Origin of the sequence: Burkholderia sp. LMU1-1-1.1, from assembly GCF_040675865.1 — a bacterium.
Taxonomy (GTDB): Bacteria; Pseudomonadota; Gammaproteobacteria; order Burkholderiales; family Burkholderiaceae_D; genus Rugamonas.
The window spans coordinates 344319-401385 of sequence record NZ_JBEGHG010000067.1; the positions used below are offsets into that span (position 1 = coordinate 344319).

At 67.7% G+C, this 57067-nt stretch carries 51 protein-coding genes (2 of these 51 only partly in view); 35 read left to right on the top strand and 16 right to left on the bottom strand.

Annotated features, from left to right (window positions below; translation table 11 throughout):
• The 4 genes from MRBLMU1_RS29090 to MRBLMU1_RS29105 form a co-directional block, all read left to right on the top strand.
• A protein-coding gene (locus MRBLMU1_RS29090) for an acyl-CoA dehydrogenase (protein ID WP_363509438.1) crosses the window boundary here: on the top strand, positions 1-1398 show its 3' portion. 540 nt of this gene lie to the left of the window's left edge; the window shows 1398 of its 1938 coding nt (coding positions 541-1938); its start codon lies beyond the left edge, outside the window; the stop codon is at positions 1396-1398.
• A gap of 12 nt (positions 1399-1410) precedes the next feature.
• Complete coding sequence (locus MRBLMU1_RS29095; protein WP_315219599.1) at positions 1411-1713, top strand: Dabb family protein; 303 nt, start codon at positions 1411-1413, stop codon at positions 1711-1713.
• Positions 1714-2718, top strand: coding sequence for an NADP-dependent oxidoreductase (locus MRBLMU1_RS29100; protein WP_414646127.1), 1005 nt, complete (start codon positions 1714-1716; stop codon positions 2716-2718).
• A gap of 139 nt (positions 2719-2857) precedes the next feature.
• Positions 2858-3358, top strand: coding sequence for a superoxide dismutase family protein (locus MRBLMU1_RS29105; RefSeq protein ID WP_363509440.1), 501 nt, complete (start codon positions 2858-2860; stop codon positions 3356-3358).
• A gap of 183 nt (positions 3359-3541) precedes the next feature.
• Here MRBLMU1_RS29105 and MRBLMU1_RS29110 read toward each other — a convergent pair whose 3' ends face one another.
• On the bottom strand, positions 3542-4621 hold the full coding sequence (locus MRBLMU1_RS29110) for a tartrate dehydrogenase (RefSeq protein ID WP_363509442.1): 1080 nt from the start codon (positions 4619-4621) through the stop codon (positions 3542-3544).
• A 117-nt stretch (positions 4622-4738) separates the two neighbouring features.
• Between MRBLMU1_RS29110 and MRBLMU1_RS29115 the strand changes: the two genes are divergently transcribed.
• Both MRBLMU1_RS29115 and MRBLMU1_RS29120 read left to right on the top strand, forming a co-directional pair.
• Entirely contained in the window at positions 4739-5668 is a 930-nt protein-coding gene (locus MRBLMU1_RS29115; RefSeq protein ID WP_414646134.1) for a LysR substrate-binding domain-containing protein, read from the top strand.
• The gene (locus MRBLMU1_RS29120; protein ID WP_363509446.1) at positions 5665-6102 is read left to right on the top strand and encodes a GNAT family N-acetyltransferase; all 438 of its coding nucleotides are present in this window, start codon (positions 5665-5667) and stop codon (positions 6100-6102) included. The genes MRBLMU1_RS29115 and MRBLMU1_RS29120 overlap by 4 nt, the downstream gene beginning before the upstream one ends.
• A 48-nt stretch (positions 6103-6150) precedes the next feature.
• Here the strand turns inward: MRBLMU1_RS29120 and MRBLMU1_RS29125 are convergent, their stop codons facing one another.
• From MRBLMU1_RS29125 to MRBLMU1_RS29160, 8 genes are read right to left on the bottom strand one after another with little or no spacing between them, the layout of a single operon-like run.
• Positions 6151-8685, bottom strand: coding sequence for a hypothetical protein (locus MRBLMU1_RS29125; RefSeq protein ID WP_363509448.1), 2535 nt, complete (start codon positions 8683-8685; stop codon positions 6151-6153).
• Complete coding sequence (locus MRBLMU1_RS29130) at positions 8682-9335, bottom strand: tetratricopeptide repeat protein (protein ID WP_363509449.1); 654 nt, start codon at positions 9333-9335, stop codon at positions 8682-8684. Before MRBLMU1_RS29130 ends, MRBLMU1_RS29125 begins: the two co-directional genes overlap by 4 nt.
• Positions 9332-10639: a glycosyltransferase gene (locus tag MRBLMU1_RS29135; protein ID WP_363509450.1), complete on the bottom strand. Its 1308-nt coding sequence runs from the start codon at positions 10637-10639 to the stop codon at positions 9332-9334. Before MRBLMU1_RS29135 ends, MRBLMU1_RS29130 begins: the two co-directional genes overlap by 4 nt.
• Entirely contained in the window at positions 10633-11478 is an 846-nt protein-coding gene (locus MRBLMU1_RS29140) for a hydrolase 1, exosortase A system-associated (protein WP_363509451.1), read from the bottom strand. Before MRBLMU1_RS29140 ends, MRBLMU1_RS29135 begins: the two co-directional genes overlap by 7 nt.
• Complete coding sequence (locus tag MRBLMU1_RS29145; protein WP_363509453.1) at positions 11468-12331, bottom strand: hydrolase 2, exosortase A system-associated; 864 nt, start codon at positions 12329-12331, stop codon at positions 11468-11470. Before MRBLMU1_RS29145 ends, MRBLMU1_RS29140 begins: the two co-directional genes overlap by 11 nt.
• The gene (locus MRBLMU1_RS29150; protein WP_363509455.1) at positions 12328-12576 is read right to left on the bottom strand and encodes an acyl carrier protein; all 249 of its coding nucleotides are present in this window, start codon (positions 12574-12576) and stop codon (positions 12328-12330) included. The genes MRBLMU1_RS29145 and MRBLMU1_RS29150 overlap by 4 nt, the downstream gene beginning before the upstream one ends.
• A 6-nt stretch (positions 12577-12582) precedes the next feature.
• Positions 12583-13668 (bottom strand): GNAT family N-acetyltransferase, encoded by a 1086-nt coding sequence (locus MRBLMU1_RS29155; RefSeq protein WP_363509457.1) that lies wholly within the window; start codon positions 13666-13668, stop codon positions 12583-12585.
• Positions 13665-14918, bottom strand: a complete 1254-nt coding sequence (locus tag MRBLMU1_RS29160; protein ID WP_363509459.1) for an aminotransferase class I/II-fold pyridoxal phosphate-dependent enzyme — start codon at positions 14916-14918, stop codon at positions 13665-13667. The genes MRBLMU1_RS29155 and MRBLMU1_RS29160 overlap by 4 nt, the downstream gene beginning before the upstream one ends.
• Before the next feature lie 259 nt (positions 14919-15177).
• Here MRBLMU1_RS29160 and MRBLMU1_RS29165 point away from each other — a divergent pair, with 259 nt between their 5' ends.
• From MRBLMU1_RS29165 to MRBLMU1_RS29205, 9 genes are all read left to right on the top strand, one after another.
• Positions 15178-16812, top strand: a complete 1635-nt coding sequence (locus tag MRBLMU1_RS29165; RefSeq protein ID WP_363509461.1) for an acyl-CoA ligase (AMP-forming), exosortase A system-associated — start codon at positions 15178-15180, stop codon at positions 16810-16812.
• A complete protein-coding gene (locus MRBLMU1_RS29170; RefSeq protein WP_363509463.1) occupies positions 16809-18095 on the top strand; it encodes a pyridoxal-dependent decarboxylase, exosortase A system-associated in 1287 nt (428 codons plus the stop codon). Before MRBLMU1_RS29165 ends, MRBLMU1_RS29170 begins: the two co-directional genes overlap by 4 nt.
• The gene (locus MRBLMU1_RS29175; RefSeq protein WP_363509465.1) at positions 18092-19924 is read left to right on the top strand and encodes an asparagine synthetase B family protein; all 1833 of its coding nucleotides are present in this window, start codon (positions 18092-18094) and stop codon (positions 19922-19924) included. Before MRBLMU1_RS29170 ends, MRBLMU1_RS29175 begins: the two co-directional genes overlap by 4 nt.
• A gap of 4 nt (positions 19925-19928) precedes the next feature.
• Positions 19929-20954: a polysaccharide deacetylase family protein gene (locus MRBLMU1_RS29180; RefSeq protein WP_363509467.1), complete on the top strand. Its 1026-nt coding sequence runs from the start codon at positions 19929-19931 to the stop codon at positions 20952-20954.
• Positions 20951-21631 (top strand): hypothetical protein, encoded by a 681-nt coding sequence (locus tag MRBLMU1_RS29185; RefSeq protein ID WP_363509469.1) that lies wholly within the window; start codon positions 20951-20953, stop codon positions 21629-21631. Before MRBLMU1_RS29180 ends, MRBLMU1_RS29185 begins: the two co-directional genes overlap by 4 nt.
• The gene (locus MRBLMU1_RS29190) at positions 21628-22752 is read left to right on the top strand and encodes an acyltransferase family protein (RefSeq protein ID WP_363509471.1); all 1125 of its coding nucleotides are present in this window, start codon (positions 21628-21630) and stop codon (positions 22750-22752) included. The genes MRBLMU1_RS29185 and MRBLMU1_RS29190 overlap by 4 nt, the downstream gene beginning before the upstream one ends.
• The gene (locus tag MRBLMU1_RS29195) at positions 22745-23986 is read left to right on the top strand and encodes a hypothetical protein (RefSeq protein WP_363509473.1); all 1242 of its coding nucleotides are present in this window, start codon (positions 22745-22747) and stop codon (positions 23984-23986) included. The genes MRBLMU1_RS29190 and MRBLMU1_RS29195 overlap by 8 nt, the downstream gene beginning before the upstream one ends.
• The gene (locus MRBLMU1_RS29200; RefSeq protein ID WP_363509475.1) at positions 23983-24990 is read left to right on the top strand and encodes a glycosyltransferase family 2 protein; all 1008 of its coding nucleotides are present in this window, start codon (positions 23983-23985) and stop codon (positions 24988-24990) included. Before MRBLMU1_RS29195 ends, MRBLMU1_RS29200 begins: the two co-directional genes overlap by 4 nt.
• Positions 24991-25092: 102 nt before the next feature.
• On the top strand, positions 25093-25968 hold the full coding sequence (locus MRBLMU1_RS29205; RefSeq protein WP_363509477.1) for a ThiF family adenylyltransferase: 876 nt from the start codon (positions 25093-25095) through the stop codon (positions 25966-25968).
• 77 nt (positions 25969-26045) lie between these two features.
• On the opposite strand, the gene MRBLMU1_RS29210 is transcribed toward MRBLMU1_RS29205, so the two are convergent.
• The 6 genes from MRBLMU1_RS29210 to MRBLMU1_RS29235 all read right to left on the bottom strand — a co-directional run bounded on the left by MRBLMU1_RS29210 (position 26046) and on the right by MRBLMU1_RS29235 (position 30652).
• Positions 26046-27152, bottom strand: coding sequence for a nucleotidyltransferase domain-containing protein (locus MRBLMU1_RS29210; protein WP_363509479.1), 1107 nt, complete (start codon positions 27150-27152; stop codon positions 26046-26048).
• Complete coding sequence (locus MRBLMU1_RS29215) at positions 27149-28063, bottom strand: HprK-related kinase A (RefSeq protein ID WP_363509481.1); 915 nt, start codon at positions 28061-28063, stop codon at positions 27149-27151. The genes MRBLMU1_RS29210 and MRBLMU1_RS29215 overlap by 4 nt, the downstream gene beginning before the upstream one ends.
• Positions 28057-28326, bottom strand: a complete 270-nt coding sequence (locus tag MRBLMU1_RS29220; RefSeq protein WP_363509483.1) for an HPr-rel-A system PqqD family peptide chaperone — start codon at positions 28324-28326, stop codon at positions 28057-28059. Before MRBLMU1_RS29220 ends, MRBLMU1_RS29215 begins: the two co-directional genes overlap by 7 nt.
• Positions 28327-28328: 2 nt before the next feature.
• Positions 28329-28925, bottom strand: coding sequence for a hypothetical protein (locus MRBLMU1_RS29225; protein WP_363509485.1), 597 nt, complete (start codon positions 28923-28925; stop codon positions 28329-28331).
• A 173-nt stretch (positions 28926-29098) separates the two neighbouring features.
• The gene (locus tag MRBLMU1_RS29230; RefSeq protein WP_414646135.1) at positions 29099-29704 is read right to left on the bottom strand and encodes an XrtA/PEP-CTERM system exopolysaccharide export protein; all 606 of its coding nucleotides are present in this window, start codon (positions 29702-29704) and stop codon (positions 29099-29101) included.
• A 147-nt stretch (positions 29705-29851) separates the two neighbouring features.
• Positions 29852-30652 carry a S1C family serine protease gene (locus tag MRBLMU1_RS29235; protein WP_363509487.1) on the bottom strand — a complete coding sequence of 267 codons (801 nt, stop codon included), beginning with the start codon at positions 30650-30652 and terminating at the stop codon, positions 29852-29854.
• 206 nt (positions 30653-30858) lie between these two features.
• Here MRBLMU1_RS29235 and MRBLMU1_RS29240 point away from each other — a divergent pair, with 206 nt between their 5' ends.
• The 19 genes from MRBLMU1_RS29240 to MRBLMU1_RS29330 all read left to right on the top strand — a co-directional run bounded on the left by MRBLMU1_RS29240 (position 30859) and on the right by MRBLMU1_RS29330 (position 55800).
• Positions 30859-32385 (top strand): XrtA system polysaccharide chain length determinant, encoded by a 1527-nt coding sequence (locus MRBLMU1_RS29240; protein WP_363509489.1) that lies wholly within the window; start codon positions 30859-30861, stop codon positions 32383-32385.
• Between the two features lie 78 nt (positions 32386-32463).
• Positions 32464-33411, top strand: coding sequence for an XrtA-associated tyrosine autokinase (locus tag MRBLMU1_RS29245; RefSeq protein ID WP_363509491.1), 948 nt, complete (start codon positions 32464-32466; stop codon positions 33409-33411).
• The gene (locus MRBLMU1_RS29250; RefSeq protein WP_363509493.1) at positions 33398-34975 is read left to right on the top strand and encodes a TIGR03016 family PEP-CTERM system-associated outer membrane protein; all 1578 of its coding nucleotides are present in this window, start codon (positions 33398-33400) and stop codon (positions 34973-34975) included. The genes MRBLMU1_RS29245 and MRBLMU1_RS29250 overlap by 14 nt, the downstream gene beginning before the upstream one ends.
• A gap of 15 nt (positions 34976-34990) precedes the next feature.
• Positions 34991-35998, top strand: a complete 1008-nt coding sequence (locus tag MRBLMU1_RS29255; protein WP_363509495.1) for an XrtA/PEP-CTERM system-associated ATPase — start codon at positions 34991-34993, stop codon at positions 35996-35998.
• A complete protein-coding gene (gene wecB / locus MRBLMU1_RS29260) occupies positions 35995-37164 on the top strand; it encodes a non-hydrolyzing UDP-N-acetylglucosamine 2-epimerase (RefSeq protein ID WP_363509497.1) in 1170 nt (389 codons plus the stop codon). The genes MRBLMU1_RS29255 and wecB overlap by 4 nt, the downstream gene beginning before the upstream one ends.
• The gene (locus MRBLMU1_RS29265; RefSeq protein ID WP_363509499.1) at positions 37161-38012 is read left to right on the top strand and encodes an XrtA system polysaccharide deacetylase; all 852 of its coding nucleotides are present in this window, start codon (positions 37161-37163) and stop codon (positions 38010-38012) included. The genes wecB and MRBLMU1_RS29265 overlap by 4 nt, the downstream gene beginning before the upstream one ends.
• A complete protein-coding gene (locus MRBLMU1_RS29270) occupies positions 38009-39100 on the top strand; it encodes a FemAB family XrtA/PEP-CTERM system-associated protein (RefSeq protein ID WP_363509501.1) in 1092 nt (363 codons plus the stop codon). The genes MRBLMU1_RS29265 and MRBLMU1_RS29270 overlap by 4 nt, the downstream gene beginning before the upstream one ends.
• 3 nt (positions 39101-39103) lie before the next feature.
• On the top strand, positions 39104-40324 hold the full coding sequence (locus MRBLMU1_RS29275; protein ID WP_363509503.1) for a TIGR03087 family PEP-CTERM/XrtA system glycosyltransferase: 1221 nt from the start codon (positions 39104-39106) through the stop codon (positions 40322-40324).
• Position 40325: 1 nt separating this feature from the next.
• Positions 40326-41924, top strand: coding sequence for an exosortase A (xrtA, locus tag MRBLMU1_RS29280; RefSeq protein WP_363509505.1), 1599 nt, complete (start codon positions 40326-40328; stop codon positions 41922-41924).
• Positions 41921-43096, top strand: coding sequence for a TIGR03088 family PEP-CTERM/XrtA system glycosyltransferase (locus tag MRBLMU1_RS29285; RefSeq protein ID WP_363509507.1), 1176 nt, complete (start codon positions 41921-41923; stop codon positions 43094-43096). Before xrtA ends, MRBLMU1_RS29285 begins: the two co-directional genes overlap by 4 nt.
• The gene (locus MRBLMU1_RS29290; RefSeq protein ID WP_363509509.1) at positions 43084-44979 is read left to right on the top strand and encodes an XrtA/PEP-CTERM system amidotransferase; all 1896 of its coding nucleotides are present in this window, start codon (positions 43084-43086) and stop codon (positions 44977-44979) included. Before MRBLMU1_RS29285 ends, MRBLMU1_RS29290 begins: the two co-directional genes overlap by 13 nt.
• 50 nt (positions 44980-45029) lie before the next feature.
• On the top strand, positions 45030-46244 hold the full coding sequence (locus MRBLMU1_RS29295; protein ID WP_363509632.1) for a TIGR04063 family PEP-CTERM/XrtA system glycosyltransferase: 1215 nt from the start codon (positions 45030-45032) through the stop codon (positions 46242-46244).
• On the top strand, positions 46241-47377 hold the full coding sequence (locus tag MRBLMU1_RS29300) for a glycosyltransferase family 4 protein (protein WP_363509510.1): 1137 nt from the start codon (positions 46241-46243) through the stop codon (positions 47375-47377). Before MRBLMU1_RS29295 ends, MRBLMU1_RS29300 begins: the two co-directional genes overlap by 4 nt.
• Complete coding sequence (locus tag MRBLMU1_RS29305) at positions 47374-48810, top strand: phenylacetate--CoA ligase family protein (RefSeq protein WP_363509512.1); 1437 nt, start codon at positions 47374-47376, stop codon at positions 48808-48810. Before MRBLMU1_RS29300 ends, MRBLMU1_RS29305 begins: the two co-directional genes overlap by 4 nt.
• Positions 48807-50114, top strand: coding sequence for a putative O-glycosylation ligase, exosortase A system-associated (locus tag MRBLMU1_RS29310; protein WP_363509514.1), 1308 nt, complete (start codon positions 48807-48809; stop codon positions 50112-50114). Before MRBLMU1_RS29305 ends, MRBLMU1_RS29310 begins: the two co-directional genes overlap by 4 nt.
• A complete protein-coding gene (locus MRBLMU1_RS29315) occupies positions 50111-51139 on the top strand; it encodes a polysaccharide deacetylase family protein (RefSeq protein ID WP_363509516.1) in 1029 nt (342 codons plus the stop codon). The genes MRBLMU1_RS29310 and MRBLMU1_RS29315 overlap by 4 nt, the downstream gene beginning before the upstream one ends.
• A gap of 142 nt (positions 51140-51281) precedes the next feature.
• Positions 51282-51977 carry a chemotaxis protein CheB gene (locus MRBLMU1_RS29320; protein ID WP_363509518.1) on the top strand — a complete coding sequence of 232 codons (696 nt, stop codon included), beginning with the start codon at positions 51282-51284 and terminating at the stop codon, positions 51975-51977.
• Between the two features lie 269 nt (positions 51978-52246).
• Positions 52247-55027 carry an XrtA/PEP-CTERM system TPR-repeat protein PrsT gene (gene prsT / locus MRBLMU1_RS29325; RefSeq protein ID WP_363509520.1) on the top strand — a complete coding sequence of 927 codons (2781 nt, stop codon included), beginning with the start codon at positions 52247-52249 and terminating at the stop codon, positions 55025-55027.
• Between the two features lie 47 nt (positions 55028-55074).
• Entirely contained in the window at positions 55075-55800 is a 726-nt protein-coding gene (locus tag MRBLMU1_RS29330; protein WP_363509522.1) for a GNAT family N-acetyltransferase, read from the top strand.
• A 10-nt stretch (positions 55801-55810) separates the two neighbouring features.
• Here MRBLMU1_RS29330 and MRBLMU1_RS29335 read toward each other — a convergent pair whose 3' ends face one another.
• On the bottom strand, positions 55811-56695 hold the full coding sequence (locus tag MRBLMU1_RS29335; RefSeq protein ID WP_363509524.1) for a class I SAM-dependent methyltransferase: 885 nt from the start codon (positions 56693-56695) through the stop codon (positions 55811-55813).
• Between the two features lie 336 nt (positions 56696-57031).
• Between MRBLMU1_RS29335 and pepA the strand changes: the two genes are divergently transcribed.
• Positions 57032-57067, top strand: partial view of a flocculation-associated PEP-CTERM protein PepA gene (gene pepA / locus MRBLMU1_RS29340; protein WP_363509526.1) — the start only. 792 nt of this gene lie beyond the right edge of the window; 36 of the gene's 828 nt are visible here — the first part of the coding sequence; its start codon is at positions 57032-57034; its stop codon lies beyond the right edge, outside the window.

The following is a 57067-nucleotide window of genomic DNA, read 5'->3' on the forward strand; positions in this document are numbered from 1 at the left end:
ACCACCCGCGCCGAGCCCGATCCGGTCGACGGCGTGGACGGCGAACGCCAGTACCGGCTCAGCGGCAACAAGATGTGGATCACGGCTGGCGAGCACGAGCTGTCGGACAACATCGTCCACCTGGTGCTGGCCAAGATCCCCGGCCCCAACGGCAAGCTGATTCCGGGCGTCAAAGGCATCTCGCTGTTCATCGTGCCCAAGTTCCTGGTCAACGACGATGGCAGCCAGGGCGAGCGCAACGACGTCGTGCTGGCCGGCCTGAACCACAAGATGGGCAATCGAGGCGCCACCAATTGCCTGCTCAACTTCGGCGAGGGCAAGTTCAAGCCGATGGGCAAGGGCGGGGCGGTCGGCTATCTGGTCGGCACCGCCCACCAGGGGCTGGCCAATATGTTCCACATGATGAACGACGCGCGCATCTGCGTCGGCCTCGGCGCGGCCGTGCTCGGCTACACCGGCTATCTGCACGCGCTGGACTACGCGCGCAACCGTCCGCAAGGCCGCCATCCGGCGCAGAAGGACCCGGCCCAACCGCAGCTGGCCATCATCGAACACACCGACGTGCGCCGCATGCTGCTGGCGCAGAAGGCTTACGTCGAAGGCGCGCTGGGTCTGGTGTTGTATTGCTCGCGCCTGGTCGACGAGCAGCGCACCGCCGAAACGCCGGAGGCGCGCGAGCACGCCGGACGCTTGCTCGATTTCCTCACGCCGGTCACCAAGTCGTGGCCGTCGCAGTGGTGCGTCGAGGCCAACAGCCTGGCGATCCAGGTACACGGCGGCTACGGCTACACGCGCGAATACAACGTCGAACAGTTTTACCGCGACAACCGCCTCAACGCCATCCACGAAGGCACGCACGGCATCCACGGCCTGGACTTGCTGGGACGAAAAGTCGCGACGCAGGACGGCGCGCTGTTCAAGGCCTTCGGCGCCGAGTTGCGGCGGACGGTGCGCAAGGTGCGCGGCGGCGTGGGCGCTCCGGGCGCGGTCAACGCCGCCAGCGCCCAGCTATCGGCCGAAGCGGCCAACGACATCGCCGCCGAACTGCTGGCGCATGCCGACGCCCTCGACACCGCATGGCAGAGGGTGGAACAAGTAACGCAGAGCCTGTATGCTGTCGGCGACATGAACAAAACGCTGGCCAACGCCAGCCTGTATCTGGAGGCGGTCGGCCACGTCGTGCTGGCGTGGATCTGGCTCCAGCAGGCGTTGCTGGCGGCGCGCGCGCTCGCCGACGCCAACGTCGCAGATGTCGACTTGGATGTCAACTTTTATCGCGGCAAGTTGCAGGCTTGCCGCTTCTTTTACCGCTGGGAGCTGCCGAAGGTGGCGCAGCAGCTCGAGCTGCTGGCCAGCGTGGACACCACCACGCTCGATATGCAAGACGCGTGGTTTTAACCAGGAATAAAAATGCTGAAACACATCGTGATGTGGAAACTGAAAGAACACGCCGAGGGTGGCGACCGTGCCACCAACGCCGCGAAGATGAAGGCGATGCTCGACGGCTGCGCCGATCTGGTGCCGGGTATCCTGAAGTTCGAGGCGGCGCTGGCGCAGCCCGGCCTGGAGGCGACCTACGATGTGATTTTGTATTCCGAGTTCACCGACAAGGCCGCGCTGGACGCGTATCAGGAACACCCGGACCACGTCGCGATCAAGCCTTTCTTTGGCGCTGTGCGCGATCAGCGCCAATGCATGGACTACGAGGTCTGAATGGATATTCCTTCGACTTACCAACGCATCGTCCTGGCTTCGCGTCCGCGCGGGCCGGTGCTGCCCGAGAACTTCCGTCTGGAGACCGTGCCGGTGCCGGAACTGGCCGACGGCCAGGTTTTGATACGCAATCACTATCTGTCGCTGGACCCGTACATGCGCGGGCGCATGAGCGCGTCCAAAAGCTATGCCGATTGCCAGGCGCTCGATGAAACCATGATCGGCGGCACCGTCGGCCAGGTGCTGGCGTCGCGCAACGACCGTTATCGTGCCGGCGACTTCGTCGGTGGCGTGCTCGGCTGGAGCGAGATGGGCGTCTCCGACGGCGTCATGCTGCGCAAGCTCGATACTTCCGGTATTCCGCTATCGGCCTACCTCGGCGCGGTCGGCATGCCCGGCATGGCGGCGTGGTACGGCTTCAACCAGATCATGGCATCCAAGCCGGGCGAGACGATCGTGGTCTCGGCCGCCAGCGGCGCCGTCGGCAGCGTGGTTGGACAGTTGGCCAAGCTGCGCGGCTGCCGCGCGGTCGGCATCGCCGGCGGCGCCGACAAGTGCGCGTATGTGGTCGATGAGCTGGGCTTCGATGCCTGCGTCGATTACAAGGCCGGCAACCTGGAAAAGGATCTGGAGGCGGCCACGCCCGATGGCGTCGACGGCATCTTCGAGAACGTCAGCGGCGCCGTGCTGGACGCGTCGCTGGCGCGCACCAACGCCTTCGCGCGGATCGCGCTGTGCGGCATCATCGCCGGTTTTGCCGGCGCCGACCTGTCGATCAAGAACTCGCGCCTGTTGCTGATCAACCGCTTGACCTTGCGCGGCTTCATCATCACCGAGCACATGGAGTTTTGGTCGCAGGGCTTGAAGGAGTTGGGCGCGCTGGTCGGAGGTTGCAAGATCAAGTACCGTGAATCGGTCGCGCAGGGGCTGGCGTCCGCGCCGGAGGCCTTCATCGGCCTGCTGGAAGGGCGTAATTTCGGCAAGCAGCTGGTCAAGCTGGTTTGATGGTGAATTGTTTCACGCACCATACATTACTACTGTTGTCGAAGTGACCAAACCGGCGTAGCCTAGACCTTGCTTGACGTACCCGAAACACTCTCTTGAAGATAGGAAATATATGAAGAAGATCGCCTTAATGAGCTGCATGATGAGTTTGTCCCTGATGGCGGCATCGACCGCCTTCGCCGCGACCACCAGCGCCGAGGCGCCGCTGGCGGCGACCGCCGGCAACAAGGTCACCGGCACGGTGCGTTTCGAACAAACGGCGGACAGCCTGCGCGTCAAGGCGCGCATCGAAGGACTGACGCCCGGCTTGCACGGCTTCCACATCCATGAGAAGGGCGATTGCTCGGCGCCGGACGGCACCAGCGCCGGCGGGCACTTCAACCCGTCGACGACGCAGCATGGCGATCCGGCCAAGCCGATGCACCACGGCGGCGACTTCGGCAACCTCAACGCGAACGACAAGGGCGTGGCCGAGCTGGATGTGAAGGTGCCGCTGACCCAAATTAATCTGACCGACGGCAACCCTGCCAACGCGGTCGCGCGTTCGGTGATCGTTCACGCGGCGCCGGACGACATGGTCACGCAGCCGACCGGCAATTCCGGCGCGCGGCTGGCCTGCGGCGTCATCGCCGCCAAGTAAGTCGGTTGGCACGGGAATCGGCCACGGACGCGCCGCTGGCGTGCAAACATGGCGGATTACGGCGTTCCGCCTAATCCGCCCTACGTGGAACGCGAGAATACGTTGGCCTGTGGTCAATCGCGGAGACACGTAGGGCGGATTAGCGAAGCGTAATCCGCCACGCGCCGCCCGCGACCCAACAAATCATTCCAACGCCGCCGCGATCGCCTTACCCGCCTCGGTGGTATCCGCCGTGCCACCCAAATCCGGCGTCCTCGCACCATCCTGGATACACGCCTCGATCGCCGCGACAATCGCATCATGCGCCGCCCGGTACTTGCCCTCGCCACCACCCAAAAAGTCCAGCATCATCGCGCCCGACCAGATCATGGCCACCGGATTGGCGATATTCTTCCCATAAATATCCGGCGCCGAACCATGCACCGGCTCGAACAACGACGGCCACGTCCGCTCCGGATTCAGATTCGCCGACGGCGCGATGCCGATCGTCCCGGTGCACGCCGGTCCCAGATCCGACAAGATGTCCCCGAACAGATTGGACGCCACCACCACATCGAAGCGCTCCGGCGACAGCACAAAACGCGCGCACAAAATATCGATATGGTACTGGTCGCGCCGGATCTCCGGATAAGCCTCGCCCATGGCCGCAAAGCGCTCGTCCCAATAAGGCATGCTGATGGAAATGCCGTTCGACTTGGTGGCCGACGTCAAGTGCTTCTTCGGCCGGCTCTGCGCCAACTCGAAAGCATACTTGAGCACGCGATCCACGCCGGTGCGCGTAAACACCGACTCCTGCAACACGAATTCGCGCTCGGTGCCCTCAAACATCTTCCCGCCGACGGAGGAATACTCGCCCTCGGTATTTTCACGGACGATATAGAAATCGATGTCGCCCGGTTTCTTGTTCGCCAGCGGACAAGGCACGCCGGGCATCAGCCGCACCGGCCGCAGGTTCACATATTGATCGAACTGGCGGCGGAACTTCAGCAGCGAGCCCCACAGCGAGATATGGTCCGGCACCGTCTCAGGCCAGCCCACGGCGCCGAAGAAAATCGCGTCGAAACCCTTGAGCTGGTCGAACCAGTCGTCCGGCATCATCTTTCCATGCTGAACGTAGTAGTCGCAGCTGGCCCATTCGAAGGTGGTCCATTCGATGCCGATCTCGAAGCGCTTCGCGGCCGCCTCGACTACCCGTATGCCCTCGGGCATGACTTCCTTGCCGATGCCGTCGCCGGCGATGACTGCGATCTTGTGCGTTTTCATGCGGTTTCCCCTCTGTTTCCGATGAGTGCCAGCATAACGCGCCGAGTCAGGTTTAAAATGTGTCCAATTGTGATCTCATAAAACACGATTCGTGAATAATTGGTTTGAATAATGACCGTGAATAAAAATATCGAAAACAACGACCTTCGTGTGTTTGCCACCGTCGTGCGCAAGGCCAGCTTTGTCGCCGCCGCCGAGGAGTTGGGCATGTCGCCGGCCTATGTCAGCAAGCGCATCGGCATGCTGGAGGAGGCGCTGGGCGTGCGCCTGTTCCACCGCACCACGCGCCGGGTGGTGGTCAGCGACGATGGTGAGCAGGTCTACGCGCGCGCGCTGACGATACTGGCCGGCCTGGACAGCCTGTTCGACGAGGTCGCCGAACGACAGGGCGTGCCCCGTGGACAGCTGCGCGTCAGCAGCAGCTTCGGCTTCGGGCGCAACGTCGTCGCGCCGGCGATCGCCAGGCTGGCGGCCGACCATCCGGAACTGCAAGTGCGGCTGGAGGTGTTCGACCGTCTGGTCGACATCGTCAGCGAAGGTTTCGACATCGACGTCCGCATCGGCGACGAGATCGCCCCTCAACTGATCGCGCGGCGGCTGATGACCAATTACCGCATCCTGTGCGCGTCACCCGCCTATCTGGCGCGGCGTGGGACGCCGGAAACCCTGCGCGAGCTGGAGGACCACGATTGCCTGCCGATCAAGGAGCGCGATTTGCCGTTCGGCGTTTGGCGCCTGCGCAGCGCGGAGGAAGAGGGCGTGGTCAAGGTGAATGGCCCGCTGTCGACCAACCATGGCGAGATCGCGCTGCAATGGGCGGTGGCCGGCGCCGGCATCGTGCTGCGCTCGCGCTGGGATGCGCAGGCGTATCTGGACCGTGGGCAGCTGGTGCAGATATTGCCGGCGTACACGCAGGAAGCCAATGTCTGGGCGGTCTACCCGCAGCGGCTGGCCAGCTCGGCCAAGGTGCGGGTGTTCGTGGACTTCCTCGAACAGCATCTCGCATGCGACAATCCAGGCTTGACCAACCAGATGCCATCGGTATGACCGACCACGCACAATACGAAATCCGTTGCGGAGACTGGAGCGTCCTGAAGGAGGACGCCAAGATCATCCGTTTTGAAGTCTTCGTCGAAGAACAAAAAGTACCTGCCGAGCTGGAAATGGACGACATGGACGCGGTCTGTCTGCACGCCGTCGCCTATGACGCCGCCGGCACGCCGATCGGCACCGGACGGTTGCTGCCGGACGGCCACATCGGCCGCATGGCGGTGCGCAAGAGCGGGCGCGGCACCGGTGTCGGCGGCGCGTTGCTGCAAACGCTGATGGCGCAGGCGAAGGCGCGCGGCGACCGGCAAGTCGTGCTCAGCTCGCAGACGCACGCCGCCCCGTTCTACCAGCGCCACGGCTTCACGATCGAAGGCGACGAGTTCTTCGAAGCGGGCATCGCCCACATCAACATGCAGTACAACTTCGCTTGATTTGTTGATTCGTCGATCACGATGACCTCGATGATTACGTAATCCGCCTTACGTGTCTCCAAGGTGATTCAAAATCCTCCGGCGCGGCCGCATCAACCCCGCAGCCAGCACCAGGAAGAATAACAACTGCACCTTCGGCACATCGAACAGGCTATCGAACCCGCCCACCAGCAACGCCCCGGTCAACGCCGCCAGGAACACCGCCGCGTCCACCCGCCCATGCCAAGCGCTCCCCGCCATCCGTCCCGCCGCGTAAACCAGCAGCAACCCCATCGCCACCGCTCCCAGCCAGCCCTGCTCGAAATACGTGTGGACGTAAAAATTCTTGATATGCCAAGGCAAGTGATCGCGGTCGCTGGTGAAGAACCACCCGGCCTGTCCAGCCGTAAAATCCCCGTTGCGCAACAACTCCGGACCGCCATCCCGCGCGCGCACGCTCACATTGTCGATGTCGACCATGCCGCCCTGGTCGCCGCTGGCCAGTTCAAGTTGCACCGGCGCCCGCGCACCCGGTATCCGCGCCAACAAGCCTTGCCGCTGGCCCATGCCCGCACTGTAAAAGTCCATCTCGAAGTGTTGCCAGCGGTCGTCAGCCGGGCCCATCTTGAACCCGGGCGACACGCACGTCTGCGGATAGAGCAGCCACCGCTCGCACACCGCCATCCACACGACGGCCTTGGGATCGCTGCGCTTGACGTCCAGCGAGATCCGATAGTTGGTATTCGGTTCGAGCCGCACGTGCTGTATGTGGCGCAGCACTTCGCTGTAGCCGCGTGGATGGACCGGGGCGGCAAGACGCAGGTAGTTGTTGCCGACGAGGTCGGTCTCGTAGCGGAAACTCCCCGGGCGGATGCCCAGCGCGTTGCCCCAATAATAAGTGCGCGGATAGCTCCCCAGCCCCGCGCCGAGCAGCGTGCTCGCCCAGTCGTCCGGCATCATGTGCAGGGCCTCGTCCCAGTGGCGGGTGCGCCGCTCCCAATCCTGCGCGACTGTGCTCATGCGCTCGCCCATGTAGGAGCTGCCCAGCACCGGAATGGCCATCGCCAATAGCGCCGCCGCGCCCGCGCCGAAGGTCACGCTGGCGCGGCCGATGTGCCACAGGGGCTGGTGGAACAGCAGGCCCATGACGCATATCACCCCGCTCAGTCCGACCACCCAGGCCGCGTCCAGCGCGGCCGGCATGCCGCCCCAGTGGCGCGCCACCAACAGGCAGGCGATCGCGAGGGCTGGATAGGTGCCCAGCGTCAGCGCCGTGGCTTGGTGGCGCCAGGCGCGCGGACCGGCCAGCGCGGCGACGCCAGCCAGCCCGGCGGCGCAGGCCGCCGCCGCCAGCGACAGGTAGGGCGCCTTCGACCAGCCCGGCACCGAGAGCTTGCGCAGCGCGATGAACAGGGCCAGGTCCAGCAACAGCAAGGCGGCGGTGGCCGCGCCGGCCCACAACAGGTAGCGCGGCTGCAGCACGCGGCCGGCGGCGCGCGGCAGCCCGCCGGTCAGCAAGGTTGCGCCCAGCAATATGAGCAAGGCGCCGAGCGTGCGGTAGCCGCCTGTGGCGAACGATCGCATCAGCAAAACGCTGATCACGGCGAGCAACACCGCCACCGCCGCCAGCACGCCCGGCCGCAGCTTGCCGGCGGCCAGTCGCGGACCGAGGACCAGGCAGCCGATCACGATGCCGGAGCCGGCATACGCCAGCCAGACGTCGCGCGAGAAGGTGGTGAAGCCGGTGAACAGGCCCATCAGCAGCAGCGCCAGCGCGGCGCCCAGCTGCCAGCGCAGGGCCTTGCCCAGCAGCCAGCAGGCCACGAACGGGAAGCTCAGCGCCAGGAAGGCGTCGAGCGCGGCGCCGCCGGTGTGCATGGCCGAGAACGACGCGGTCGGCCGGTAGTCGCTGGAAAAATTGAGCAGGCCGGGAAACAACCAGCGCTCCCACCCTTGGATCAGCGCCGTGCAGAACAAGCCGAGCAGCATGCCCGGCACCAGCAGGGTGCGCAGCCGGGACAGTTCCGGACCCACGCTGCGGGTCAGCAGCGGCAACAGCACCAGCGCCCACGCCAGCCCCTTGGCCACGCGCAGGCTGTTGTAATGGCTGTTGTAGCTGGCGAAGGTGTTCAGGTCCAGCGGGGGCGGCGGCAGCAGGCCGCGCACCGCCGCGATGGCGGTGGCGGCGGACACGGCGGCCAGCAACAGCTTGGCGGCGGTGGGAAGCTTGCCGGCGCGGTGGCACGGCGCCAGCCGCCAGTAGCCGACCGCCGCCGTGGCCAGCAGCATCAGATCGAATTCATCGACGTAGAACCAGCCGGTCCAGGTGCTCAGGTCCAGCCACGGCAGCGCGGCCGGCACCAGCAGCAGCCACAGCGACGGGCGCCACCACAGCAGCGCCGCGTAGGCGGCTACCGCCAGCGTGGCCGCCAGCGGCCAGAACGGATAGTGCGGCAGCAGCGCCGTCAGCAGCGCCAGCGGTATCAGCGCCAGCAGGCGCCACAGCACGACGCGCGCGGCGCCGACCGAGGGCTGGCGCGCCGAGCCGCCGGCCGGATCGGCGGCCGTTCCGCCGCCAACGTGGCCGGCGGCGGTCTCGTTCATGGCGCCGGATCCTGCCATTTTCCGGCCGTCACAAGTAGCTGCTTGAGGCCTGGCAGAGGAAAGCCGAGCGCATAGGCCTTGTGCGCGTATTCATTGGCTTCCTTGAATTGCTTGGTCTTGTAGTACACCAAGCCGAGGTTGTAGTTATAGGTCGGGTCTTCCGGCGCCAGCGCCACCGCCTCGCGCAACTGGTCGCGCGCCATGTCGAGCTTACCCAAGGCCATCAGGTAGGTGGCGTAGGTGGCGCGCACGGCCGGGTCGGCCGGCTGGAATTCCATCGCCCGCACGAAATAGCATTCGACCGGGAACTGGGCGCCCGGCAGCTGCGTGACCTTGTCGCGCACGCCCACGCGCGCCATCGTCGCCAGCGCGCGCGGGTGGTTGGGGATGGCGCGCAAGGTGTAGTCGATGTCGCTGCCCAGCGGGCCGGTGGCGCCGCGTATGCCCAGTTCCACCTCCTCGGGAAAGTGGTGCGGCTCGACCATGGCGATATTCTGGACATTGGCCGGATCGTTGTAGTCGAACGGGCCGAAGGAGTTGGCGATCTGTCCGCACAGCTTCTTCGGCGCGGCCTGGGATGGCGCCGCCATGCCGGCCAGCACGATTGCCGCCAGCAACAGATGCGGCAAGGCGGAAGGTGCGGGCCTCATGCCGCCGCCGCACCGGCCTTGTACGCCACCGGGGCGCCGGCCACATCGTCGAGCAACTTGGCCAGCACGGCGCTGCGCGCGTGGCGGGAATGGGCGGCGACCACGGCGGCGGGCGGCAACGGCGCCTTGCCTTCGCGGACCAGCGACAGGAAACGCGGTAGTGCTTGCATGATGTCCTCCTCGGAGTCGAGCGCGGCGATCGTGTCGATGCCGGACGCGCGCAGGGTGGCGGCGGTGTCGCCGCCGGCGTCGGTCAGCGCCAGGATCGGGCGGCTGGCGCGCAAATATTCGTACAGTTTGGCGGGAATCTGGTGGTTGCAGTTGGACGCCTGCAGTATCAGCAACGCGTCGACGGTGAGCATTTCCGCCAGCGCGGCGCGGTAGGGCTGGTGCGGCGCGATGTCCACCATGTCGTTCAGTCCGTAGGTCGCCAGCAATCCGGCCAGGAAGGCGTCATGACCGGTGGCGCGCAGCACCAGTTTCAGCGTGTCAGGGCCGATCAGGCCCTGGCGCCGCAGCGCGGCCATGGCGGCGAACAAGGGTGCCGGGTCGCGCTCGGAAGGGTAGATGACGCCGCTGTGCAGCAGCACCAGCGGCCGGCCGGCGGACGGCGAGGGCGCGCTGGCGGCGCCGTCATCGCGCTGCGCGTCGAGGAAATTCTCCTCGTCGTAGCCGTTCTCTACCAGGCGGAAGCGCTCGGCGGGAAGGTGCGGAAAGCGTTGCCGGTAGGTCTGGATCGCGCCCGGGGTGGTGCACACGGCCACCGTGCAGCGCTCGACCGTGCGGCGTTCTATCCACAGGTAGACCTTGCGCGTGAGCGGATTTTCCGGATAGCCGACATCGGTCATCGGGTCGCGCAGGTCGGCCACCCACGGCAGGCCCGAGAGGCGCTGCAGCACGTAGGCGATCAGGTGGGCGGTGGCGATCGGGTAGGTCGACCACAGCACTTGCGGACGGTGGCGCCGGATCAGCCGCAGCCCGGCCGGGACCGCGCCCAGCAGCCACGAGACCCAGCGGTCGGGCAGCGCCATCAGGCTGGAGTAGCGGCCGCGCAGCGACAGGTGGCGCGCGGTGTCGAGCGCGAAGGCGCGGCACACCGGCACGTCGGCGGGGATTTCGCCCATCTGGTCGTCGCCCGGATTGCTGTAGGCGCGCGGGTGCGCCGACAACAGCACCGGCTTCCAGCCCCATTCCGGCAGGTATTGCGAGAACTTCAGCGTGCGTTGAATGCCGCTGCTGCCGCGCATCGGCGGATAGTGGAAGGCGATCATCAGCACTTTTTTGGACGTTGCCGTCTCTACCATGTGTGCACCCAGTTTGCAGTCCAGTCGGCGACCTGGTCGCGCCATACGCGACGCGAAAAAGTATGGTCGGCCTCGTCGAGTTCATGTCGCGTGGTGCCGGTCCGCGCGAGCAGGCTTTGCCATGCGGGCGAGGCGCCGGCCAGGTCGGTGAATTCCTTCGCCGTCAGGTCGGCGCCACTCAGTATCAGCAGCACCGGCCCCTTGAAGCGCGACCAGCCCGCCAGCATGCGCGAGGGCAGGTCCGCCGGCGTGTTGTCGGCGCCGGCCGCTGGCTTGGCGCCGCTGGCGGCCAGCAGTTGACGCAGCGAGCGCCAGGCGGCGCCGGCGTCGAACCGGCCGCTGAACAGCTTGCGCCACAGTTCGCCCTGCAGCAGGCGGCCACGGTAATAATGCTTGAGCGTGGTACGGGCCGCGCCCGCTTCGGTGCGCACCCACGGGTTGAGCAGCACCAGGCCGTGCACGCGGGCGTCCTGGCTGGCGTAAAACAGCGCCGCCGAGGCGCCGTCGCACAGGCCCCACAGCACCACCTCGCGCATGCCGGGCACCGTAGCCATGAAATGGTCGACGGCCGCGCGCACGTCGAGTTCGACATCGTTGAAGTCGCGCTGCGCGCCTTCGCTGTCGCCCATGCCCCGGTAGTCGAAGCGTTGCACCGGGATGCCGCGCGCCGCCAGCGTGCGCGCCAGCAGGGTGAACTGGCGGTGGCTGCCGGCGCGGTACTGCGGGCCGCCGACGATGATCAGCACGCCGCGCGGCGATGGCTGTTCCGGCAAGCTCAGCACGCCGTACAATTGTTCGCCGCCGCAGCGGAAGGCCACGGCTTGTTCCTCATAACGCATCGGCGCTCTCCATCGCGAACCACGGGGCCAGCGCGGCGGTCGCCTCCAGCAGCGGCTGGCAGGCGGCGATTTCCTGGCTGCCCCAGAAGGCGGGACCGTCGATCCGGGTCACGCCGACCTCGACGCCGCGCTCGCGCAGCGCCGCCTGCGCCTTGTCCGTGGCGGGCGACGGCGCGCGTTCCGGCTGGCCGACGTCGAACCAGTGCAGCGCGCAGCCGGCGCGGCCGAGCGGCGCCAGTTTCAGGCCGTCCATGGCAAGCGCCAGTTCCGGCGACAGTTCGTAGCCGGCGACTTCGAGCGACTGGCCGGCCGCCAGCAGCGTGCGCAGGGCGGCGGTGGAATTGTCAGCCGCGCCGGTCGAGCTCATCATCGCGCCGGCCATGCGCAGGCGCAGGAATTGCGTGAGGAAGGTGGCGCCGTCCAGCACCGGTTGCCAAAGGATCAGTTGACGCGGCGCCTCGGCTTCCGGCGTGTTGGCCGCGTAGTCCATCGCCAGCAGCGCGCCCAGGCGCAGTCCCAGCAGCGCGGGCCGGTGGCCGCTGCGCCGTTCCAGCCAGGCGCTGGCGAGGCCGACATCGTCGCGCCAGCTTTCCCAGCGCGCGTCGGCGAAATCGCCACTGCTGTCGCCGCAGCCGTGCAGGTCGATGCGCAAGGTGGCGATGCCTTGCCGCGCCAGTTCCAGCGCCAGCAGGGCGGCCATGCGGCGCGATTTGTTCATTTCCTCGGCGAACGGCGGTACGTACACCAGGGCGCCACGGCAGGCGCCGGCCGCCGGCTGGTACAGGCAATAGCGCTGCCCGCCGGCCGCGGTATCCGCCGGCAGAAAGAACGCTTCGGGCGCCACGTCGTTCATGCTGCAATCTTGTCGGTGACGAAGTCGGTCAGGCTGCCGACGGTGGCGAAGGTGTGGGCGCTGATGTCGTCGTCCTCGATGGTGAAGCCGTAATGCTCCTCCAGCGCGGCCAGCAGTTGCACCACCGCCATCGAGTCGAGCTCCGGGATGCTGCCCAGCAAAGCCGAGTCGCGCGTGAGCGCTTGTGCGGACGGACCCAGGCTCAGTACGTCGCCAAGGATGGTTTTGACGGATTCCAGTTGCATTTGATGCTACTCCATTGGTTGTTCGGCGGTCGCGGCCGGGGTGGCCGCCGCCAGGTTGCGGTTCTCGGCGCGCCGCTGCCATGCGTGATGCAGGCGGCGTAGTCCGGACCAGCGGTAACTGTTGACGTGGTACAGCGTGCGCACTTCGTCGCTCCAGCGGCGGTGCCACTCCATCACCTTGCCATAGAATTCAAGTCCCTTGAAACGACGTAGCGCAAACAAATGCTGACAAAGTTCCTCCAGCAGTAGAAACGCCGGGCTGTACTGGCTGCCGAGCGATTCGTCGTAGGTCGTTTTCAGAATGATGACGCTGTCGCCGCCTTCGACGCACAGGTTCACCGCGACCAGGCGGTCGTCGAACCAGTAGCGGTAGACGGCGGCGTCGCCGCGTTTGGCCATGCCTTCGAGCATGGCGCGGTAGAACCGGCCTTGCGCGTTGTCGAGGTGCACCGAGGTGCCTTCCTTGGCTTTCCAGCCGGCGCTTTCGAGCCGGCCGAAGTCGGCCACGGCGGCGGCCATGCCCTCGGCCTCGCGCGTCACCTCCATGCGCGTGGCGATGCCTTCCTTGAGCAGTTTGGCACGTTGCTTCTTCATGTTGGCGCGCAGGTTCTTGCCGCGCCCGTTCCAATAATCGGCGAACTCGCCCTGCAGCGCCACGCGGGCGGTGTCCAGATAGGGCAGCACGGTGATGCGGTCGCCGTCCTCCGGTTGCCGGGTGACGGCCGGATCGCACTGGGTCATGCCCAGCAGCAGGGCGCCGCCGGGCAGGGTGCGGATCAGCGCGTCGAGCAGGCGCGGCAAATCCTGCGGCGCCAGCGCGCCCGGCCGCTCCAGCCACAAGGTGACGGGCGCTTGCGACGGTTGGAAGGTTTCCCAGACACCGGCGCGGCGCGGGCAGACGATGGTCATGACCACCACCTCGTTGTCCTGGCGCCACATGGCCAGCCACTCATTGCCGCTGCCGAACTCCTTCAACAGCGGTTGCACGAACTCGGGCGACAGCAGCGGCGCGGCCGGTCCGGCGATGTTCAGACCGGCCCAGGTGGCGGCGTGGTCGGCGAAGCGGGCGGCCGGCACCAGCGACCAGCTCATGCCTGCGCTCCCGCCGTCAACGCCGTCCGGATTTGCACGATCATCCATTCCAGCTCGTCGTCGCGCAATTCCTGGTGACAGGGAAACTGCATCACGTGGCGCGACAACTCGACGCTGGCGTCGCACACGGCGGCGCCGGCGTCCGGCCACAGGAACTCACCGAAGCGCAGGACCGGCACGGCGCCGCGCTTGAGCGCCGCGAACACCTGCCTTGGCTGCGCCACCCACAACGGAAACACCCACGGGTAGACATTGTCCGGCAAGGCCGGGAACAGCGGTCGGCAGCCGGGCAGGTCGGCCAGCGCGGCCTGCAGTCTTACATAGTGGCGCCGGCGCAGGGCGCCCATGCGGCGCCGCGACACCAGCCGCAGCATCAGGCGCGAATAGAGCGACGAGCGCTTGTCCAGCCAGGCGGGATCGAAACTGAAGCCGCCTTCCGACGAACCGGGCGACAGCGGTTGCGCGCGCGCCGGATTGCGCGCCTTCATGCGTTGCCACAGCGCGTTCTTGAGCGCCATCGGCAGCGCCAGCAGGTGGCGCAGCAGGCCGAGGCGGCGGTACTGGCAACCTTCCTCCAGCGCGTTGATGGCGACCTTGGCCTCGAAACCGGCGCCGGCCGAGCGCAGCCTCACGCCGTCGAGCGCATGGCGCGCCGACACCAGGCAGCCGCCTTCATAGATAGGCAGGAATTTCATGCTGCTGGCGATGGCGTAGTCGCCGAACGAGCCCAACGGCTTGCCCTGGTATTCGCCCAGGAAGGAATGCGCGCAGTCCTCCAGCAGCTTGATGCCGTGGCCGTCGCAAAACGCCCGCAGCTTGTCCAGCGGTTGGGGGAAGCCGAAGTAGTTGGTGGCCATCAACACCTTGGTACGCGGCGTGACCCGGCGCGCCAGATCCTCGAGGTCGATCTCGGTGTTGCGCAGGATGCGGTAGAACACCGGCAGCGCCCCCGACCAGATCACCGGCTCGATCATCGAGGCGCAATGGTAGGCCGGCACCAGCACCTCGTCGCCGGCGCCAACCGCCATTTCCCTCAGCGCCAGCGCGATGGCGACGCGGCCGCTGGTGACCAGCCGCGCCGGCCCGGCGTCGACGATGGAGCGCACGGCGGGATGCCCTTGGTGCAGGAAGGAGGCGGCGGACAGCACGGGCGCGAGCGGAATCGGCGAGGCCGGCGGTGGTGGTGCGGACGCGGCTTGCGCGCCGCCAACGGCCGGCTGGAAACCGACATCCTGGTTGACATTCAACATGTTCAGCTACTCCCCGGCCGGTAAGATTGGAGGCGACTCTACGTTCGCCCCGCCGTTACCATTTAGACATTTTTCGAGTATAGCGCTCCTGATTAGCCGATGCACTATTAATAACGAACGATGTCATATTGTGTTGTTTTCGTTGTAATTGAATATTAAAATGCTAATCTGCGTGCCATTCTGATATCATCATTCGACCTGCCGGCCGGGGCCGGACAATCGGTAAAAAACCTGAAAAAAACCTGCAAGAGAGGGTGATATGGGCTGTGCTACGAGCTATCTGGTGCACGATTTTATTTTCTCCTCGGCCGAGCGCGCACCCGCTTCCGAAGCGTTGGTCGACGGCGCCCGGCGCCTCACCTACGCGCAACTCGTCACCCTGACCAAGCGCACTTGCGCGGCGCTGCGGGCGCGTGGCGCGCGGCGCGGCGAGCGGGTCGCCGTCTACATGGAAAAGAACATCGAGCATGTCGCGGCGCTGTTCGGCGCCGCGGCGGCCGGCATGGTGTTCGTTCCCGTCAATCCTTTGTTGAAACCCGAGCAGGTCGCCTACATCCTGCGCGACTGCGACGTGCGCGTGCTGGTCACCAGCGCCGACCGGCTGCGCCAGTTGGCGCCCAGCCTGGGGGGCTGCGACAGCCTGCACACGGTGCTGGCGCTGGGCGCGGCGCGGGCGGCGGCCACCGTCGCCGATATCGGCCAGATCAAGGTGCTCGACTGGGAGGCGGCGCTGGCCGACGCCGACGCGACCGGGGTCAACACCGACACCGCCGCTTTGCCGGCCCGCCGCATCACCGATTCCGATGTCGCCGCCATTCTGTATACCTCCGGCAGCACCGGCCAGCCCAAGGGCGTGGTGCTGTCGCACCGCAACTTGGTGGCCGGGGCGGCCAGCGTCGCCGGTTATCTGGGCAACACGGCCGACGACCGCATCCTGGCCGTGCTGCCGCTCAGCTTCGACTACGGCTTGAGCCAGCTCACCACCGCCTTCCTCAGCGGCGCCTGCGCCGTGCTGATCAACCACTTGCTGCCGCGCGACGTGCTCACCGCCGTGATCGCCGAGCGCATCACCGGCCTGGCCGGCGTGCCGCCGCTGTGGATACAGCTGGCCGCGCTCGACTGGCCGACGGTGTGCACCTTGCGCTACCTCACCAATTCCGGCGGCGCCATGCCGCGCGCCACGCTCGACCAGTTACGCGCCAAGCTGCCGGCGGCCAAACCTTATCTGATGTACGGCCTGACCGAGGCGTTCCGCTCGACCTTCCTGCCGCCGTCCGAGCTGGACCGCCGTCCCGATTCGATGGGCAAGGCCATCCCCAACGCCGAGGTGCTGGTGCTGCGCCCGGACGGCAGCGAATGCGCGCCCGGCGAGCCGGGCGAACTGGTGCACCGGGGACCGCTGGTCTCGCTCGGCTACTGGAACGACGCCGCCCGCACCGCCGAGCGTTTCAAACCCTACCGTTCGCCGCTGACGGGCCTGATGCTGCCGGAGATGGCGGTGTGGTCGGGCGACACGGTGCGCCGCGACGAGGACGGTTTCCTGTATTTCATCAGCCGCGCGGACGAGATGATCAAGACCTCCGGCTACCGGGTCAGTCCGGGCGAGGTGGAGGCGGTGCTGTACGCGCAGGGCGAGGTGGCCGAGGCGGCCGCGCTGGGCGTGCCGCATCCGGTGCTGGGCCAGGCGATCGTGGTGGTGGTCGCGGTGCGCGACGGACGCGTGCTCGACGAGGCGCGCCTGCTGGCCGCGCTCAAGCCGCACCTGCCCAATTACATGTTGCCGCATAAAATCATCCTGGCCGACGCCAGCCTGCCGCGCAACGCCAACGGCAAGATCGACCGCAAGCTGCTCAGCACGCAATATCTGGCCAGCTTCACGGCAGCGGCGGTATGAGCGACAAACTGAGCCACCCCGCGGGCCAAGCGCCGGTCCACGCGCCGCTGGAGCAATTCCCCGTGCGCGACGACTGCCTGCAAGTGGGCGGCGTGCCGCTGACGCGCCTGGCCGCGCGACTGGGCCGGACACCGTTCTACGCCTATGACCGCCACGCCATCACGCGCCGCGTGGCCGAGCTGCGCGCGGCATTGCCGCCAGGCGTGCAGCTGCATTATGCGATGAAGGCCAATCCGATGCCGGCCGTGGTGCAGCACCTGGCCGGCCTGGTCGACGGCATCGACGTTGCCTCCGGCAACGAGCTGCGCGTGGCGCTCGACACCGGCGTGGCGCCGGCCGACATCAGCTTCGCCGGCCCCGGCAAGGGCGACGGCGAATTGTCCTGCGCGGTGGCGGCCGGCGTGATCATCAACGTCGAATCGGAGGCCGAGCTCGATCGCATCGCCGCGATCGGCCTTGGCCTCGACATCCGTCCGCAGGTGGCGCTGCGCGTCAATCCCGATTTCGAACTCAAGTCGTCCGGCATGCGCATGGGCGGCGGCGCCCGCCAGTTCGGCATCGACGCCGAGCTGGTGCCGGCCTTGCTGCAGCGGCTGGCGGCGATGCCGGTCGACTGGCATGGCCTGCATATCTTCAGCGGATCGCAGAACCTGAAGGCGGCGGCGCTGCAGGAAGCCCACCAGCAAACGCTGGCGCTGGCGATGCGGCTGGCCGAATTCGCGCCGCGTCCGATGCGGCTGCTGAACATCGGCGGCGGCTTCGGCATTCCGTATTTCCCCGGCGAGCAGCGGCTGGACGTGGCGGCGGTCGGCGCCAACTTGGCGCTTTTGCTGCCCGACGTGCGGCGCGCGTTGCCGGAGGCACAGATCGTCATCGAGCTGGGCCGCTATCTGGTCGGCGAGGCCGGCGTCTATGTCAGCCGCGTGATCGAGCGCAAAGTCTCGCGCGGCCAGGTATTCCTGGTCACCGACGGCGGCCTGCATCATCACCTGTCCGCCTCGGGTAATTTCGGCCAGGTCATCCGCAAGAATTATCCGGTGGTGATCGGCAACCGCGTCCACGGCGAAGCGCGCGAGACGGTGTCCGTGGTCGGCCCGTTGTGCACGCCGCTGGACCTGCTGGCGGACCGCATGGAGCTGGCCGCCGCCGGTCCGGGCGACCTGGTGGCCGTGCTGCAATCGGGCGCCTATGGATTGAGTGCGAGCCCGGGCGGCTTCCTCAGCCATCCGTCGGCGCTGGAAGTACTGGTGGGACAACAAGATCGCGATGGAGCGGCTTCATGAGTGGAATCTGTGGGTGGATAGGGCAGGGCCGCGACGCCGGCGCCAACCGTGAACTGGCCGAGGCCATGGCCGCGCCGCTGGTGGGCGTCGACGGCCAGCCGCCGCAAATCATGGTGGGCGCGGCCAGCGCCATGGCCGGCGCCGGCGTGCAATGCTACGAGGCCGACGGCGTGCGCTTCATGCTGCGGGGCGAGGCCAGGCTGCGCGGTGGCGCCGATACCATTCCCGGCCCGGCCTGGGCCGAACTGTGGCGCGCGCAGGGCGCGCTGGCGTTGTGCGAGGCGCTGACCGGCGCCTTCGCGCTGGCGGTCGTCGACGAGCGCGCCGGCGAGGCCTTGCTGGCCACCGATCACATGGGCAGCTTCCCGCTGCTGTATCAACAGCAGGGCGAGACGCTGCTGTTCGCCAGCTCGGCCCAGGCGCTGCGCCGCCACCCGCTGACGCCGGCCGAAATCGATCCGCAGGGTTTGTACAACTATGTGTTCTTCCACATGATCCCGGCCCCGGGCGGCATCTACCGCCACCAGCAACGGCTGTTGCCGGGCAGCTGCCTGCATTACCGCCAGGGACGGATCGAGTCGCACACCTACTGGCGCATGCGTTTCGACGAGCGGGTCGACGCGCCGTTCCCGCAATTGAAGGAGGAATTCCGCCAGGTGCTGCGCGACAGCGTGCGCGAGAGTGTCGGCGGCGCGGCCGGCGGCAAGGTCGGCGCCTTCCTCAGCGGCGGCACCGACAGCTCCACCCTGGCCGGCATCCTGTGCGAGACCGCCGGCGCCCCGGCGCAAACGTATTCGATCGGCTTCTCGGCCGACGGCTACGACGAGATGTCCTACGCCCGCCTGGCGTCGCGCCATTTCGGCACCGACCACCACGAATACTATGTCACGGCCGACGACGTCGTCGACATCATCCCGCGCATGGCGAAGGCCTTCGACCAGCCGTTCGGCAACGCCTCGGCCGTGCCCGCGTATTACTGCGCGCACATGGCGGCGGCCGATGGCGTCACGCGCATGATAGGCGGCGACGGCGGCGACGAACTGTTCGGCGGCAACGAGCGCTACGCCCGCCAGCAAGTGTTCGCGCTATACCAGAAAGTGCCGGCGCTGCTGCGCGAGGGATTGCTGGAGCCGGCGCTCAACCATTTCCCCGGCGCCGACCGCGTGGCGCTGCTGCGCAAGGCGCGCAGCTACGTCGAGCAGGCCTCGGTGCCGATGCCGGCCCGGCTGGAAACCTATAATCTGCTCAACCGCTATGGCGCCGCCGAGGTGTTCGAGCCCGGCCTGCTGGCCGGCGCCAACACCGGGCGTCCGCTGGACGAGCTGGCGGCCTCCTACGGCCAGAGCGACGCCGGCAGCCTGATCAACCGCATGCTGGCGCTGGACCTGAAAATCACACTGGCCGACAACGACCTGCCGAAGGTGCGCGGCGCCTGCGCGCTGGCCGGCGTCGAGGCCGCGTTCCCGTTCCTGAGCGAATCGATGGTGGCGTTCTCGGCGCGCCTGACGCCGCGCCAAAAGCTCAATGGCAGCCAGTTGCGCTACTTCTTCAAGCAGGCGCTCGACGACTTCCTGCCGCGGGAAATCATCCACAAGGAAAAGCACGGCTTCGGCCTGCCGTTCGGGGTCTGGATGCAGCAGTATCCGCGCCTGAACCAGCTGGCCGGCGATAGCCTGCAATCGCTGCGCCGGCGCGGCGTCGTGCGCGGCGAGTTCATCGACAAACTGCTCGGCCATCACGTGCGCGAGCACGCCGGCTACCACGGCACCATGGTGTGGGTGCTGCTGATGCTGGAGCAGTGGTACCAGCAACATCAAAGCCGGAACTGATGCCATGCGCGTCTGCCTGACCATCGATACCGAGTTCAGCATCGCCGGCGCCTTCGCCGACCCCGCGCTGCGGCCGGTCGGCGCGCAGATGGTCCGCTGCGACGTCGACGGCCGCTCGCAGGGCCTCGACTTCATGCTCGACTGCTTCGCCCGCAACGGCATCACCGCGACGTTTTTCATCGAGACCTTGCAGCGCCACTATTTCCGCGACGATCCGATGCGGCCGCTGGCGCAGCGCATCGCCGCCGCCGGCCACGAACTGCAACTGCACGCCCATCCCTGCTGGGCGGTGTTCCAGCACGACGACTGGGCCGAGCGGGTCCGGCGCGAGCCGCGCCAGGACGATTTCGCCGGGCGCGACGAGGCCTCGACCCTGGAGTTGCTGCGCCAGGGCCAGGAAACGTTCCGCGAATGGGGACTGGCGCCGCCGCAGGTGTTCCGCAGCGCCAGCCTGCAGCACGACAGCGGCCTGTACCGCGCGATCGCCGCCGCCGGCATCCCTTACAGTTCCAATATCGGGCTGGCGATCTACGACAGCGGCGATCCGCGCTACCGTTTATATGGCGGCCGCCATCCTCGCCACGGCGTGCTGGAGTGCCCGGTGCTGACCTTCAGCGACTGGCGCCTGCGCCGTCCGCATCTGAAGACGCTGTCGATCTCGGGCACCAGCTTCGCCGAGACGCGCACCCTGCTGGAACGGGCGCGCCGGGCCGGCATGGAGCTGGTGGTGATCCTGACCCATCCTTTCGAATACGTGCAAAGCCGGGGCGCCGATTACCGGACCTTGCGCCGGCACGGCGTCAACCAGGAGCGGCTGCGGCGCCTGTGCGGCTATCTGGCGGCCAACGGCGACCTGTATCAGGCCAGCGGCCTGGCCGCCGCCGCCAGCCTGCCATTGGCGCCGCAACAAGCGGAAAATCATTTGCTCAGCGGCGCGCCGTGGCAAAGCGTGTGCCGCATGGCGACCCAGGTGTTGTACGACCGCTACGGCCATTGGGCATTGGCGCGCCAGAGCGCGGGTGCGGCATGAACTGGCGCCGTCCGTTCGCGCCGCTGGCCGAGGCCATCAACCGCCGGCACGGCACCTGGCGCGGCCTGGTGCGCGCCTGGCTGGCCCGGATCGAGCTCGCCTGCGGACGGTTGTCCGGCTTCCGGCTGCGCCATCCGCACAAGGTGCGCCGCGCCGTGTTCATCTGCCTGGGCAACATCTGCCGCAGCGCCTTCGCCGAACAGGTGGCCGCGCGGCTGGGCATGACGGTGGCCTCGGCCGGCCTGTCGACCCATACCGGCTCGGCCTCGCCCGACAGCGCGCTGCGCGCCGCGCGCCGCCACGGCTACGACATGAGCGCCCACCGCGCCATCGACCTGACCGATTTCGATGTCCAGCCTGGCGACCTGTTCCTGGTCATGGAAGTGCGCCAGGCGCGCGAGCTGCGTCGTCGGCTGGGCCCGCGCACCGATGTCGAGGTGGTGCTGCTGGGCCTGTGGTGCACGCGACCGATGCCGCACCTGCACGACCCGTTCACCTTGAGCGACGCCTATTTCGACCAGTGCTTCGCCCGGGTGCGGCAAGCGGTGCGCGGTCTGCAGCGCGCGGTGCCGCAGTTGACAAAGCGTGAGCCTGCCGATGTGGCCGCCAGCGCCAACGAGCTCGCGGCGATCCGGCGCACCGCCGGCGTATCCGACCGCAGCGGGAGCGTCGCATGAACCGGGGCTTTTCCATCTATCTTGATCTGGTGCGCGTCCTCGCCGCGCTGGCGGTGATCGTCTACCACTCCAATTTCCGTCTGCTGACCACCGAGAAGCTGCCGTTCAGCAACCACGGCCATGCGGCCGTGATCGTCTTCTTCGTGCTGTCGGGCTACGTGATCGCCTACATCACCTCCGAGCGCGAGAACACGCCGCTGTCCTACTGGGCCAGCCGGCTGTCGCGGTTTTACTCGCTGGCGCTGCCGGTGGTGCTGCTGACGCCGCTGCTGGATATGGCGGGCGAGGCCATGGCGCCGCAGTTCTACACCGGCGGCACCACCACCTACGGCCTGGCCTGGCTGCGCATCCTGACCAGCCTGACCTTCCTCAACGAGGTGTGGCTGGTGTCCATCATGTCGTTCTCCAATGTGCCGTACTGGTCGCTGTGCTACGAGTTCTGGTATTACGTGCTGTTCGCCATCGCCACCTTCACGGCCGGCCGCACCCGCGTGCTGCTGGCCGGCGCCGTCATGCTGCTGCTCGGCCCCAAGATCTTGCTGCTGGCGCCGGTGTGGGTGGCCGGCGTCGTCCTGTTCCGTTGGCAATGGCTGCGCACGCTCAAGCCGCTGCCCGGCGCGCTGCTGTTCGCCGCCTCGTGGCCCGCGTACTGGCTGTTCCACCACTACGGCATGACCGAAGCGGGCTCGAACCTGCTGTTGCGGCTGATCGGCGCCGATCTGCACCACCAGATGGCGTTCTCCAAGTTCTTCATCACCGACTATCTGCTGGCGCTGATCGTGCTGGCCAACTTCGCCGGCATGCGGGCGCTGGCGGACATCGCCGCACGTCCCCTGCGCATGATCGAACCGGTGATCCGTCCGCTGGCGGCCTATACGTTCAGCGCTTATATTTTGCACCAGCCCTTGATGCAGTTCTACGCCGCGCTGATCGATGGCGACCCGGGCCGGCCGTGGTTCTACGCCGCCACCATGCTGGCCACCTTCGCCACCATCGCCGTGCTGGGCAGCCTGACCGAACAGCAGCGCCATCACTGGCGGCACGCGATCCGCAAGCTGCTGGCGCGCATCTTTGACAGATCAAGCCGGCAGGTGCCGGTGGCGGGAGTGCCCCATGGCTGAGGCTTTGATACCGGCGGTGGTGCTGGGCATCGACACCCCGATCGGGCTGGCCATCATCCGCGACCTGGGCCGGCGCGGCGTGCCGGTGATCGGCATCGCCCACAGCGCGTCGGGCCTGGGCCTGCGCTCGCGTTACCTGACCCGCGGCCTGATACGTCCCGGCGGCGGCGCCGCCGGCCTGGTGCAGCAACTGCGCCAGCTCTCCTCGGAGATCGGTCCCGCCTGCCTGTTCGCGATTTCCGAAACCGACATCGGCGCGCTCAACCTGGAGCGGGCGCAGCTGGACGGCTACCGCCTGATGTTTGCCGACACGGCGCGCATGGAGCGGGTGCTGCACAAGGACCAGACCTACGCGGCCGCCACGGCGGTGGGCATCCACGTGCCGCGCACGCTGCATCCGGCGTCGCTGGAGGAGGCCGCCGCCGCCGCGCCGGGGCTGCGCTATCCGGTCATCCTCAAGTGGGCCGATCCGAACGGCGCCATGCAGCCGTTGCGCCGCGCCGGCCTGTCGCTCGACAAGCTGCGCTACTGCGCCGACGCCGATGAACTGATGGCTGGCCTGCGCCGCTACGAGGCGGTCGGCATCTATCCGATGGTGCAGGAATTCTGCGCCGGTTACGGCCTCGGCCAGTTCGTGCTGATGCGCGACGGCCAGGCGCACTGCCTGTTCCAGCACCGCCGCGTGCACGAATGGCCGCCCGAAGGCGGCGTCTCGACGCTGTGCGTATCGCTGCCGCCGGATCAACACACGGCCCTGATGGCACAATCGGTCGCGCTGTTGCGCGCGCTCGACTGGGAGGGCGTGGCGATGGTCGAATACCGCTACGACCCGGCCACCGGGCGTGCCGCGCTGATGGAGATCAACGGCCGCTTCTGGGGCAGCCTGCCGCTGGCCTGCCAGGCCGGCGCGGCGTTTCCGTGGTACGCCTATCAATTGCTGGGCCTGAACCGGCCGGTGGCGCAAGCGCCCTACGTGGCCGGCCTGCGCGCCCGCTTCATGGTGCCCGAGACCAAGCGCCTGTGGCGCGTGCTGACCCGCAAACCCAGCGATGGCTATGTGCCGCCGGCCGGCCCGCTGGCCGAGGTGGCGGGTTACCTGCTCGACTTCGTCCGGCCAAGCACCCGGTATTTCGTCCACAGCTGGCGCGACCCGATGCCCCTGCTGAGCGACCTGTGGCTGACGGCGCGGCGTCTGCTGCCCGCGCCGCGCATCCCGCAACGGAGAAAAACATGAACGTCGAAGTTGACGGGAACGCAAGCGCCTTGCCGACGGTGGCCGTGATCATCCCGTACTACCAGCGGCAGGAGGGCATCCTGCGCAAGGCGGTCGTCTCGGCGCTGGCCCAGCGCGGCGAACACCGGCTGACCATCATCATCGTCGACGACGCCTCGCCGGTGCCCGCGCGCGGCGAGCTGGCCGGGCTGCTGGCGGACGAGCCGGAACGCATCGTCATCATCGAACGTCCCAACGCCGGTCCCGCCGCCGCCCGTAACACCGGACTGCGCGCGCTGCCGGCCGGCACCGACTTCGTCGCCTTCCTCGATTCCGACGACGAATGGATACCGGAACACCTGCAACGCGCGCTGGCGGCGCTGGGGGAGGGCAACGATTTCTATTTTTCCGACCACTACCAGCTGAACCAGACGGTCAGCGCCTTCCGCCGCGCCGGCCGCATCGATCCGGCGCAGCACCCGGCGCTGGCCGGCGCCGACGAGCTGTACGCCTACCGGGGCGACATGTTCGACCAGATCCTGAGCGGCAACATCATCGGCACCTCGACCGTGGTGTACCGCCACGCGCCGCTGTCGACCTTGCGTTTTCGCGAGGAATTCGTCTACGCCGGCGAGGATTATCTGTTCTGGCTGGAGCTGAGCCAGCGCACCAGCCGCATCGCGTTTTCGGCGCGCTGCGAGTGCGTCTACGGCGCCGGCGTCAACATCTTCTCCGGCTCCGGCTGGGGCAGCAAGACGTCGCTGTTGCGGCTGCACCACGAAATGAAGTTCCAGCGCGCGCTGTCGCGCCTGTTCGACCTGTCGGCGCCGCAGCGGCGGGCCAACCTCGCCAGCGTGCGCCGCCTGCGCCGCAGTTTCGTCGCCGACCTGCTGCACCGCGTGCTGCACCGGCAGGAAGTCTCGCCGTCGCTGCTGGGGCGGCATTGCAAGGTCGATCCGCAGACCTTCATCTACGCCTTGCCGCTGGCGGTCGGCATCGCCTTGCGGCGCGAACGCGGGAAGTAAACCTTACATTTTAAGACTCACCGAATATCCTGAATGGAACGATGGCGCTGGGGAGACGGCCACGATTCCGGCGTGTCCAGGATCACTTGAAAGGTAGCTGTCATGGACCAGGCATTCATTTACGACAAGGCGTTCTCGCGCAATATCGGCTGGGTCACCGAGGCCGAGCAAGCGGTGCTGCGCGGCAAGCGGGTGGCCATCGGCGGCGCCGGTGCGGTCGGCTCGTTCTACGCCAATACCTTCGCCCGGCTCGGCTTCGGCAAGTTCGTTATCGCCGATTTCGACACCTACGACATTGTCAACTTCAACCGCCAGCTGGGCGCGACCATGAGCACGCTCGGCCAGCCGAAGTCGGAGGTGATACGCCGCATGATCCTCGACATCAATCCCGAGGCCGACATCCGCGTCTTTCCCGAGGGCGTGACCAGCGCCAACCTGCCTGAATTCCTGCGCGATGTGGATTTCTATGTCGACGGGCTGGACTTTTTCGCCTTCGACGCGCGCCAGCAGACCTTCGCCAAATGTGCGGAGATGGGCATTCCGGCGACCACGTGCGCGCCGCTGGGCATGGGCGGCGCCAGCCTGACCTTCCTGCCGGGTAAGACGACGTTCGAACAGTATTTCCAGTGGGGCGATCTGCCGGAGCTGGACAAGGCGATCCGGTTCATGGTCGGGCTGGCGCCGGCCGGGTTGCACCGCGCGTATCTGGTGGTGCCGTCGGCGGTGAATCTGAAGGAACGGCGCGGTCCGTCGACGATCATGGCCTGCAACCTGTGCGCGGGCATCTCGGCCACGGTCGCGCTCAAGGTGTTGCTGGGGCGGGGCGAGGTGCTGGCGGCGCCGCACGGCCTGCATTTCGACGCCTACCGGAACAAGATGGTACATACGTATCGTCCGGGCGGCAGCAGCCATCCGTTGCAATGGCTGGCCATCACGATCGCCAAGCGGATTTACGGCAAGGCGCTGGCGGAGGGGTGAGTTGCGCGAATTCGCTGCAATCCGTGCGTGCGTTGTTGGCGAGTCATAGATGGCTCGAAGATCGAACACGCCGCCCGTTAAACATCCCGCGTCCGCGCCGCATGCAGCGGCGTCAATAGCGCCTTGTGGAACAGGTGGCGCGCCAGCAGCCAGGGCGGCATGCGCAGCCAGTTGCCGCGCAGGTAAAGCATCTGCCGCGCCAGCTTGCTGAGGGGGCCGTCACAACTGGCGTGCTCCGGCAGCAGCGCCCGGTCCAGCAGCGCGTCCATCAGCGCCAGCACCACCGGCCCCGGCCTTGCTACCTCGTTGCCCTCCAGCAGCGCCGCCGGCACCGGCGTGTGCAACAGCCGCGCGGCGTGGCGCAACGCGTAAAACAACGGCCGCTGCAGTTGCAGCGCGGCGGCCCGCTCCGTTAACCGCACCCAGAATCCCGGCAACGAAGAGAACTCGTGCAACAGCCGGTCGATATCGACCAGGTTGCGCAAGCCGTGGTCGAACTCGCTTTCGTACAGCAGGTGCGTGGCGCTGTGCAGGATCATGTCCACCGGCCCGAGCGTGTACAGCGGCGGCAGGCTGCCGCTGGCGGGATAGCCCGGCAGCGGCTCGGCGGCCGCGCGCAGCAGCATGGCGTCGGGATGCGCGGCGGCCGTGCTTGGCAGTATGGCGTGGTGGACGTCGATCACCGTCTCGCGCCACACGTGGCGCATCGGCGGCAACTCGTGCATCCAGCGCCGGTAGTAATGCTGGTCATAGTCGTCGTGGCCGACACCGGCCCAGCCATGCAGCATCAGCGCCGATTCGACGTCGGCCAGCGCCGCGCGCGGCACCAGGATGTCGATGTCGGAGAAGATGCGCCCCTCGGCGGCGGCCAGCCCGGCCATCGCATACGCGCCGCCCTTGAGCAAGATCAGCGGCACGCCCAGGCCGGCCAGCGCCTGCCGGATCTGGCGCACTTCCCAGCGCACCGCCTGCAGGTGGCGCTCGCCCTGCTGGCGGGCCCATTCCAGTTGTTGCCGCGCCGGCGCCGGCATCCGCTCCAGCACGCCGGCGTCGCGCGCCCGCGCGTGCAGGCTCGACAGCAATTGCGCGCGTTCGGCCTGGCGCAGCACCAGATCGCACTGGGCGGGTGTGAACGCGGCCAGCGCCGCCGGCGTGCGCAGCACTTCGATCAGCAACGGCGTCATGGCGGCGCCACCAGGCGCTCGAACGTGGCGATGCCGTCGGCCAGGCTGCTGTAGCGGAAGTCGTAGCAGTCCGACTGTTCGACCACGTCGGCCATGGCGTCGAAGCCGCGCGCGCACAGCACGCTGTAGTTGAAGGCGTTCTCGGCAGTGCGCAGATGGGCGCGCGCCTTGGCGACCGGCAGCAGCTCGGCCGCCGCGCCGGCCTCGTAGCGCGGGAAGACGATCCACGCCGGGCGCGCCGGCTCGGCCAGGCGTTCGACGCTGTCGGCCGGCGCCCGCAGGTGGGCCACCGTGCCCTTGTTGGTGTCGTGCACGGACGGCGAGAAGCGGGCGTTCGGCAGCACCGCGCGCATCAGCTCGATCGAGCCGTTCTTTAGGCTGATCGGACGCGGCATCGGCACGATCAGGCCGTCGTCGAGCCGGACCATCGTCAGCTCGTCGGACAGCAGGCGCCAGCCGTGGTGGACCAGCGCCGCGCACAAGGTGCTTTTGCCCGAGCCGGGCGGCGCCGGCAGGATGGCCGCGCGGCCGTGTTTTTCCACCACCGCCGCGTGCAGGATCAGATAACTATGGGCGCGGCTGGAGATGCACCAGTTCAGCCCCCATTCGAACATCGGATAGGCCTGCGCCAGCGGCAGCGGCTTGAACGGCGCCAGCCCGTCGGCCAGCAATTGGACTTGCGGGCGCAGCCAGCGCCGCCAGTTGAGCGGACGCACCATGCTCAGGTGGAAATCGGCGTAGTCGTCGTCGAGGCCGAGCGGATAGTCGGCGTACATCAGCCCCACGCCATGCACCACGCTCGGTATCGTGCTTTGCAGGCGGGTGACGAAGGCGCCGGTTTGCAGGTACAGGCCGGCGCCGGCGAGGCGCGCGGCCAGTTGGCCGGGCGGCAGCTGCGCCACGGTCAGCATACGGCCTCGACCAGGGCCAGGCGTTCCAGATCCTCCAGCAGCGTGGCCGCCCCGTCGTCGGCGGCGGCCAACCCGGCCGCCAGCAGCCGGCGTTCCAGGGCGCCGGTGTCGGCCGGGCCGGCCTGCAGCGCCAGCAGCAGCTCCAGCGCGTCGGCGCCAAGCAGGTGGGTATCGCCCGAGAGGTCGTTGTACAGCACGCATTCCCCGTCCCACTGCCGCCGCCGCAGTTGCTGGCCCGCACTGAGGCGCCAGGAAATCGCCATGCTCATTCCATGGTGCTGGCGAGGTAGGCGACGATTTCGCGCGAGTTCCATTTGCGGCCCCCGGCGATGGGTGTGTAAGTGCCGCCGAGGTTGGCGCCGGAACCCTGCCATTCCTTCCAGATGGCGATCACGGCCGGCACTTTCAGGAACGAGGTGCGGCCCGTGTAGGCGTTGAAGTAGGCCGCCATCAGGTACATGCCAACCCGGTCGCGGTCGTAGGTCTGGGCCTTGAGGATCTTCATGATCGGCTGGCTGGCGTAGGTCAGCGTGCGCGAGCTGCACGTGAAGACGTGGCTGAACGCGGTGCAGGTCTGCGGCAGCGGACACGATTGCGCCGCCCACCACGACGGCGGACGGCCGGTGCAGACCAGCGTCTGAGCCGGCTTCTGGCTGCTCAGCCCGCCGGACATCGCCCCCGATGGCGCCTTGCACATTCTCGTTGCCATCGCCGACGGACTTTTGAGCGTCAGGATGACGCCGCTGGCGATGCCGGCGCCCGCCAGCCGGCGGCGGGACGGCCGCGACGGGGCATTGGCGTCCATCATCTGCGCCGGCACCGGCGCATCGCCAGGATTATCTTGATGCGTTTGCTTAGCCACGTCTGCCATCCCCTGTGTTTTTACTTGTCTACACGATCTGATGCAAGTTTCATTCCCGACACTGAATCCCGCGCGGGCTTCAATTAAAATCAAGGACTTATGACTGGTTTTATGCTATCGGCGCCGCCACGGCCGGCGCCGAGCCGGCGACTGTAAAGAAACTCGACACTATCTCAGAAGAAACTCTCGGGGATGATCAGGATGTCGCCCGGCCACATGCGCACGTTGGCCGAGATGTCGCCGTCCTTGATCAGGTCGCTCAAGCGCACCGGCAGCTTCTCCTGCTTGCCGTCGATCTTGCGCACGATGCTGGCGCGGTTGCCCGCCGCGAACTCGGTGACGCCGCCGACGGCGATCAGCACGTCCATCAGCGACATGTCGCGCCGGTATGGCAGCGACTGCGGCTTGGCGGCCTGGCCGATCACGCGGATCTGCTGGTCGTAGGTGCCGACGAAGCCGTTGACGACGACGCTGACGGCCGGTTGCTGGATGTAGCGCGCCAGCGCCTTTTCGATGTCGCGCGCCAGCTGGCTCGGGGTCTTGCCGCTGGCCGGCAGATCCTCCACCAGCGGCGCCGTGATCTTGCCGTCGGGACGCACCGGCACCGTCTGCGACACCTCGGGATTGCGCCAGACGTTGATGCTGATGCTGTCGCCCGGACCGATCAGGTAATCGATCTCCGGCGAGGTCTCGGCGGGCGCGGCCAGCGGCCGCTGCGTCGCGCAGCCGGCCAGCGCCGCGATGGCCAGGCCGCAGGTCAACGCCAGGACGCGCCGCAGCGCGCGCCGGTAAAGATTGGGGGATGAGTGCGCGTTCACGGTCGTCCTTTAATGGAGTGCGGGGGAGAAAACTGGCACGGCGCAAGCGACGCCGATATTTTCATTTTGGCATGCCTTTTTGATCATGGCAAGAAAGTTATTGTGGCGCTATTGTGACGGTGCGCGCAGCAAGTCGCGCACGTAGTTCGACGGCACGGCGTAGCCGATGCCGCTCGGCGTGCTGATCGCGTTCTCCTTGCTGCCCTTGACGTACACCATGTTCAGGACTCCGTACACCGCCCCGGTCGCGGGGTCGTACAGCGGGCTGCCGCTGTTGCCGGGATAGGCGATGGCGTCGAGCTGGAACACCGTCACCGGCGGGCGGCCGAGCTGCTTGACGGCGCGCGCGTCGAGCTGGCGCGAGGTCGCCGCCGGGCGGGTCATCGGCGTGATCGCCGCCAGCACCGCGCGGTGCGTGGCCGGGTGCAAACCGAGCACCATGCCCAGCGGGAAGCCGGTGAAGGCCAGGTCCTGGCCCTCGGCGGCGGCGTCGGAATCGGCCAGCTTGAGCGCCGGCAGCGGCGTGCCCGTCAGGCGCAGGTGCAGCAGGTCGTGTTCGGTGTCGCGTCCGGCCAACGTTGCCGCGCGGAAGCGCACATTTTCGCCGTCGGCCACCACCACGCCCCAGCTTTCCTGACGCGCCAGATCGGGCGCCTCCGGCACCACGTGGGCGTTGGTGATCACGCTCAGGCCGTCGCCGGTGACCCAGCCGGTGCCGCTGTAGACGATGGGCGGCGAGCGGGTCGGCTGGTAGCTGCCGATCGCCACCACCGAGCGCTTGACGGCGGCCACGGTCTCGCTCAGCTCGCCCGCCCGCGCGCTGTGGCCGCCGGCCAACGCGCCGGCGAGCACCGTCCACGCCAACAACGCGCGGCGCGGGGTGCTTAAAAATGTGGCGATTGTGATCATGCCCGCAATCTACACCAACTGATAATTTTTGCAACAAATCTTCGCCGCCACGCCGCTTGTCCACTTCTTGCAACGTTGTAGCCTAGTGTGTAAAAAATAATAACAGCGAACTGATGCGTTGTACTATGATTCATAGAAATGTTGTTTTGATAATCGACGCGCCGGCCTTCCAGCTAGGACCTGACGCGCACTTGGCGAGGCAAGAGATGGCGGAATTGAGTGCATTGCTGCTGACGTTTCTGAAAGCGCTCGGCAAATATCGCTGGTATGCCGTGGCGGTCGCGTGGGTGGTCGGCCTGATCGGTTGGGCGGTCGTGTACCGCATGCCGGACGAATATCAATCGACGGCCCGCGTCTACGTCGACACCCAAAGCATCCTCAAGCCCCTGATGGCCGGCATGACCACCATGCCCAACATCGAGGAGCAGGTCATGTTCATGCGCCGCACGCTGATCAGCCGGCCGAACGTCGAACGCGTCATCCGCATGGTCGATCTCGACATCAAGACGCGCAGCGTCAACGACAAGGAACGCCTGATCGACGAGCTCACCTCGCAGATCAGCATCGGCGGCACCGGCCACGACGACATCTACACCATCGCCTACACCAATCCCGATCCCAAGCTGGGCAAGGACGTGGTGCAATCGCTGCTGACGATCTTCGTCGAGGGCAGCGTCGGCGGCAAGAAGCAGGATTCCGACAAGGCCATCTCCTTCATCGCCGAGCAGATCAAGAGCTACGAGGAAAAACTGGCCGCCGGCGAGAATGCGCTCAAGGAGTTCAAGATCCGCCACATGGCGCTGATGTCGCGCCAGGGCGGCGACTACGCCAGCAAGCTGGCCGAGACCACCGAGCTGCTCAACCAGGCGCGCCTGGAGGCGGCCGAGGCGGAGCAGTCGCGCAACGCCATCAAGCGCCAGATCGCCGGCGAGGAACCGGCCCCGGTGCTGGGCGCGATGCCGAGCGAGGACGCCAATCCCGAACTCGACGGCCGCATCCAGGCGCTCGAGAAAAACCTCGACCAGTTGCGCATGCAATACACCGACGAGCATCCGGACATCGCCGGCACCAAGCGCCTGATCGACCAGCTGAAGGCCCGCAAGCGCGAGGAGGCCTCGAAGAAGGTGCGCACCGCCGGCGCCAACTTCAGCCCGATGGTGCAGCAGATGAACGTCGCGCTGTCGGTCGAGGAGGCGCGGCTGGCCGCGCTGCAGACCCGTGTGCGCGAATACAGCAGCCGGGTGGCGGCGCTGCGCGCCATGAGCACGGCCGCGCCCGAGGTCGAGGCCGAGCTGTCGCAGCTGAACCGCGACTACGCCATCAACAAGGAGAACTATGCCAAGCTGGTCGAGCGGCGCGAGTCGGCCCGGCTGTCGGGCGACCTGAGCTCGGCGTCGGACATGATGACGATACGCGTCATCGATCCGCCGAGCGCGCCGGTGATGCCGGTCGGTCCCAACCGCGCGCGGCTGTGCTCGATCGTGTTCGCCGGCGCGCTGCTGGCCGGCCTCGGTTCGGCGCTGTTGCTGAGCCAGATCCGGCCGACCTTCATCAGCCAGCGCTCGCTGCGCGAGGCCACCGGCATTCCCATCCTTGGAAGCATTTCGATGAACTGGACCGAGACCCAGCGCCTCAAGCGGCGACGCCGCCTGTACGCGTTCGGGCTGGCGGTGTCGCTGTTCTTCGGCGGCTATGGCGGCGTCATGGCATCGGTGCTGTGGTTGCAGCGCTAGTTCAACGTTAATCCAACCGGCCCGACAGGCACAGATCGGCTAAGTCGGCCAGCTTCATCAGCGAAACCAGGAGTCTCCGTGAGCATAATCGAACGAGCCACCAGCCGCATGCACCGGGACGCGGCCGCGCGCCAGGGGCTGGCGCAAGGTCACGCGCAGGACTGCGCCGACGAAGCCGTCGAGGCGGCGCTGGCCGCGCCCGCGCCGTCGCCATCGGACTTGCCGACCCGCGGCCTGCCGCCGTCGGCGTCGCCGGCCGCCGTGTTGCGCCACCGGGGCAACGGCAAGAACATCGAACTGGACGCGGCGCGCATGCAGGCCATGGGCTTCATCACCGCCGGCACGCGCACGCCGCTGATGGAGGAGGTCAGGGTGATCAAGCGGCCGCTGATCACGCGCGCCTTCTCCCCCAAGCACCGTGGCGACAAGCCGGCCAACCTGATCATGATCACCAGCTCGCTGCCGGGCGAGGGCAAGACCTTCTGCGCCATCAACCTGGCCATGAGCATCGCCATGGAACTGGACCATACCGTGCTGCTGGTCGACGCCGACGTCGCCCGGCCGTCGGTGCTGCGCACCTTGGGCCTGCCCGGCCAGCGCGGCCTGATGGAGCTGCTGCTCGACGAGCGCGCCGACATGTCCGAGCTGCTGCTGCACACCAATATCGACGGCCTGACCTTGCTGCCGGCCGGCGCCGCCAACCCGCGCGCCACCGAGCTGCTGGCCAGCCAGGCCATGGCCAACCTGTTGAAGGAGATGGCCGGACGCTATCCGGACCGCATCATCATCTTCGATTCGCCACCGCTGCTGCTGACCACCGAGGCGCACGTGCTGGCCGCCCACATGGGCCAGATCGTTGTGGTGGTCGAGGCCGAAAAGACCAGCCAGCACGCGGTCCAGGAATCGCTGCGCCAGCTCGAGGGCCTGAACAACGTCAATCTGGTGTACAACAAGACCCGCGAGTTTCCGGGGACTGCGGCGTATGACTACCAATATAACTATAGTTATCATAATGGCCAGTCCTAAGCGCCGTCACGGGCTGGGCGCCGCCGTATTGTCGCCAGTGCCGACCGTGACGGCGGCGGCGGTGGCGTTGCTGTTTTCGCCGGCGTGCCGCGCGGAGCTGAAGGTGGAGCCGTCGGCGCAATTCCAGCAAACCTACACCGACAACGTCAGCCTGGCGCCGCCGGACCAGGCCCGCAGCCTGTGGATCAGCGAGCTGACGCCGGGCATCACCGTGCGCGACGACAGCCCGCGCCTGCAATTGCTGGCCGCCTACGAGGCGCGCCTGTACGCCTATTCGCGCGACGACCCGGCCGCCAACCAGAGCCTGTCGAACAATTTCAACGGCAAGTTGCACGCCGAGGCCGTCAGCGGCCTGTTGTACCTCGACGCCGCCGGCGCCTACCGCCAGCAGGCCGTGTCGGCGTTCGGCCAGCCGGTCGCCCGGGACGGCGCCGACGGCTACCTGACCGAGAACCGCACCAACGTCAAGAGCTACAGCCTCAGTCCCTACCTGACGCACAGGCTGGGCGCCTTCGCGACCGGCGATCTGCGCTACACGCACGACGTGGTGAGCGCCGACAGCGCCGGTTTCAACCACAGCACGGCCGACAGCGTGCAGGCGGGCCTCGGCGGCAGCGTCGGCGCCCGCATCGGCTGGGGCCTGCAGTACTACCGCCAGCGGCTGGAGGACGGCGCCGGCCCGACCACCATCAGTGGCAACCTGGGGCTCAACGGCTCCTACCTGATCGCCACGCCGCTGCGCCTGACGGCCAGCATCGGCCGCGACCAGTACAAATACGAATCGCAAGTGGGCGACTCGCCGACCGGCAAGTCATGGTCGCTCGGCTTCGGCTGGACGCCGTCGAGCCGCACCAGCGTCAGCGCCAGCTTCGGCAAGCGCTACTTCGGCGACAGCTACCACCTCGACGCGGTGCACCGCACCCGCGCCACCGCCTGGAGCGTGCGTTATTCGACCGACGTCACCACCTCGCGCGACCAGTTCCTGCTGCCGGCGTCGGTGTCGACCTCGGAGCTGCTCGACCGCATGTACGCCGGCGCCATCCCCGATCCCACGCTGCGGCGCCAGGCGATCGACGCCTTCATCCGCGCCAACGGCCTGCCGCGCTCGCTGACCGACAGCGTCAACTATCTGAGCAACCGCTACATCCTGCAGAAGCAGTTCCAAGTGTCGCTGGCCTGGACCTTGGCGCACAGCGTGCTGGTGCTGAGCCTGACGGACGAGCGGCGCAACGCGCTGTCGTCGGTGCAATCGGACAGCACCTTGCTCGGCAGCAGCTTCGGCAGCCTCAACGACAACAGCCACCAGCAGGGCGGCAGCGCCACCTTCAATTACCGGCTGTCGCCGCGCAGCTCGCTGAACCTGTCGGCCAGCTTCAACAAGGCCGATTCGCTGGTCCAGCAGGCCAGCAGCATCAACCGCGCCTTCCGGCTGGCGCTGACCCGCCAGTTCGGCCGGCAACTGACCGGCGACCTCGAACTGCGGCGCCAGACCGGCAGCGTCGCCGGCGCCCTTGGCGGCTACCGCGAGAACGCCATCGTGTTTCATCTCAACCAACGCTTCTGAGGAGCCAGGCCCGCGATGTATGAGAACTATTATGGGCTCAGCGCCAAGCCGTTCCAGCTGCGCCCCGATCCCCACTTTTTCTTCGGCAGCCAGGGCCACAAGCGCGCCATGGCCTATCTCGAATACGGCCTGTCGCAGCGCGAGGGCTTCATCGTCATCACGGGCGAGGTCGGCGCCGGCAAGACCACATTGATGCGCAATATGTTCAACGGGCTGCCGGCCGATGAAATCGTCGCCGCGCAGATCACCAACACCTACCTGAACACCGAGGACACGCTGCGCATGGTGCTGGCGGCGTTCGGCGTGCCGGCCGAGGAGGGCAGCAAGAGCATGCTGCTGGTGCGGCTGGAACAGTTCCTGCGCAACTGCGACAAGCAGGGCAAGCGCGCGCTGCTGGTCGTCGACGAGGCGCAAAACCTCACCGCCCGCACCGTCGAGGAATTGCGCATGCTGTCGAACTTCCAGTCCGACGAGCGCTCGCTGCTGCAAACCTTCCTGCTGGGTCAACCCGAATTCCGCACCACGCTCAACAGCCCGGAGTTGCGCCAGCTGCGCCAGCGCGTCATCGCCACCTACCACCTGGGGCCGATGAACAGCGACGAGACGCGCGCCTACATCGTCCACCGGCTGCAAACGGTCGGCTGGCGCGGCAATCCGTGCTTCACCGACGGCGCCCACGCGGCCATCCACGCCTACGCCGGCGGCATCCCGCGCACCACCAACCACGTCTGCGACCGCCTGCTGCTGATGGGCTTCCTCGAGGAGCTCGACACCTTCACCGAGGCCGAGGTGGCCACGGTGCTGCGCGACATCCGCGACGAGACGGCCGTGCCGGACGGACCGGACGCGGCGCTGGCCATGGAACCGCCAGGCGAGTGGCCGCCCAGCGGCGGCATGGTGTCCCAGGGCACGATCGACGAACGCCTGGTGCGCGTTGAGCGCTCGATGGTGTCGCTGCTGCACGTGCTGAGAAAACTCGTCGCCACTCCCGCCAACCTGCCACAGATGGACAACATCGAATGAGCCACACTGACGTAGACACGCCCGCGCGCAAATTCCGCATCCTGTGCGTGGTCGGCGCCCGCCCCAACTTCATGAAGATGGCGCCCATCATGGCGGCGCTGGCCGAGCCGGCGGCCGGTTTCGAGGCGCGCCTGCTGCACACCGGCCAGCACTACGACGTCGCCATGAACCACCAGATCTTCTCGGCGCTGGGCATCCCGGACCCGGACATCAACCTGGAGGTCGGCTCCGGCAGCCACGCCCTGCAGACGGCCGAGGTCATGCGCAAGTTCGAGCCGGCCATGGACGAGGTGGCGCCCGACGGCGTGCTGGTGGTGGGCGACGTCAATTCCACGCTGGCCTGCGCGCTGGTGGCCAACAAGCGCGGCGTGCCGGTGTTCCACGTCGAGGCGGGCCTGCGCAGCGGCGACCGCGCCATGCCGGAGGAGATCAACCGCATCCTGACCGACCAGCTGTCGGACCTGCTGTTCACCACCGAGTCCAGCGGCCGCGACAACCTGCTGCGCGAGGGCATCGAGGAGCAGCGCATCCATTTCGCCGGCAATGTCATGATCGACACGCTGTTGTCCAACCTGCCGCGCGCGTTGCCGGCGGCCAGCATCGCCGCGATGGCCGGACGCCCCGGCTTCGCCGACGGCGAGGACGGCTACGCAGTGCTGACCTTGCACCGGCCATCGAATGTCGACCGGCCGGAAGTGCTGCGCAGCCTGCTGGAGACGGCGCTGATCGTCTCGCGCCGCACGCCGGTGATGTTCCCGCTGCACCCGCGGACGCGCGCCATGATCGAGCGCGCCGGCCTCGGCGAACTGCTTGACCAGCCGGGCATGCTGCCGCTGCCGCCGATGGGCTACCTGGAAATGCTGGGGCTGATGCGAGGCGCCCGCGTGGTGCTGACCGACTCCGGCGGCATGCAGGAGGAAACCACCGCGCTGGGCGTGCCGTGCCTGACCTTGCGCAACAACACCGAGCGGCCGATCACGGTCGAGCAGGGCACCAACACCATCGTCGGGCAGGACCCGGGCCGCATCCTGGCCGAGTACAACAAGGTGCTCAGCGGCGGCGGCAAGACCGGCCGCGTGCCGCGCTACTGGGACGGCCAGGCGGCGCGCCGCATCGTCCAGATCATGCAGCGCTGGCTCACCGAGCGGGAAGGAAGCGTCCAATGACAGCCATCCAGCCGGTGCGCAACGCCATGACCATCGACGTGGAGGATTACTTCCAGGTGTCGGCGTTCGCCCCGCACATCGCCCGCGACAGCTGGGCCGGGCGCGAATGCCGGGTCGAGGCCAATGTCGACCGCATCCTGGGCATCCTGGACGACGGCGCCGTCGTCGCCACCTTCTTCACCCTGGGCTGGATCGCCGAGCGCTATCCGCAGCTGGTGCGCCGCATCGTCGACGGCGGCCACGAACTGGCCAGCCACGGCTACGGCCACCTGCGGGCGTCGGACCAGAGCCGCGCCGCCTTCCTGGAAGACATCAGTTCCAGCAAAACCATCCTCGAGGATATCGGCGGCCAGGCCGTGCGCGGCTACCGCGCGCCCAGCTTCTCGATCGGCCCGGCCAACCTGTGGGCGCTGGACGCGCTGCAGCAGGCCGGCTACCGCTACAGCTCCAGCATCTATCCCATCGTCCACGACCACTACGGCATGCCGGACGCGCCGCGCTTCGCCTTCTACCCGAACGGCGACCGGGGACTGCTGGAGGTGCCGATCACCACCGTGCGCCTGATGAAGCGCAACCTGCCGGCCGGCGGCGGCGGCTATTTCCGCCTGATGCCGTACGCGATGTCGCGCTGGATGATGCGCCAAGTGAACCGGCAGGATCGCCAGCCGGCCATCTTCTATTTCCATCCATGGGAGCTCGATCCCGGCCAGCCGCGCCCGCAAGGCTTGCAGTGGAAGACGCGATTCCGCCACTACGTCAACCTCGGCCGCATGGATGGCCGCATCCGCGCGCTGACCCGCGACTTCGCCTGGGACCGCATGGACCGGCTGTTCCTGGGGGCGGCATGAGCGCGCTGGCCGAACACGCGCACCTGGCGCCGGCGCCGTCGGCGATGGCCGGCCAGCTGCGGCTGCGCCTGATGGAGGAACAGGACAGCCGGCGCTGGGACGCCTACGTCGACCAGTGCCCGCAGGCGACTTTCTTCCACCGCGCCGGCTGGCAACGCGTGCTGCGCCAGGCGTTCGGCCACCGGACATGGTTCTATTATGTCGAGCGCGCCGGCGTCATCGAAGGCATCTTGCCGCTGGGCGAGGTGCGCAGCCGCGTCTTCGGCCACTGGCTGGGCGCGTTGCCGTTCTGCGTCTACGGCGGCATCGCCGCCGCTTCGGACGAGGCGCGCGCCATGCTCGACCAGGCCGCGCAGGCGCTGGCGCGGGAGCTGGGCGTCGGCCACCTCGAATACCGCAACATCGAGCGCGGCCACCCTGGCGATCCGGATTGGCTGGTCAAGCCCTTGTATGTGACGTTCCGCAAGGCCATCGTCGCCGATGACGAGCAAAATATGAACGCCATTCCGCGCAAGCAGCGCGCCATGGTCAGGAAGGGCATCAAGTTCGGCTTGCGGGGCGAGGTCGACCAGGACGTCGGACGTTTTTATGCCGCCTACGCGCGCAGCGTCCACCGTCTCGGCACGCCGGTGTTTTCGCGCCGCTATTTCGCGCTGCTCAAGGAAACCTTCGGCGACGATTGCGAGGTGCGCGTGATTACCCATGATGGCGAACTGGTGGCAGGCGTGCTGAGCTTCTTCTTCCGCGACCAGGTGCTGCCGTACTACGGCGGCGGACTGGACAACGCCCGCGCGCTGGCCGGCAACGACTTCATGTACTGGAACCTGATGCAGGCGTCGGCCGCGCGCGGCATGCGGCGGTTCGACTTCGGCCGCAGCAAGCTGGGCACCGGCGCCTTCGACTTCAAGAAGAATTGGGGTTTCGAACCGGAGCCGCTGGACTACGAGGTCAGGCTGATCAAGGCGTCGGCGGTGCCGGAAAACAACCCGCTTAATCCCAAGTACCGGCTGTTCATCCGGATGTGGCGGCGGCTGCCGCTGCCGGTGGCGAACATGCTTGGGCCGCACATCGTCAAGAACCTGGGCTGACACGTGGAAAAACTGCTGCTCCTGGTACACCGTATTCCGTATCCGCCCAACAAGGGCGACAAGATACGGTCGTACCATTTGCTGCGTCACCTGTGCGCCCGCTACGAGGTTCATCTAGGCACCTTCGTCGACGACGCCGATGATTGGCGGCACGTGCCGCATCTGCAAGCGATGTGCGCCGGCAGCCATTTCGGCGCGCTCCATCCGCTGTGGGGACGGTTGCGCAGCCTGGCGGCGCTGGCTGGCGGGCGGGCGCTGTCGTGCGACTACTACCGGGACGCCGGCATGCGGCGCTGGGTCGACGACACAGTGGAGCGCGAAGGCATCAGCCGCATCGTCTGTTATTCCTCGCCGATGGCGCAGTACGCGGACGCCCATCCGTCGGCCCGGCGCGTGATGGATTTCGTCGATGTCGATTCCGACAAGTGGCGCCAGTACGCCGACGGCAAGCGCTGGCCGATGCGCCAGGTCTACCAGCGCGAGGCGCGCCTGCTGCTCGACTACGAGCGCGGGGTGGCGCGCGCCAGCGACGCCGCCTTGTTCGTGTCGGCGCCCGAGGCGGCGCTGTTCCGCACCCTGGCCCCGGAAAGCGCGGCCAGCATCGGCCACTACAGCAACGGCGTCGACACCGAATTCTTTTCTCCGGCGAACGGCGGCGCCTCGCCATATCCGGCGGGCGCGCGCGTGCTCGCCTTCACCGGCGCCATGGATTACTGGCCCAACATCGACGCCGTCAGCTGGTTCGCGCGCGAGGTGTTGCCCGTGATCCGCGCCGCCGCGCCGGACGTGCTGTTTTGCATCGTCGGTTCGCGGCCGGCGCCGGCAGTGCAACGCCTGGCCGAGCTGCCAGGCGTGATGGTGACCGGCACCGTGCCCGACGTGCGCGCCTACGTGGCGCACGCGGCGCTGTGCGTGGCGCCGATGCGCATCGCGCGCGGCATCCAGAACAAGGTGCTGGAGGCGATGGCGATGGCGCGGCCGGTGCTGGTGTCGCCGCAAGCGCTGGAAGGCATAGACGCCGTGCCGGGCCGCGAACTGCTGCTGGCCGACGACGCCGCCGGCCACGCCCGCGCCGCGCTCGATTATCTGAACGCGCCCGATCCGGCCATCGGCGCGGCGGCGCGCGCCAAGGTCGAGCAACTGTACGGCTGGGAAAGCAACCTGGCGCCGGTGTCCGCCTTGCTGGAACGGCGGCCGGCCCAGCCCTGGCCCCGGAGCGCCTGACATGAGCACGATCTTAACCACTGCCGACCCGCGCGCCAGCGCAAGCCCGGCCGGCGTCGGCGACGGCACCGGCCGCCGCGCCAAGCCCGCCACGGTCAATCGCGTCGTCATCTTCGCCTTGTTGCTGATTTTGCTGCCGCTGGCGGCCTACTGGGGCACGGCCGCCTCCATCGTGCAGATCTGGTCGCGCTCGGAAACCTTTGCCCACGGCTATATGATCGTGCCGATCAGCCTGTGGCTGGCCTGGCAGCGCCGCGAACGGCTGCGGGCGATGACGCCGGCGCCGTTCTGGCCGGCGCTGCTGCCGCTGGCCGGCTGCGGCATGTTCTGGCTGTTGGCCGACCTGGGCGAGGTGCAGGTGATGCGGCAGTACGCCTTCGTCGCGATGTTCCCGTTGACGGCGCTGGCGGTGCTCGGGTGTCGCATGGCGCGCGTGATCGCCTTCCCGTTATTGTTCCTGTTCCTGGCCGTGCCGGTGGGCGACAGCCTGATCGAGCCGCTGATGAGCGTCACCGCCAATTTCACCGTGGCGGCGCTGCGCCTGAGCGGCATACCGGTCCTGCACGAAGGTAATAACTTCATCCTGCCGTCGGGCGGGTGGTCGGTGGTGGAGGCGTGCAGCGGGCTGCGCTACCTGATCGCGTCGATCACGGCCGGCTTGCTGTACGCCTACATGACCTATACGCGCTGGTCGAAGCGCCTGCTGTTCGTGGCGGTTGCCGCCTTGCTGCCCATCCTGGCCAACGGCTTGCGCGCCTACATGATCGTCATGCTCGGCCACCTGAGCGGCATGACCTTGGCGGTCGGGGTCGACCACCTGCTGTACGGCTGGCTGTTCTTCGGCATCGTCATCTTCGCGTTGTTCCTGATCGGCGCGCGCTGGCGCGACCGCCTGCCGCCGGCATCCTTGCCGTTGCCGCGGAGCGTGTCGCAACGGCCGCCAACGGCGCGCATCGCGGCGATGGCGCTGGCCGTGGCGGTGGCCTTGGGCGTCTGGCCCGCCTATGCCGCCTATCTGCAAAGCACCGGCGACACGGCGCCGCCGCTCGGTCTCGACAGGTTCCCGGCGAAGGCGCCGCTCGCCGCCGCCTTCACCGACTGGCAGCCCGCTTACACCGCGCCGGCCGTCTCGCTGAGGCGCTACTACGCGCAGCAAGACCAGCAGGTCGGCTTGTCGCTGTTGTATTACCGGCATCAAACCGAAGCAAGCAAACTGATCACGTCGATGAACCGGTTGACGTCGATGGTGAACTCGCCATGGAACCTGACCGGCGGCACGGTGCGCAACGAGACCGTGGCCGGCCGCGGCCTGGCCGTGCGCGAATCGACATTGAACAGCGCCGACGGCGCGCTTCTGGTGTGGCACTGGTACTGGATCGACGGCCGCGCCACCACCAGCGATACGATGGGCAAACTTCTGCAAATCAGGCAGCGTGTGCTCGGCGGCAGCGACGACGGCGCCGCCGTGATGCTGTTCGCGCCGCTCGGCGACCATCCGGACGGCGCCCGCGCCGCCATGCGCGCCTTCCTCGCCGACAATCTCGGCGCGCTGGATACCACCTTGGCGCGGGTCCGCGCGCAACAGGGGGGGAGGCGATGAAGCCGCCACTGGTCGTGCACCTGATCTACCGTCTCGATTTCGGCGGCATGGAAAACCTGATGGTCGAACGCATCAACCGCATGCCGGCCGGACAGTACCGGCACGCGGTGATCGCGCTGACCGGCTACACCGCGTTCGCCGAGCGCATCACCCGCGGCGACGTCGCCCTGTACGCGCTCGACAAGCCGCCGGGACTGGCGCTGGGCACCCACGCCGCGCTGTGGCGCCTGTTGCGGCAACTGCGCCCCGAGATACTGCACACTTACAACCTGTCGGCCATCGAGTACGCCCCGGCCGCGCTGCTGGCCGGCGTGCCGGTGCGCATCAACGGCGCCCACGGCCGCGACGCCGCCGATCCCAAGGGGCTGAACCGCAAGCACCGGCTGCTGCGCCGGCTGATGATCCCGTTCTACGACCATTGCTACGCCAATTCGGCCGAGATGCTGGCCTGGAACCGCGAGGTCATTGGCGTGCCGGCGAGCAAGAGCCGCCTGCTGCCGAACGGCATCGACATCGACCGCTACCGTCCACCCACGCCCGCCGAGACCAGCGGCCCGCTGGACCGCCATTTCGGCCCGGGCTGCCTGGTGATCGGCAGCGTCGGCCGTATCGAGCCGGTGAAGAACCACGCGCTGCTGCTGACCGCCTTCGCCGCCTTGCGCGCGCGCCGTCCCGACCTGGCCGGCCGGCTCCGGCTGGCGATCATCGGCGACGGCCCGTTGCTGCCGGCGTTGCGCGCGCAGGTCGACACCGCCGGCCTGAACGGCGCCGTCTGGCTGCCCGGCAAACGCGACGACGTCGCCGCCATCCTGCGCGGACTGACCGTGTTCGCGCTGCCGTCGATCGCCGAGGGCACGCCCGGTGCCGCGCTGGAGGCCATGGCCAGCGGCGTACCGGTGATCGGCAGCGACGTCGGCGGGGTGCCGGAGGTGGTGGCCGACGGCGCCACCGGCGCGCTGGTGCCGCCCGGCGACAGCGAAGCGCTGTGCGCGGCGCTGGAACGCTACGCGACCCGTCCCGCGCTGGTGCACGAACACGGGCTGGCCGCGCGCCTGCGCGTGACCCAGCATTACGGCATGCCGGCGATGGTGGCCGCCTACCAGGCGCTGTACGACGAACTGTGCGAACGAAAACTTAAACTGGGAAGGCGGGTGGCATCATGTGCGGAATAGTGGGCATCATGGATATAGGCGGCAAGCGCGACATCGATCGCGCGGTGCTGCAGCGCATGAACGAGACCCAGCACCATCGCGGCCCGGACGAGGCGGACCTGTACCTGGAGCCCGGCATCGGCTTCGGCCACCGGCGCCTGTCGGTGATCGACATCGCCGCCGGCCTGCAACCGCTCGGCAACGAGGACGGTTCGGTGATGGTCTGCTTCAACGGCGAGATCTACAACTTCCGCGAGCTGACGGTGGAACTGAAGGCGCTCGGCCATGTGTTCCGCACCCGCTGCGACACCGAGGTCATCGTCCACGCCTGGGAGGAGTGGGGCGAGGCGTGCGTGCACCGCTTCCGCGGCATGTTCGCCTTCGGCCTGTGGGACCGCAACCAGCAAACCATGTTCATCGGGCGCGACCGCCTCGGCGTCAAGCCGCTGTATTACTGCGTGACCGCCGACGGCTTCCTCGCCTTCAGTTCCGAGCTCAAGGCGCTGGCCTCGCTGCCGGACCTGGAGCGCCGCATCGATCCGCGCGCCGTCGAGGACTATTTCGCGTACGGCTACATCCCCGAGCCGCGCACGATCTACCAGGGCGCGCTGAAGCTGGCGCCCGGCCACACCTTGACGCAAAAAGTCGGCGCGCCGCCGGCCACCCCGGTCAAGTTCTGGGATGTGCCGTTCGCGCCGCACGCGCCGATGGCCAGCGCCGATGTCGAGCATGAATTGATCGAGCGGCTGCGCGAGGCCGTGCGCATCCGGCTGGTGGCGGACGTGCCGCTGGGCGCCTTCCTGTCCGGCGGCGTCGATTCGAGCGCCGTGGTGGCGATGATGGCGGGCATGAGCGACACGCCGGTCAACACCTGCACGATCGGCTTCCAGGACAAGGCCTTCGACGAATCCGACTACGCGGCCCAGGTGGCGGCGCAGCACGGCACCGACCACTACACGGGCAACGTCGGCACCGACGACTACGCGCTGCTCGACACCCTGGCGGGACTGTACGACGAACCGTTCGCCGACAGCTCGGCGATTCCGACCTACCGCGTGTGCCAGCTGGCGCGCCAGCGGGTGACGGTGGCGCTGTCCGGCGACGGCGGCGACGAGAACCTGGCCGGCTACCGCCGCTACCGCTACGCGATGAACGAGCACCGCGTGCGCGGCCGCATTCCGGCCGGCCTGCGCAAGCCGGTGTTCGGTTTGCTGGGCCGCTGGTATCCCAAGGCCGACTGGGCGCCGCGCGTGTTCCGCGCCAAGACCACCTTCGAGGCGCTGTCGCGCGACCTGGTCGAGGGCTACTTCCACGGCGTGACCCTGATGAGCGACGCCATGCGCGCGGAATTGTTCTCGGACCGCTTCAAGACCGGCCTGCAAGGCTACCGCGCGATCGAAGTCATGCGCGGCCACGCCGACAAGGCGCCGACCGACGATCCGCTGTCGCTGCTGCAGTACCTGGACCTGAAGACCTATCTGCCGGGCGACATCCTGACCAAGGTCGACCGCGCCAGCATGGCGCACGCGCTGGAGGTGCGGGTGCCGCTGCTGGACCATCAACTGGTCGAATGGATCTCCGGCCTGCCGCCGTCGCTCAAGCTGCAGGGCGGCGAGGGCAAGTACATCTTCAAGAAAAGCCTGGAATCGCACCTGCCGCACGATATCCTGTACCGCAAGAAGATGGGCTTCTCGGTGCCGCTGGCCGCGTGGTTCCGCGGCCCGCTCAAGCAGCGCGTGCACGATGCGCTGCTGGGGCCACTGCTGGGCGACAGCGGCATGTTCAACGCCGACTACCTGCGCCATCTGCACGAGCAGCACCAGGCCGGGTTGCGCGACTACAGCGCGCCGATCTGGTCGCTGCTGATGTTCGAGGCGTTCCTGCGCAAGGAGCTGCGCGCATGAGCACGGCAACCTTACACGCCGGGATCGACGCCGACGCCGCTGCGGCTCCGCTGCGCATCCTGCACGTGCTCGATCATTCGATCCCGCTGCACAGCGGCTACACCTTCCGCACCCGCGCCATCCTGCGCCAGCAACGCGTGCTGGGCTGGCAGACCTTCCAGCTCACGGGCCCGAAACAGGGCGCCAGCGACGCCGCGAAGGAGCGGATCGACGGCCTGGACTTCTACCGCACGCCGCCGGCCAGCGGCGTCAAGGCCGGTCTGCCCGCGCTGCGCCAGCTGGCGGTGATCGATGCCATCGAGGCGCGCCTGCTGGACGTGGCGCGCGAGGTGCGGCCGGACATCCTGCACGCGCATTCGCCGGCGCTGAACGCCATCGCCGCGCTGCGGGTCGGGCGCCGCCTCGGCATTCCGGTGGTGTACGAAATCCGCGCCTTCTGGGAGGACGCCGCCGTCGACCACGGCTCCAGCAGCGAAGGCGGGCTGCGCTACCGCGCCACGCGGGCGATGGAGACCTATGCGCTGCGCCGGGTCGACGCCGCCACCACCATCTGCGAAGGGCTGCGGGCCGACATCGCCGCGCGCGGCATCGAGCCGGGCAAGGTGACCGTGATACCGAACGCCGTCAATATCGCCGACTTCAGCGTCGGCGGCGCCCGCGACGAGGCGCTGGCCGCGCAACTGGGCCTGCACGGCAAGGTGGTGCTGGGCTTCATCGGCTCCTTCTACGCCTATGAAGGCCTGCACATCCTGCTGGAAGCGCTGCCCGGCATCATCGCGCGGCGGCCGGATATCCGTCTGCTGCTGGTCGGCGGCGGCGCCCAGGAGGCCGCGCTGCGCAGCCAGGCGCAGGCGCTGGGCGTGGGCGCGCACGTGGTTTTCACCGGCCGCGTGCCGCACGAGCAGGTGCAGCGCTACTACGACCTGACCGACGTGCTGGTGTATCCGCGCGTGAAGATGCGCCTGACCGACCTGGTCACGCCGCTCAAGCCGCTGGAGGCGATGGCCCAGGGGCGGCTGCTGGTCGCCTCGGATGTCGGCGGCCACCGCGAACTGATCGAGGATGGCGAGACCGGCGTGCTGTTCGCCGCTGGCGACCCGCGAGCGCTCACCGAGCAGGTGCTGGCGCTGCTGGCGGCGCCGCAGCGCTGGGACGCGCTGCGCGCCGGCGGCCGCCGCTTTGTCGAGCACGAACGCAATTGGGCCGTCAGCGTGGCGCGCTACCGCGCGGTCTACAAAAGCGTCGGCGCGGAGCGGGCGGCATGATGGAGTCACCGGTGCACATCGGCTTGATCGGACCGCTGCCGCCGCCGCCGGGCGGCATGGCGAACCAGACCTTGCAATTGAATGAACTGCTGCTGCGCGACGGCCACCGTGTCGAGCTGGTGCGGATGAACGCGCCCTACAGGCCGGCGTGGGCCGGCCGCGTCCCGGTGCTGCGCGCCGGCGTGCGGCTGCTGCCTTATTTGTGGCGGCTGTGGCGGGTGGCCGGCAAGGTCCAGCTGCTGCACGTGATGGCCAATTCCGGCTGGTCCTGGCATTTGTTCGCGGCGCCGGCGATCTGGATCGCGCGCCTGCGCGGCTGTCCGGTCGTTGTCAACTACCGGGGCGGGGAGGCCGACGCCTTCCTTCAGCGGGCTGTCGACTGGGTCCGTCCCAGCCTGCGCCGCAGCGCCGCTTTGCTGGTGCCGTCCGGTTTTCTGGAGGCGGTGTTCCTCAAGCACGGCTTCGGCAGCACGGTGGTGCCCAATGTGATCAACCTGGAGCGCTTCGGCGCCGCCGGCGCCGACACCGCGCCATCGGCGGGCAGGGCGCCGTCGGTGCTGGTGGCGCGCCATCTCGAGCCGATCTACGACAACCAGACGGCGCTGCGGGCGTTCGCGCTGCTGGCCGCCCGTTATCCGGCCGCGCAGCTGGTGATCGCCGGCAGCGGGCCGGAGGCCGAGATGCTGGCCGCGCTGGCGGACCATCTCGGCATCGCGCAGGCGGTGCGTTTCACCGGCCGCATCGACAATTCGGCCATGGCGGCGTTGTACCGGGAGGCCGACATCATGCTCAACCCCAGCCTGGTCGACAACATGCCCAACTCGGTGCTGGAGGCGCTGGCCGGCGGCGTGGCGGTGGTCAGCACCGATGTCGGCGGCGTGCCGTATCTGGTCGAACATCGCCGCAGCGCCTTGCTGGTGCCGCCGAAAAATCCCCAGGCGATGGCGGACGCCATGTTTCTGCTGCTGGGGGAGCCGGATCTGAAGGAGCGGCTGCGCCAGGCCGGGTTGCAACTGGCCGACCAGTACACGTGGGCGCAGGTGCGTCCGCGCCTGTTGCAGGTGTATCGCTCGGTGATCGAGAAAGCCAACAAGGCCGGCGGCCCCTCCGCCGCCGGCGGGAGCAAAGCATGAACACTGTTGTGAATACCGGCGCGCCGTCATCGGCGCAGGCCCCGCTGGCGCCGCGCAGTTTGTACACGGCGGTCGTGGCCGGACTGCTGTTTCCGTTGCAGGAACAGTTCAAGCGCCACACCACGGTGAGCGTGCGCCGGCGCATGGACGACAGCGAGTACTGGGCGCCGGAGCGGCTCGAGAGGCTGCGCCTGGAACGCCTGCGCCGCCTGCTGCTGCGGGCGCAGACGCAGGTGCCGTATTACCGCGCATTGTTCGCCGAAACCGGCTTCGACGCCCGCCGCGACGTCGACTCGCTGGACGCGCTGGCGCGTCTGCCGCTGCTGGACAAGGCGCTTATACGCCGGCACAGCGCCGACCTGCGCGCCGGCGACGCCGGCGGGCTGGCGCGCTTCAACACCGGCGGCTCCAGCGGCGAGCCGTTGATCTTCTACATCGGCAAGGAGCGCGTCAGCCACGACGTCGCCGCCAAGTGGCGCGCCACGCGCTGGTGGGACGTCGACATCGGCGACCCGGAAATCGTGGTCTGGGGCTCGCCGATCGAGCTGGGCGCGCAGGACCGCGCCCGCGCGGTGCGCGACCGCGTGATGCGCACCATGCTGCTGCCGGCGTTCGAGATGTCGGAGGCGAACCTGGACGCCTTCGTCGCCCGCATCCGGGCGCGGCGCCCGCGCATGCTGTTCGGCTATCCGTCGGCGCTGTCGCATATCGCCCGCCACGCCGAGCTGCGCGGCCAGCGCATGGACGATCTGGGCATCCGCGTCGCCTTCGTCACCTCCGAGCGGCTGTACGACGAGCAGCGCGAGCAGATCGCCCGCGTCTTCGGCTGCGCGGTGGCCAACGGCTACGGCGGCCGCGACGCCGGCTTCATCGCCCACCAGTGCCCGCACGGCGGCATGCACATCACCGCCGAGGACATCATCGTCGAAATCGTCGACGCCGGGGGCCGGCCGCTGCCGCCCGGCGCCACCGGCGAGATCGTCGTCACCCACCTCGCCAGCGGCGACTTTCCGTTCATCCGCTACCGCACCGGCGACGTCGGCGCGCTGTCGACCCGCCAATGCGGCTGCGGGCGCAGCCTGCCGATGCTCGAAGAGATACAAGGACGCAGCACCGATTTCCTGGTGGCGGCCGACGGCACCGTCATGCACGGCCTGGCGCTGGTGTACATCCTGCGCGATATCGAGGGCATGAAGGCCTTCAAGATCATCCAGGAATCGCTGCATGCGACACGCGTGCAGGTGGCGCTCGATACGCCGCTGGAAGACGCGCTGCGCGATCACATCACGCGTGGCGTGCGGGCGCGGCTCGGCGCGCAGGTCGAGGTGACGGTCGAACGGGTGGAGGCGATCGCGCCGGAGGCGTCCGGCAAATTCCGCTACGTGGTGAGCAAGGTCGACGCGGCGCGCAACTACGGAGCCGGGGCGCCATGAGGGATTTGCTGGTCACCTTGCTGGTGTTCGGATCGCTGCCGTTCATTTTCAAGCGGCCGCCGTTCGGCGTCGTCATGTGGATCTGGATCAGCGTGATGAATCCGCATTCGCAGGGCTGGGGTTTCGCTCGCAGCTTCCCGTTCGCGGCGGTGATCGCGGCCACCATCATCGTCGCCATGGTGCTGCACAAGGACAAGTACCGGCTGCCGGCCCATCCGGTCACCTGGGTCTTCCTCGCGTTCATGGGCTGGATGAGCGTCACCTCGCTGTTCTCGATCCACGGCGTCGAGGTGGTCACCCAGCAATGGATCAAGGTGTACAAGATCTTCGGCATGACGGCGGTGGTGATGATGCTGGTGCGCACCCGCCAGGAGATCGAATGGCTGGTGTGGACGGTGGTCGTGTCGCTGGGGTTTTACGGCGTCAAGGGCGGCATCTTCACCTTGCGCAGCGGCGGCAACTTCCGCGTCTGGGGCCCGGAGGGCACCTTCATCGATGGTAACAACGAGGTGGCGCTGGCCCTGGTGATCGTCATTCCGCTGATGTACTACCTGATCGGCAATGTGCGCCCGCGCTGGGCCAAGGGCGCGCTGGTCGCCGCCATGCTGCTGTGCGCGCTGGCGTCGCTGGGCTCGTATTCGCGCGGCGCCGCGCTGGCGATCGCGGCCATGACCACGGTGCTGTGGCTGAAAAGCCAGAACAAGCTGCCGCTCGGCGTGCTGCTGGCGATGGCCGTGCCGTTCATGGTGCTGCTGATGCCGTCGCAATGGCACGAGCGCATCGACACCATCAACACTTACCAGGAGGACATGTCGGCCATGGGCCGTATCAATGCCTGGCGCATGGCGTTCAACCTGGCCAACGACCGCCTGCTGGGCGGCGGCTTCGAGATTTACGACGGCCAGGTGTTCGCGCGCTACGCTCCGATCCCGGCGGACGTGCACGCGGCCCACAGCATCTATTTCCAGGTGTTGGGCGAGCATGGATGGATGGGCCTGGCGCTGTACCTGGGACTGGGCGTCATAGTCTGGCGCACCGGCAGCGCCATCGTGCGCCAGGCCAGGGGCGTGCCGGAGCTTGAATGGGCGATCCGGCTGGCCACCATGCTGCAGGTGAGCCTGGTCGGCTTCGCGGTCGGCGGCGCGTTCCTGAGCTTGGTTTATTTCGACGTGCCGTACATGATCATGGCCGCCATGGTGGCGACCCGGCTGCTGGTGGCGCGCCAGGTTGGCCCGCAACGCCGGCCGGCGGCGCGGCCCGTGGACCGGCAAGCGGACGCCGGCGCCGGCGTGGCGCCAACATGAACGCGCGCGTCGGCACCATGCCGTCCGCGCCGAGCCGCGGCGCCGGCTGGCCGGCGCGGGCATTGTTGCGCCTGATGTCGCCCGGCGGCCGGCACGGCCTGAGCATCATGATTTATCACCGGGTGCTGGCGGCGCCCGATCCGCTGTTCCCGGGCGAGATAGACCGGAAAGCCTTCGGCCTCCAGCTCGCCTTGCTGAAGTCCTCGTGCAACGTGCTCGCGCTGGAGGACGCGGTGCGCCTGATGCGCGACGGGCGATTGCCGCCGCGCGCGGCCTGCATCACCTTCGACGACGGCTACGCCGACAACGCGGTCGAGGCGCTGCCCATCCTGCAGCGCTTCGGCCTGACCGCCACGTTCTTCGTCGCCACCGGCTTCCTGGACGGCGGCCGCATGTGGAACGACACCGTCATCGAGCTGGTGCGCAAGGCGCCCGGTGCGCGCTTCGATGCCCGCACGGCGGGGCTGGGCTTGCTGCCGCTGGACGGCCCGGAGGCGCGGCGGACCGCCATCGGCGCCTTGATCGGCCACCTCAAATACCTGCCGATGGAGGAGAGGCTGGCCCTGGTCGAGCGCTTGGCCGGGGAGGCCGACTACGCCCTGGCGCAAGACCTGATGATGAGCAGCGCGCAGGTGCGCCATCTGCACGCCGCCGGCATGGGCATCGGCGCCCACACGGTCAACCATCCGATCCTGGCGGCGATTCCTGCGCGCCAGGCGGGCGACGAGATCGCGGCCGGCAAGCAGCGGCTGGAAACCCTGCTGGGGGCGCCGGTGCCGCTGTTCGCCTATCCGAACGGCAAGCCAAATGTCGACTACCGCGCCGAACATGTCGGCATCGTGCGCGAACTGGGTTTCGAAGGCGCGGTGTCGACCGCCTGGGGCGGACGCGCCGCCGACCTGTACCAACTGCCGCGCTTCACGCCTTGGGACCTGGGCGCGCCGCGCTTCCAGCTGCGGCTGGCGATGAACCTGGCGCGGCGGGCCGATATGGCCGCTCCCCCGGCCGATGCTTCGGCCGCATAAGAGGGCCAGCGTACAGAGAAAATCCCCACTCCACGCCATATTGATGACTTAAGCCATTTGTAAGACTTTTTGGTATAATTTCATTGAGTTACGGCAATTTCCATATCCTTTTGGTGCCGTCAACCGCTGGCCAAGGAGAACGATGATGGAACGGGTAGTGGTGGTCGGTGCCTCCGCGGGGGGCATTCCGGCGCTGGAGGCGATCTGTGCGGAGCTGCCTTCGGATTTTGCCGCGCCCATACTCGTCGTCATGCACGTCGGCCCCCAGGGCAATGAACTTCTGGAAGTACTGGCAAAATGCTGCCGCCTGCCGGCATCGCACGCCATCGACGGTCAATATGCCGAAGCCGGCGCCATCCTCGTCGCCGCCCCCGGCCGCAATCTGACCATCGTCAACGACCACGGCAAGGTGCGCGTCAAGCTGACCGACGGCGCCAATCCCAATCTGCTGGCGCCCGCCGTCAATCCCTTGTTCCTGTCGGCCGCCGCCGAGTTCGGCGAGCGGGTCGTGGGCACGGTCTTGTCCGGCTTCCTGGACGACGGCACCGACGGCCTGCGCGCCATCAAGGCCGCCGGCGGCACCGCCATCGCCCAGGAGCCGCTCGACGCGCTGTGTCCCGACATGCCCGCCAGCGCGATCCGCCAGGTGGCGGTCGACTCCATCCTGCGCGCCGACGCCATCGCGCCGGTATTGACGGCGCTGGCCACAACGCCCGTTGGCCCGCCGCCCGCGTCGCCACCCGTCGCCGCGCCATCCCGCGTGCCGCCCCGCCCGGTCGGCGCCATCGACGCGGGCATCCCGGGGATGCTCGCCGCATCGCTGCGACCGAAGAAGTAACCGTCGCGCCGCCAGCCCGCCCCGGCGGTCGCCGAACGCCAGTTTCTCCGTTGCCAACGCCAGGCGGCGCGAGCCGCACGCCTGTGCAAAAATGCAACATCTCCCGCCTCCAACCGTCCCCCGTGCGGTGTCCAGATTGATGTCAAAAAACTACTGGCGTTAAAAATATATATACAGATTTGATGCAATATCTATAATAATATAGCGTCATGAAACAGGCGGCCTCGACCGGCTCGCCGCTGTCGAAGCGCAGGCATAAGGGGTTCAAGATGGCTCGTACCAAATCCGGCGCGGCAAGCGCCACACGCCTGATCGGCGGTTTGTCGATGGTGCTTCTGTTGGGCGCATGCGGGCAGCGGCAAACGCCCGACGAGCTGATCGCCGATGCCGGTCGGCTGCAGGCGAAAGGCGATCATCGCGCCGCCATTATCCAGCTCAAGAACGCGCTCGAGGGAAAACCGAAGGACCGGAACGCGCGCTTCCTGCTCGCGCAGGCCTCGCTCGACATCGGCGACGCCAGCTCGGCCGAGAAGGAGGCGCTGCGCGCCATCGAACTCGGCTACGACCCGGCGGCGGCGTACGTGGTGCTGGCGGCTTCGCTGATCAACCAGGGACGCTACGCCGATGCCCTGGCCCGCACCGGGTCGGCGCCCGACGCCGGCAATCTGGAACTGATGGTGTTGCGCGCGCAAGCGCAGTTCTCGCTGGGCAAACCGGAACTGGCCAGGCAGGGCTATCGCGATGCGCTGGCCAAAAATCCGGCCTATGCCCCCGCCCTGGTGGGGATGGCCGTCCTTGCGGTCAACGACAAGGATTCGCAAGGGGCCGCCGTCTTGATCGACCAGGCTATCAAGTCCGATGCGCGCAACGCCGAGGCCTGGCGGTTCAAGGGCGAAATGTTGCGTTACGAGGGCAAGTGGGACGAGGCCGACGCCTGCTTCGACAAGGTGCTGGCCATCAAGCCCGACGACCGCGCCGCGTATCTGCAAAAGGCGACGCTGGCGATCGCCGCGCGCAAATTCGAGCTGGCCGGCCAACACCTGCAGGCGGCGCGCAAGCTGGCCCCGGGCAACGTGATGGTGACTTACACCCAGGCCTTGCTGGATGTCTCGCAGGGCAAGAACGAAGCGGCGCGTACGAGCTTGTTGGAGGTGCTGAAGCTGGCCCCGGAGCATTTGCCCAGCATCTTGCTGGCCGGCGTGGTGGAGTACAACCTGGACTCCACGCAACAGGCGGAACGTTATCTGCGCAAGTACGTGGAAAGCAATCCGAACAATTCGTACGCCAACAGCATGCTGGCGGCCACTTTGCTGCGTGAGAAACAGCCGGCGGAGGCCATGCGCGTATTGCGCGATACGCTCAAGGAAGGCCAGGCCGGCCCCCAGCTGCTGGCCCTGGCCGGCAAATCGGCGATCGCCACCGGCGACTATGACAAGGCAAGCGAATATCTGCGCCAGGCGACCAAGCTCGCGCCCGACCAGGCGGTGCTGCGTACCTCGCTCGGCCTGAGCGAGATGCTCGGCGGCGCCGAGGTGAGCGGCCTGGCCAATCTGGAGGCGGCCACCGCGCTGGACGCCAAATCGGTGGTGGCCACCACGGCGCTGGTGCGCGCCGAGCTCGATCTGAAACACTATGACAAGGCGCTTGCCGCCGCCGCGCGGCTGGTGAAGGTCCAGCCCGACGACGCCGACGCGGTGCTGCTGCTGGCGCTGGCGCAGCACGGCAAGGACGATCGCGCCGCCGCGCGCGCATCGTACGAACGCGCGCTGGCGTTGCGGCCGGGCCACCTGGACGTGGTGCGCGGCCTGGTGCGCCTGGACCTGCAGGAGGGGCGCGACGACGCGGCCGAGCAGCGGCTCAAAAAGCTGGCCAAGGACAAGGGGCCGGTCGCCGTCGAGGCGATGAGCATGCTCGCCGAGCTGGCCGTCCGGCGCGGCCGCCCGGCCGAGGCCACCGGATGGCTCGAGCAGGCGCATGCGGCGGCGCCCGACGCGCTGGAGCCGGCGCTGCGGCTGGCGCTGCAATACCTGGGCGTGGACCAGGGCGCCAAGGCGCTGACCATGGCGCGCAAACTGCAGGCCGCCAACGCCGACAACCCGTCGTTGCTGGATGTCCTCGGCCAGGCCCAGCTGGTCCAGGACGAGCCGTTGGCCGCGCTCGATACGTTCAGCAAGCTGGCGGCGCTGGCGCCCAAATCCGGGCTGGTGCAGTTCCGTATCGCCACCACCTATCTGCGCCTGAAGGACGAGGCCAAGGCGACGGCGGCGTTGCAAAAGGCGCTGGCGCTGCAGCCGGACTTGCTTGCCGCGCAACTGGCGCTGATCGACATGGCCCAGCGGAGCGGCAAGCCCGAGCAGGGCATCGCCATGGCGCGCCAGATCCAGAAGGCGCACCCGCAAGATCCGGTCGGTTTCGTGCTCGAGGGCGACCTGCTGCTGGCGCGCAAATTGCCGGACCAGGCGCGCGCGCGCTACGAGAGCGCCGACGCGCTGGCGCCGAAACAGGCGGTCAAGATCAAGATCGTCAACGCCATGCGGCTCGCGGGCAAGCGCAAGGAGGGCGACGACCGGCTGCGGGCCTGGCTGGCGCAGTATCCGGAGGCCACCTATCTGTTCATGTACGCCGCCGAATTGCGGTTGCAGGAGGAGCGCTACCCGGAGGCGGCCACGCTGCTGGAGTCCGTGCTCAAGCGGGAGCCGTCGAACGTCGGCGCGCTCAACAACCTGGCGTGGGCCTACCTGCAGACCAGGGACGGACGCGCGCTGCAGACCGCCGAGCGCGCCTACAAGCTGGACGAGGGCAACCCGCAAACGGCCGATACGCTGGGGTGGACCCTGCTCGAGCTGGGCCAGGTCGAGCGCGCCGTGCCGCTGCTGCGCAAGGCCGCCACGCTCGCCCCCGAGGTCGGCGATATCCGCTACCACCTGGCGGTGGCCTACTTCAAACATGGCAACAAGGTCGACGCGCGCAAGGAACTCGAGCAGTTGATCGCCAAAAAGCAGCCGTTCACGCACAGCGGCGCGGCGCAGGATTTGCTCCAACAACTATAAGAGCGGCGTCGCCCGTCGTCGGGGCAGAACAGCCGCAGGAGATTGTTATGGCCAGTGATACAACGTCGGCAGGACCCCGTGACTTCACGGAGGCGGGGGAGCTGAACGAATTCGAGGTGCTGCAAGTGCCGGCGGACAACGCCACGTTCGGCCTGCGCCTGATGGACACGCCGGCGGGCCGCAACAAGGCCAGCATGTTGATCAACAAGATGTACAGCTGGCGCGGCTACGCCGGCACGCACGCGCTGCAGGACGATCCCAATCGCATCACGCTGAGCGCCTCGTCGAAGGGCGAGGTGCTCGGCACGCTCACCTTGGGCGTCGACTCGCCGGCCGGCATTCTGGCCGACGAGATCTTCAAGGACGAAATCGACGGCTTTCGCGCGCGCGGCGCCAGGGTCTGCGAGATCACCAAGCTGGCGTTCGATCCGGGCGCCAATTCCAAGGCGGCCATGGCGTCGCTGTTCCACCTGGCCGTGCTGCATGCGCGCGACATCCACGGTTGCACCGACCTGTTCATCGAGGTCAATCCGCGGCACCGCCGCTTCTACCAGCACATGCTCGGCTTCACCGTCCAGGGCCAGCCCAAGAACAATCCGCGCGTCAACGCGCCGGCCTATCTGCTGCGGGTCGGCTTCGACTATGTCACCGGGCAAATCGAGGCGCTGGGCGGCAAGGGCGCCGAGGCCGACGAGAAGCGCTCGTTCTACCCGCTGTTCTTCTCGCCGCGCGAGGAGGCCGGCATCCTGCAGCGGCTGCGCGAACGCCGCTGAGGCCGTGCGCCTATGGCGCGCGGCCCAGCGGCGCGCAGGTCATGCCCTTGACCGCGAAATGCCGGATCAAGTCGCCCAAATCGCCCTTGTGGTGGGGCGGCAGGTCGCGCTTCATCTGTTCCAGCGTGGCCGCCAGGGCCGGATCGTCGCCACGGCGCGGCGCGCTTTTGAGCGCCACCATGAACGGCAGGCCGAAGGTCGTGTAGAGGGTGGCGCGGCCGGCCAGCGGCCGCACGGCCGCGGCGAAATCGTCGGGGTAGAACGCCGCGTGCAGCGAGTTGCGGTAGTCGAGCGTGAACAGGTGGTGCTGGCGGTCCTTGTACTGGTCGGCGAAATAGTCGATGCTGCGGACCGACTTCAGGTGCCCGAAATCGGCCATGTAGACGCCGCCGCCCGGCTTGAGGATGCGCGCCACCTCGGCGTAGGTGCGCGCCAGGTGGCCCTCGGTCGGCAAGTGGTGCAGCGCCATGGTCGACATGACCGCGTCGACCGAGGCGTCGGCAAAGCGCGACAGGTCGGTGATGTCGCCGTGCTCGATGGTGACGTTGCGCAGGCCCTGGCGCAGCACCAGCGCCTCGGCCCGCTCGCGCATCTCGTCGGAGAGGTCGATGCCGATGAACTTGGTGTCCGGGTTGATGCGTGCCACCAGGCCCAGCTGGTTGGCGGGGCCGCAGGCCAGATCGACCACCGTGTCGCCCGGCCGGATCACCTCGCTGATGTTGGCGCCGTGGAACAAATACACGGGCGCCATCACGCCGTTTTCGCCGCCGGCGGCGGTGTAGGCCTTGACGCTTTCCTCGTCGTCCATGACCAGGCGCGGTTCGGGCACGCGCGGCATGCGCTGGCGCGAGAAGAACTCCCGAACGACGGTTGCTACGAGTCCAGGACTTGGCATGAATGCCCCCATGAAGTTGAACGAACTGATCAATGATACCCATTAATTCCGGCCGGCGCAGGGCTTTTCACGCATGCTTAATGGAGGGGAAGGAAGCTTGCGAAGCATCAAGTGTCGACTTTCTTTACACTTTTTATCCGCCCGGACTTGAGATGGCTCAAGGTATTGCCCAAGTGATTGATTTTCAAAGAAAAATGTATTTTGGCATGGACATTGCTTTATAGGACAGGGGGGGGACGTAGGGAGGTACGCCAGACGGGCAGGGATCGCTTGATTGGCCGTAACGACTGTAGGCAACCCGGGCAGTAATTTTTTTCAACCTTTCTGGAGTATACGATGCTTACAATCTTAAAACGCCTGCGCACGGCTGCC

Coding starts and splice junctions, on each gene's coding strand:
- MRBLMU1_RS29220 (WP_363509483.1), bottom strand. CDS start 28,326: ATGGCGATTTCCTGGCGCCTCAGTGCGGGCCAGCAACTGCGGCGGCGG.
- MRBLMU1_RS29215 (WP_363509481.1), bottom strand. CDS start 28,063: ATGCTGACCGTGGCGCAGCTGCCGCCCGGCCAACTGGCCGCGCGCCTC.
- MRBLMU1_RS29320 (WP_363509518.1), top strand. CDS start 51,282: ATGATGGAACGGGTAGTGGTGGTCGGTGCCTCCGCGGGGGGCATTCCG.
- MRBLMU1_RS29240 (WP_363509489.1), top strand. CDS start 30,859: ATGGCGGAATTGAGTGCATTGCTGCTGACGTTTCTGAAAGCGCTCGGC.
- MRBLMU1_RS29160 (WP_363509459.1), bottom strand. CDS start 14,918: ATGTTGAATGTCAACCAGGATGTCGGTTTCCAGCCGGCCGTTGGCGGC.
- MRBLMU1_RS29195 (WP_363509473.1), top strand. CDS start 22,745: ATGGCTGAGGCTTTGATACCGGCGGTGGTGCTGGGCATCGACACCCCG.
- MRBLMU1_RS29285 (WP_363509507.1), top strand. CDS start 41,921: ATGAAGCCGCCACTGGTCGTGCACCTGATCTACCGTCTCGATTTCGGC.
- MRBLMU1_RS29100 (WP_414646127.1), top strand. CDS start 1,714: ATGGATATTCCTTCGACTTACCAACGCATCGTCCTGGCTTCGCGTCCG.
- MRBLMU1_RS29305 (WP_363509512.1), top strand. CDS start 47,374: ATGAACACTGTTGTGAATACCGGCGCGCCGTCATCGGCGCAGGCCCCG.
- MRBLMU1_RS29265 (WP_363509499.1), top strand. CDS start 37,161: ATGACAGCCATCCAGCCGGTGCGCAACGCCATGACCATCGACGTGGAG.
- MRBLMU1_RS29185 (WP_363509469.1), top strand. CDS start 20,951: ATGAACTGGCGCCGTCCGTTCGCGCCGCTGGCCGAGGCCATCAACCGC.
- MRBLMU1_RS29190 (WP_363509471.1), top strand. CDS start 21,628: ATGAACCGGGGCTTTTCCATCTATCTTGATCTGGTGCGCGTCCTCGCC.
- MRBLMU1_RS29205 (WP_363509477.1), top strand. CDS start 25,093: ATGGACCAGGCATTCATTTACGACAAGGCGTTCTCGCGCAATATCGGC.
- MRBLMU1_RS29145 (WP_363509453.1), bottom strand. CDS start 12,331: ATGAACGACGTGGCGCCCGAAGCGTTCTTTCTGCCGGCGGATACCGCG.
- MRBLMU1_RS29150 (WP_363509455.1), bottom strand. CDS start 12,576: ATGCAACTGGAATCCGTCAAAACCATCCTTGGCGACGTACTGAGCCTG.
- MRBLMU1_RS29140 (WP_363509451.1), bottom strand. CDS start 11,478: ATGCGTTATGAGGAACAAGCCGTGGCCTTCCGCTGCGGCGGCGAACAA.
- MRBLMU1_RS29130 (WP_363509449.1), bottom strand. CDS start 9,335: ATGAGGCCCGCACCTTCCGCCTTGCCGCATCTGTTGCTGGCGGCAATC.
- xrtA (WP_363509505.1), top strand. CDS start 40,326: ATGAGCACGATCTTAACCACTGCCGACCCGCGCGCCAGCGCAAGCCCG.
- wecB (WP_363509497.1), top strand. CDS start 35,995: ATGAGCCACACTGACGTAGACACGCCCGCGCGCAAATTCCGCATCCTG.
- MRBLMU1_RS29330 (WP_363509522.1), top strand. CDS start 55,075: ATGGCCAGTGATACAACGTCGGCAGGACCCCGTGACTTCACGGAGGCG.
- MRBLMU1_RS29105 (WP_363509440.1), top strand. CDS start 2,858: ATGATGAGTTTGTCCCTGATGGCGGCATCGACCGCCTTCGCCGCGACC.
- MRBLMU1_RS29120 (WP_363509446.1), top strand. CDS start 5,665: ATGACCGACCACGCACAATACGAAATCCGTTGCGGAGACTGGAGCGTC.
- MRBLMU1_RS29335 (WP_363509524.1), bottom strand. CDS start 56,695: ATGCCAAGTCCTGGACTCGTAGCAACCGTCGTTCGGGAGTTCTTCTCG.
- MRBLMU1_RS29165 (WP_363509461.1), top strand. CDS start 15,178: ATGGGCTGTGCTACGAGCTATCTGGTGCACGATTTTATTTTCTCCTCG.
- MRBLMU1_RS29125 (WP_363509448.1), bottom strand. CDS start 8,685: ATGAACGAGACCGCCGCCGGCCACGTTGGCGGCGGAACGGCCGCCGAT.
- MRBLMU1_RS29210 (WP_363509479.1), bottom strand. CDS start 27,152: ATGACGCCGTTGCTGATCGAAGTGCTGCGCACGCCGGCGGCGCTGGCC.
- MRBLMU1_RS29300 (WP_363509510.1), top strand. CDS start 46,241: ATGATGGAGTCACCGGTGCACATCGGCTTGATCGGACCGCTGCCGCCG.
- prsT (WP_363509520.1), top strand. CDS start 52,247: ATGGCTCGTACCAAATCCGGCGCGGCAAGCGCCACACGCCTGATCGGC.
- MRBLMU1_RS29095 (WP_315219599.1), top strand. CDS start 1,411: ATGCTGAAACACATCGTGATGTGGAAACTGAAAGAACACGCCGAGGGT.
- MRBLMU1_RS29155 (WP_363509457.1), bottom strand. CDS start 13,668: ATGAGCTGGTCGCTGGTGCCGGCCGCCCGCTTCGCCGACCACGCCGCC.
- MRBLMU1_RS29170 (WP_363509463.1), top strand. CDS start 16,809: ATGAGCGACAAACTGAGCCACCCCGCGGGCCAAGCGCCGGTCCACGCG.
- MRBLMU1_RS29250 (WP_363509493.1), top strand. CDS start 33,398: ATGGCCAGTCCTAAGCGCCGTCACGGGCTGGGCGCCGCCGTATTGTCG.
- MRBLMU1_RS29315 (WP_363509516.1), top strand. CDS start 50,111: ATGAACGCGCGCGTCGGCACCATGCCGTCCGCGCCGAGCCGCGGCGCC.
- MRBLMU1_RS29135 (WP_363509450.1), bottom strand. CDS start 10,639: ATGGTAGAGACGGCAACGTCCAAAAAAGTGCTGATGATCGCCTTCCAC.
- MRBLMU1_RS29235 (WP_363509487.1), bottom strand. CDS start 30,652: ATGATCACAATCGCCACATTTTTAAGCACCCCGCGCCGCGCGTTGTTG.
- MRBLMU1_RS29290 (WP_363509509.1), top strand. CDS start 43,084: ATGTGCGGAATAGTGGGCATCATGGATATAGGCGGCAAGCGCGACATC.
- MRBLMU1_RS29175 (WP_363509465.1), top strand. CDS start 18,092: ATGAGTGGAATCTGTGGGTGGATAGGGCAGGGCCGCGACGCCGGCGCC.
- MRBLMU1_RS29270 (WP_363509501.1), top strand. CDS start 38,009: ATGAGCGCGCTGGCCGAACACGCGCACCTGGCGCCGGCGCCGTCGGCG.
- MRBLMU1_RS29110 (WP_363509442.1), bottom strand. CDS start 4,621: ATGAAAACGCACAAGATCGCAGTCATCGCCGGCGACGGCATCGGCAAG.
- MRBLMU1_RS29200 (WP_363509475.1), top strand. CDS start 23,983: ATGAACGTCGAAGTTGACGGGAACGCAAGCGCCTTGCCGACGGTGGCC.
- MRBLMU1_RS29255 (WP_363509495.1), top strand. CDS start 34,991: ATGTATGAGAACTATTATGGGCTCAGCGCCAAGCCGTTCCAGCTGCGC.
- MRBLMU1_RS29310 (WP_363509514.1), top strand. CDS start 48,807: ATGAGGGATTTGCTGGTCACCTTGCTGGTGTTCGGATCGCTGCCGTTC.
- MRBLMU1_RS29180 (WP_363509467.1), top strand. CDS start 19,929: ATGCGCGTCTGCCTGACCATCGATACCGAGTTCAGCATCGCCGGCGCC.